The 57671-nt window shown below is 56.0% G+C and carries 52 protein-coding genes, 1 pseudogene and 1 other annotated feature (1 of these 54 running past the window's edge); of the genes and pseudogenes, 17 read left to right on the top strand and 36 right to left on the bottom strand.

Going from position 1 to position 57671, the window contains the following annotated elements:
• Both rapA and rluA read left to right on the top strand, forming a co-directional pair.
• Nucleotides 1-1175, top strand: partial view of an RNA polymerase-associated protein RapA gene (gene rapA, locus INF73_RS19370; protein WP_193541090.1) — the end only. It extends 1732 nt beyond the left edge of the window; 1175 of the gene's 2907 nt are visible here — the last part of the coding sequence; its start codon lies beyond the left edge, outside the window; it ends in the stop codon at nt 1173-1175.
• Between the two features lie 12 nt (nt 1176-1187).
• Nucleotides 1188-1847 (top strand): bifunctional tRNA pseudouridine(32) synthase/23S rRNA pseudouridine(746) synthase RluA, encoded by a 660-nt coding sequence (gene rluA / locus INF73_RS19365; RefSeq protein ID WP_100171053.1) that lies wholly within the window; start codon nt 1188-1190, stop codon nt 1845-1847.
• 30 nt (nt 1848-1877) lie between these two features.
• Here rluA and djlA read toward each other — a convergent pair whose 3' ends face one another.
• On the bottom strand, nt 1878-2693 hold the full coding sequence (djlA, locus tag INF73_RS19360) for a co-chaperone DjlA (protein ID WP_028015483.1): 816 nt from the start codon (nt 2691-2693) through the stop codon (nt 1878-1880).
• 239 nt (nt 2694-2932) lie between these two features.
• Here djlA and lptD point away from each other — a divergent pair, with 239 nt between their 5' ends.
• Genes lptD through apaH form a run of 6 tightly spaced genes read left to right on the top strand, consistent with a single transcriptional unit; the run spans nt 2933 to nt 9662 of the window.
• Nucleotides 2933-5284 carry an LPS assembly protein LptD gene (lptD, locus tag INF73_RS19355; RefSeq protein WP_136486650.1) on the top strand — a complete coding sequence of 784 codons (2352 nt, stop codon included), beginning with the start codon at nt 2933-2935 and terminating at the stop codon, nt 5282-5284.
• A gap of 53 nt (nt 5285-5337) precedes the next feature.
• The gene (gene surA / locus INF73_RS19350; RefSeq protein ID WP_028015481.1) at nt 5338-6624 is read left to right on the top strand and encodes a peptidylprolyl isomerase SurA; all 1287 of its coding nucleotides are present in this window, start codon (nt 5338-5340) and stop codon (nt 6622-6624) included.
• Nucleotides 6624-7610: a 4-hydroxythreonine-4-phosphate dehydrogenase PdxA gene (pdxA, locus tag INF73_RS19345; RefSeq protein WP_059357859.1), complete on the top strand. Its 987-nt coding sequence runs from the start codon at nt 6624-6626 to the stop codon at nt 7608-7610. Before surA ends, pdxA begins: the two co-directional genes overlap by 1 nt.
• Nucleotides 7607-8428 (top strand): 16S rRNA (adenine(1518)-N(6)/adenine(1519)-N(6))-dimethyltransferase RsmA, encoded by an 822-nt coding sequence (gene rsmA, locus INF73_RS19340; protein ID WP_028015479.1) that lies wholly within the window; start codon nt 7607-7609, stop codon nt 8426-8428. The genes pdxA and rsmA overlap by 4 nt, the downstream gene beginning before the upstream one ends.
• A gap of 3 nt (nt 8429-8431) precedes the next feature.
• Complete coding sequence (gene apaG / locus INF73_RS19335) at nt 8432-8809, top strand: Co2+/Mg2+ efflux protein ApaG (RefSeq protein ID WP_014882505.1); 378 nt, start codon at nt 8432-8434, stop codon at nt 8807-8809.
• A gap of 4 nt (nt 8810-8813) precedes the next feature.
• The gene (apaH, locus tag INF73_RS19330) at nt 8814-9662 is read left to right on the top strand and encodes a bis(5'-nucleosyl)-tetraphosphatase (symmetrical) ApaH (protein ID WP_045631140.1); all 849 of its coding nucleotides are present in this window, start codon (nt 8814-8816) and stop codon (nt 9660-9662) included.
• A 35-nt stretch (nt 9663-9697) separates the two neighbouring features.
• Here the strand turns inward: apaH and folA are convergent, their stop codons facing one another.
• The 13 genes and pseudogenes from folA to INF73_RS22135 all read right to left on the bottom strand — a co-directional run bounded on the left by folA (nt 9698) and on the right by INF73_RS22135 (nt 25006).
• The gene (gene folA, locus INF73_RS19325; RefSeq protein WP_006173915.1) at nt 9698-10177 is read right to left on the bottom strand and encodes a type 3 dihydrofolate reductase; all 480 of its coding nucleotides are present in this window, start codon (nt 10175-10177) and stop codon (nt 9698-9700) included.
• A gap of 114 nt (nt 10178-10291) precedes the next feature.
• Nucleotides 10292-12157, bottom strand: a complete 1866-nt coding sequence (gene kefC / locus INF73_RS19320) for a glutathione-regulated potassium-efflux system protein KefC (protein WP_048999031.1) — start codon at nt 12155-12157, stop codon at nt 10292-10294.
• Nucleotides 12150-12680, bottom strand: a complete 531-nt coding sequence (gene kefF / locus INF73_RS19315) for a glutathione-regulated potassium-efflux system oxidoreductase KefF (protein WP_193541088.1) — start codon at nt 12678-12680, stop codon at nt 12150-12152. The genes kefC and kefF overlap by 8 nt, the downstream gene beginning before the upstream one ends.
• A 105-nt stretch (nt 12681-12785) precedes the next feature.
• Entirely contained in the window at nt 12786-13019 is a 234-nt protein-coding gene (locus tag INF73_RS19310; protein WP_003856439.1) for a YgdI/YgdR family lipoprotein, read from the bottom strand.
• Between the two features lie 140 nt (nt 13020-13159).
• On the bottom strand, nt 13160-16384 hold the full coding sequence (gene carB, locus INF73_RS19305) for a carbamoyl-phosphate synthase large subunit (RefSeq protein WP_193541085.1): 3225 nt from the start codon (nt 16382-16384) through the stop codon (nt 13160-13162).
• 18 nt (nt 16385-16402) lie between these two features.
• On the bottom strand, nt 16403-17551 hold the full coding sequence (gene carA, locus INF73_RS19300) for a glutamine-hydrolyzing carbamoyl-phosphate synthase small subunit (protein ID WP_048957861.1): 1149 nt from the start codon (nt 17549-17551) through the stop codon (nt 16403-16405).
• Between the two features lie 454 nt (nt 17552-18005).
• Nucleotides 18006-18827 (bottom strand): 4-hydroxy-tetrahydrodipicolinate reductase, encoded by an 822-nt coding sequence (gene dapB / locus INF73_RS19295; RefSeq protein ID WP_028015472.1) that lies wholly within the window; start codon nt 18825-18827, stop codon nt 18006-18008.
• A gap of 205 nt (nt 18828-19032) precedes the next feature.
• Nucleotides 19033-19983, bottom strand: a complete 951-nt coding sequence (gene ispH / locus INF73_RS19290) for a 4-hydroxy-3-methylbut-2-enyl diphosphate reductase (RefSeq protein ID WP_028015471.1) — start codon at nt 19981-19983, stop codon at nt 19033-19035.
• A 1-nt stretch (nt 19984) separates the two neighbouring features.
• Entirely contained in the window at nt 19985-20434 is a 450-nt protein-coding gene (gene fkpB, locus INF73_RS19285; RefSeq protein WP_003856450.1) for an FKBP-type peptidyl-prolyl cis-trans isomerase, read from the bottom strand.
• Between the two features lie 57 nt (nt 20435-20491).
• Nucleotides 20492-20992 (bottom strand): signal peptidase II, encoded by a 501-nt coding sequence (gene lspA / locus INF73_RS19280; RefSeq protein ID WP_028015470.1) that lies wholly within the window; start codon nt 20990-20992, stop codon nt 20492-20494.
• Nucleotides 20992-23808, bottom strand: coding sequence for an isoleucine--tRNA ligase (gene ileS, locus INF73_RS19275; RefSeq protein WP_193541083.1), 2817 nt, complete (start codon nt 23806-23808; stop codon nt 20992-20994). Before ileS ends, lspA begins: the two co-directional genes overlap by 1 nt.
• A gap of 45 nt (nt 23809-23853) precedes the next feature.
• Nucleotides 23854-24780: a bifunctional riboflavin kinase/FAD synthetase gene (gene ribF, locus INF73_RS19270; RefSeq protein ID WP_028015468.1), complete on the bottom strand. Its 927-nt coding sequence runs from the start codon at nt 24778-24780 to the stop codon at nt 23854-23856.
• A 7-nt stretch (nt 24781-24787) separates the two neighbouring features.
• Nucleotides 24788-25006: pseudogene (locus INF73_RS22135) on the bottom strand (DUF2575 domain-containing protein).
• A gap of 101 nt (nt 25007-25107) precedes the next feature.
• Between INF73_RS22135 and rpsT the strand changes: the two are divergent.
• Entirely contained in the window at nt 25108-25371 is a 264-nt protein-coding gene (rpsT, locus tag INF73_RS19265; protein ID WP_003856458.1) for a 30S ribosomal protein S20, read from the top strand.
• Between the two features lie 57 nt (nt 25372-25428).
• On the opposite strand, the gene nhaR is transcribed toward rpsT, so the two are convergent.
• From nhaR to dnaK, 4 genes are all read right to left on the bottom strand, one after another.
• Nucleotides 25429-26328, bottom strand: a complete 900-nt coding sequence (nhaR, locus tag INF73_RS19260; protein ID WP_028015467.1) for a transcriptional activator NhaR — start codon at nt 26326-26328, stop codon at nt 25429-25431.
• 58 nt (nt 26329-26386) lie between these two features.
• Nucleotides 26387-27562 (bottom strand): Na+/H+ antiporter NhaA, encoded by a 1176-nt coding sequence (gene nhaA, locus INF73_RS19255; RefSeq protein ID WP_193541081.1) that lies wholly within the window; start codon nt 27560-27562, stop codon nt 26387-26389.
• A gap of 169 nt (nt 27563-27731) precedes the next feature.
• Entirely contained in the window at nt 27732-28877 is a 1146-nt protein-coding gene (dnaJ, locus tag INF73_RS19250) for a molecular chaperone DnaJ (RefSeq protein WP_008502040.1), read from the bottom strand.
• Between the two features lie 87 nt (nt 28878-28964).
• Complete coding sequence (gene dnaK / locus INF73_RS19245) at nt 28965-30878, bottom strand: molecular chaperone DnaK (protein WP_028015465.1); 1914 nt, start codon at nt 30876-30878, stop codon at nt 28965-28967.
• Between the two features lie 296 nt (nt 30879-31174).
• Here dnaK and satP point away from each other — a divergent pair, with 296 nt between their 5' ends.
• Nucleotides 31175-31741, top strand: coding sequence for an acetate uptake transporter (satP, locus tag INF73_RS19240; RefSeq protein ID WP_041911269.1), 567 nt, complete (start codon nt 31175-31177; stop codon nt 31739-31741).
• On the opposite strand, the gene INF73_RS19235 is transcribed toward satP, so the two are convergent.
• The 3 genes from INF73_RS19235 to tal all read right to left on the bottom strand — a co-directional run bounded on the left by INF73_RS19235 (nt 31718) and on the right by tal (nt 34814).
• Nucleotides 31718-33040 carry an MFS transporter gene (locus INF73_RS19235; RefSeq protein ID WP_028015463.1) on the bottom strand — a complete coding sequence of 441 codons (1323 nt, stop codon included), beginning with the start codon at nt 33038-33040 and terminating at the stop codon, nt 31718-31720. The genes satP and INF73_RS19235 overlap by 24 nt on opposite strands.
• Nucleotides 33041-33162: 122 nt before the next feature.
• Nucleotides 33163-33750: a molybdopterin adenylyltransferase gene (mog, locus tag INF73_RS19230; protein ID WP_041911271.1), complete on the bottom strand. Its 588-nt coding sequence runs from the start codon at nt 33748-33750 to the stop codon at nt 33163-33165.
• A 110-nt stretch (nt 33751-33860) separates the two neighbouring features.
• The gene (gene tal, locus INF73_RS19225; protein ID WP_003856481.1) at nt 33861-34814 is read right to left on the bottom strand and encodes a transaldolase; all 954 of its coding nucleotides are present in this window, start codon (nt 34812-34814) and stop codon (nt 33861-33863) included.
• Nucleotides 34815-35076: 262 nt separating this feature from the next.
• Between tal and INF73_RS19220 the strand changes: the two genes are divergently transcribed.
• Together INF73_RS19220 and yaaA are read left to right on the top strand one after the other, a co-directional pair.
• Nucleotides 35077-36507: a sodium:alanine symporter family protein gene (locus tag INF73_RS19220; RefSeq protein WP_045259427.1), complete on the top strand. Its 1431-nt coding sequence runs from the start codon at nt 35077-35079 to the stop codon at nt 36505-36507.
• Between the two features lie 66 nt (nt 36508-36573).
• The gene (gene yaaA / locus INF73_RS19215; protein WP_045259426.1) at nt 36574-37347 is read left to right on the top strand and encodes a peroxide stress protein YaaA; all 774 of its coding nucleotides are present in this window, start codon (nt 36574-36576) and stop codon (nt 37345-37347) included.
• 32 nt (nt 37348-37379) lie between these two features.
• Here yaaA and INF73_RS19210 read toward each other — a convergent pair whose 3' ends face one another.
• The 7 genes from INF73_RS19210 to yjjY form a co-directional block, all read right to left on the bottom strand.
• Nucleotides 37380-37673 (bottom strand): DUF2502 domain-containing protein, encoded by a 294-nt coding sequence (locus INF73_RS19210; protein ID WP_045259425.1) that lies wholly within the window; start codon nt 37671-37673, stop codon nt 37380-37382.
• Between the two features lie 247 nt (nt 37674-37920).
• Nucleotides 37921-39207, bottom strand: a complete 1287-nt coding sequence (thrC, locus tag INF73_RS19205) for a threonine synthase (RefSeq protein ID WP_045259424.1) — start codon at nt 39205-39207, stop codon at nt 37921-37923.
• A 3-nt stretch (nt 39208-39210) separates the two neighbouring features.
• Entirely contained in the window at nt 39211-40140 is a 930-nt protein-coding gene (gene thrB, locus INF73_RS19200; protein WP_041911275.1) for a homoserine kinase, read from the bottom strand.
• Between the two features lies 1 nt (nt 40141).
• Nucleotides 40142-42604 carry a bifunctional aspartate kinase/homoserine dehydrogenase I gene (gene thrA, locus INF73_RS19195; RefSeq protein WP_059357852.1) on the bottom strand — a complete coding sequence of 821 codons (2463 nt, stop codon included), beginning with the start codon at nt 42602-42604 and terminating at the stop codon, nt 40142-40144.
• 24 nt (nt 42605-42628) lie between these two features.
• Nucleotides 42629-42746: a sequence feature (Thr leader region), on the bottom strand.
• The gene (thrL, locus tag INF73_RS19190) at nt 42685-42753 is read right to left on the bottom strand and encodes a thr operon leader peptide (protein WP_015572623.1); all 69 of its coding nucleotides are present in this window, start codon (nt 42751-42753) and stop codon (nt 42685-42687) included. (Overlaps the previous feature by 62 nt.)
• Before the next feature lie 211 nt (nt 42754-42964).
• A complete protein-coding gene (locus tag INF73_RS19185; protein ID WP_193541079.1) occupies nt 42965-43651 on the bottom strand; it encodes a tRNA/rRNA methyltransferase in 687 nt (228 codons plus the stop codon).
• 399 nt (nt 43652-44050) lie between these two features.
• A complete protein-coding gene (gene yjjY, locus INF73_RS19180; protein WP_085928893.1) occupies nt 44051-44191 on the bottom strand; it encodes a protein YjjY in 141 nt (46 codons plus the stop codon).
• A 95-nt stretch (nt 44192-44286) separates the two neighbouring features.
• On the opposite strand from yjjY, the gene arcA reads away from it, so the two are divergent.
• Entirely contained in the window at nt 44287-45003 is a 717-nt protein-coding gene (arcA, locus tag INF73_RS19175; RefSeq protein WP_003856501.1) for a two-component system response regulator ArcA, read from the top strand.
• A 46-nt stretch (nt 45004-45049) separates the two neighbouring features.
• Here arcA and creD read toward each other — a convergent pair whose 3' ends face one another.
• From creD to creA, 4 genes are read right to left on the bottom strand one after another with little or no spacing between them, the layout of a single operon-like run.
• Nucleotides 45050-46402, bottom strand: a complete 1353-nt coding sequence (creD, locus tag INF73_RS19170; protein WP_193541077.1) for a cell envelope integrity protein CreD — start codon at nt 46400-46402, stop codon at nt 45050-45052.
• 56 nt (nt 46403-46458) lie between these two features.
• Nucleotides 46459-47883 (bottom strand): two-component system sensor histidine kinase CreC, encoded by a 1425-nt coding sequence (creC, locus tag INF73_RS19165; protein ID WP_193541075.1) that lies wholly within the window; start codon nt 47881-47883, stop codon nt 46459-46461.
• A complete protein-coding gene (gene creB, locus INF73_RS19160; RefSeq protein ID WP_193541073.1) occupies nt 47883-48572 on the bottom strand; it encodes a two-component system response regulator CreB in 690 nt (229 codons plus the stop codon). The genes creC and creB overlap by 1 nt, the downstream gene beginning before the upstream one ends.
• Nucleotides 48573-48586: 14 nt before the next feature.
• On the bottom strand, nt 48587-49057 hold the full coding sequence (gene creA / locus INF73_RS19155; protein WP_014882476.1) for a protein CreA: 471 nt from the start codon (nt 49055-49057) through the stop codon (nt 48587-48589).
• A 211-nt stretch (nt 49058-49268) separates the two neighbouring features.
• Here creA and robA point away from each other — a divergent pair, with 211 nt between their 5' ends.
• Complete coding sequence (gene robA / locus INF73_RS19150) at nt 49269-50138, top strand: MDR efflux pump AcrAB transcriptional activator RobA (protein WP_028015450.1); 870 nt, start codon at nt 49269-49271, stop codon at nt 50136-50138.
• Here robA and gpmB read toward each other — a convergent pair.
• Nucleotides 50135-50782, bottom strand: coding sequence for a 2,3-diphosphoglycerate-dependent phosphoglycerate mutase GpmB (gpmB, locus tag INF73_RS19145; protein ID WP_008502057.1), 648 nt, complete (start codon nt 50780-50782; stop codon nt 50135-50137). The two genes, robA and gpmB, sit on opposite strands and share 4 nt — an antisense overlap.
• A 50-nt stretch (nt 50783-50832) precedes the next feature.
• On the opposite strand from gpmB, the gene yjjX reads away from it, so the two are divergent.
• Nucleotides 50833-51348, top strand: a complete 516-nt coding sequence (yjjX, locus tag INF73_RS19140; protein WP_193541071.1) for an inosine/xanthosine triphosphatase — start codon at nt 50833-50835, stop codon at nt 51346-51348.
• On the opposite strand, the gene trpR is transcribed toward yjjX, so the two are convergent.
• Together trpR and sltY are read right to left on the bottom strand one after the other, a co-directional pair.
• Nucleotides 51339-51668: a trp operon repressor gene (gene trpR / locus INF73_RS19135; RefSeq protein WP_024907404.1), complete on the bottom strand. Its 330-nt coding sequence runs from the start codon at nt 51666-51668 to the stop codon at nt 51339-51341. The genes yjjX and trpR overlap by 10 nt on opposite strands.
• A gap of 55 nt (nt 51669-51723) precedes the next feature.
• On the bottom strand, nt 51724-53661 hold the full coding sequence (sltY, locus tag INF73_RS19130) for a murein transglycosylase (RefSeq protein WP_193541070.1): 1938 nt from the start codon (nt 53659-53661) through the stop codon (nt 51724-51726).
• Nucleotides 53662-53888: 227 nt separating this feature from the next.
• On the opposite strand from sltY, the gene ettA reads away from it, so the two are divergent.
• Entirely contained in the window at nt 53889-55556 is a 1668-nt protein-coding gene (ettA, locus tag INF73_RS19125) for an energy-dependent translational throttle protein EttA (RefSeq protein WP_003856515.1), read from the top strand.
• Between the two features lie 63 nt (nt 55557-55619).
• On the opposite strand, the gene INF73_RS19120 is transcribed toward ettA, so the two are convergent.
• On the bottom strand, nt 55620-56519 hold the full coding sequence (locus INF73_RS19120; RefSeq protein WP_047367295.1) for a LysR family transcriptional regulator: 900 nt from the start codon (nt 56517-56519) through the stop codon (nt 55620-55622).
• A gap of 108 nt (nt 56520-56627) precedes the next feature.
• On the opposite strand from INF73_RS19120, the gene INF73_RS19115 reads away from it, so the two are divergent.
• The gene (locus INF73_RS19115; RefSeq protein ID WP_193541068.1) at nt 56628-57629 is read left to right on the top strand and encodes a zinc-binding alcohol dehydrogenase family protein; all 1002 of its coding nucleotides are present in this window, start codon (nt 56628-56630) and stop codon (nt 57627-57629) included.
• Nucleotides 57630-57671 lie beyond the last annotated feature (42 nt).

Genomic DNA, 57671 nt, shown 5'->3' with positions numbered 1-57671 from the left:
TGGTGATGTTCGATCTGCCGTTCAACCCGGATCTGCTGGAGCAGCGTATCGGACGTCTGGATCGCATCGGCCAGGCGCATGATATTCAGATCCACGTGCCGTACCTGGAAAAAACCGCTCAGTCCGTGCTGGTGCGCTGGTTCCACGAAGGTCTGGATGCGTTTGAACATACCTGCCCAACGGGCCGCACCATTTATGACCAGGTGCATGGCGATCTGATCGGTTACCTGGCCGCGCCGGAAAATACCGACGGTTTTGATGATCTGATTAAATCCTGCCGCGAGAAACATGAAGCGCTGAAGGCGCAGCTTGAACAGGGGCGCGACCGCCTGCTGGAGATCCACTCCAACGGTGGCGAAAAAGCGCAGGCGCTTGCCGAGAGCATTGAAGAACAAGATGACGACACCAGCCTGATCGGCTTCTCGATGAACCTGTTCGACATTGTCGGGATTAACCAGGACGATCGTGGCGAGAACCTGATCGTGTTAACCCCGTCAGACCACATGCTGGTGCCCGATTTCCCGGGCCTGCCGGAAGATGGCTGTACCATCACCTTCGAGCGTGACGTGGCTCTGTCCCGCGAAGATGCTCAGTTCATCACCTGGGAACACCCGCTGATCCGCAACGGGCTGGATCTGATCCTCTCCGGTGATACCGGCAGCAGCACCATCTCCCTGTTGAAAAACAAGGCGCTGCCCGTAGGCACGCTGCTGCTGGAGCTGATCTATGTTGTGGAAGCGCAGGCGCCGAAACAGCTGCAGCTCAACCGCTTCCTGCCGCCAACGCCGGTGCGTTTGCTGCTGGATAAAAACGGTACGAACCTGGCAGGACAGGTGGAGTTCGAAAGCTTCAACCGCCAGCTAAGCGCGGTGAACCGCCATACCGGCAGCAAGCTGGTGAACGCGGTGCAGCAGGACGTGCACGCTATTCTCCAGCAGGGCGAAATCCAGATCGAAAAAGCGGCCCGAGACCTGATTGACGCCGCGCGCAATGAAGCCGACGAGAAACTGTCTGCCGAGCTGTCCCGTCTGGAAGCGTTGAAAGCGGTCAATCCGAACATCCGCGACGACGAACTGGCGGCAATTGAAAGCAACCGTCAGCAGGTGCTGGAAAGCCTGAATCAGGCGGGATGGCGTCTCGACGCCCTGCGTCTTATCGTTGTGACGCATCAGTAAACGGAGCGCAAGATGGTGATGGAGCCGTATAATCCGCCGCAGGATCCCTGGCTGGTCATTCTGTATCAGGATGAACACATTATGGTGGTCAACAAGCCGAGCGGCCTGTTGTCCGTGCCGGGCCGTCTGGATGAGCATAAGGACAGCGTGATGACGCGCATTCAGCGCGATTATCCGCAGGCCGAGTCCGTCCATCGCCTGGACATGGCCACCAGCGGCGTGATTGTGGTGGCGCTGAATAAAGCGGCGGAGCGCGAGCTGAAGCGTCAGTTCCGCGAGCGCGAGCCGAAGAAGCAGTATGTTGCCCGCGTCTGGGGCCACCCGGCGCAGGCGGAAGGGCTGGTGGATTTACCGCTGATTTGCGACTGGCCGAACAGGCCAAAGCAGAAGGTGTGTTATGAAACCGGCAAGGCCGCGCAAACCGAATATGAAGTGCTGGATTACGCGCCGGATAACACCGCGCGCGTCCTGCTTAAGCCGATTACCGGACGTTCACACCAGCTGCGCGTGCATATGCTTGCGCTGGGTCACCCGATTCTGGGTGACCGCTTCTACGCCCCGCCAGAGGCCCTGGCGTTAGCGCCACGCCTGCAGCTCCATGCGCAGACGCTCACCATCACCCACCCTACTTTCGGTAACGCGATGACGTTTAAAGCCCCGGTGGACTTCTGAAAAAAAAGCCCGACATTGTCGGGCTTTTTCTTATTTGAAACCTTTCTTCTCTTTAATGAGCTCGTACGCCTTCTGGATTTCCTGCGCTTTTTGCTTCGCCATCTCCATCATTTCCGGCGGTAAACCTTTCGCCACCAGCTTGTCAGGATGATGCTCGCTCATCAGCTTACGGTAGGCACGTTTAATCGTGGTTTGATCGTCCGTGGGCTTCACGCCAAGCACGTTGCAGGCATCTTCCAGCGTCGGGCCACGCTGCGCCTGCTGCCATGCACCGCCGGAAGACTGCTGGTGATAGCCGCCGCCAAACTGGGCACCGCCCTGCATCATGCGCAGGAACTGGTCAAACTGCATACGGGAGATACCCAGCTCTTCCGCAATAACGTACAGGACATCGCGTTCATTGGGATGAAGCGAGCCGTCGGCAAACGCCGCCTGGATTTGGATTTCCAGAAACATCCGAATTAAATCAAAACGTCCGAAGCAGATGCTGCGGAACTGGCGCATCTTTTCACGCAGCGGATAGTTATCCGATTTACCGATGCGAAACGCATTCTGCGCCGCCAGGCGGGACTCACCATGCAGGTTCATGCGATCCATAAAAACGCTGGCAATCTGAATATCCGCTTCGGTCACGCGGCCTTTGGATTTGGTTAAGTGCCCCATGACCTCAAAGGTGGTGGAGAAAAAGAGCGACTGGCGCTCGCGCTGATTGGCAAACCAGGCCATTTTGCGGCTGCGTGCCTTATCAAACATATGGCCAATGATAAGCCCAAGCACAATTCCCCAGAACCCGGCACCCATGATGATGGCGAACGCAACGCCGATTATTTTACCCCAATACTGCATATACTCCCCGGATAGTCATATTCCCTGCCGACGCAACGTCATCATCACAGTGTTCAAGCCACGGTCAATTGAAGGACATCGCCTATAATTTGCTTTATCATACTCGTCATTCGATAGCGAGCCTAACACTCTGGCGCGCAAACGGGCAGGATTAACGCTGGTACTGCGCTGATGAGTAAGATAGTCTCTGAGCGTTTGTAAGCCGTAGCCACTGATGACGGAACAATAAAATATAACGTATGAAAAAACGTATCCCCACCCTCCTGGCCACAATGATTGGCTCCGCCCTGTACAGTCAACAGGGGCTGGCGGCCGATCTCGCCTCGCAGTGTATGCTTGGCGTCCCAAGTTATAATCGCCCACTGGTGGAGGGCGATACAAATAGCTTGCCGGTAACCATTACTGCCGATAGCTCCAAAGGTACTTATCCTGACAATGCCACGTTTACGGGCAATGTGGATATTAACCAGGGCAATAGCCGCCTGCAGGCTGATGAAGTGCAGTTGCACCAGAAGCAGCCGGAAGGCGCGGTCGAGCCGGTACGAACGGTGGATGCGCTGGGTAATGTGCACTATGACGACAATCAGGTCATCCTGAAAGGTCCGAAAGCCTGGTCAAACCTGAATACCAAAGATACTAACGTCTGGGAAGGTGATTACCAGATGGTGGGTCGCCAGGGACGCGGTAAAGCGGACCTGATGAAACAGCGCGGTGAAAACCGCTATACGATTCTGGAGAATGGCTCCTTTACATCATGTCTGCCGGGTTCAAATACCTGGAGCGTGGTCGGGAGCGAAGTTATCCATGACCGTGAAGAGCAGGTCGCAGAGATCTGGAACGCACGCTTTAAGCTGGGTCCGGTGCCGGTATTCTACAGCCCTTATCTCCAGCTTCCCGTGGGTGACAAGCGTCGCTCGGGCTTCCTGATCCCGAATGCCAAATACAGCACCTCGAACTACTTTGAGTTCTACCTGCCGTATTACTGGAACATCGCGCCCAACATGGACGCCACGATCACGCCGCATTATATCCACAAGCGCGGCAACATCATGTGGGAAAACGAGTTCCGCTATCTGACTCAGGCCGGTGCTGGCCTGATGGAGCTGGATTATCTGCCGTCGGATAAGGTCTTCCAGGATGAGCACCCTACAGAAGGCGATAAACACCGCTGGCTATTCTACTGGCAGCATGCCGGAGTGATGGATCAGGTGTGGCGCTTTAACGTTGACTATACCAAAGTTAGCGACTCATCTTATTTTAACGACTTCTCGTCTAAATACGGTTCGAGCACGGATGGCTATGCCACGCAGAAGTTCAGCGTAGGCTATGCGGTGCAGAACTTTGATGCAACCGTCTCAACCAAACAGTTCCAGGTATTCTCTGACCTGTCCACGCCTACCTATGGTGCAGAGCCGCAGCTGGACGTTAACTGGTATCAGAATAATGTAGGTCCATTCGACACCCGGGTTTACGCTCAGGCGGTACATTTCGTGAACACGGATTCGGACATGCCGGAAGCTACGCGTGTTCACCTGGAGCCGACGATCAATCTGCCGTGGTCTAACGACTGGGCAAGCTTGAATACCGAAGCCAAGCTGATGGCGACGCACTATCAGCAAAAAAATATTGATAATTACAACACCACGAAGAATGCGCATCTGGAAGAGTCGGTTAACCGAACGCTCCCGCAGTTCAAAATGGACGGGAAGCTGATCTTCGAGCGTGATATGGGCCTGCTGGCGGATGGTTATACCCAGACGCTTGAGCCGCGTATGCAGTATTTGTACGTGCCGTATCGCGATCAGAGCAATATTCAAAACTACGACTCGTCTTTACTGCAGTCTGACTACAGCGGCCTGTTCCGTGACCGTACTTACGGCGGTCTGGACCGTATCGCCTCCGCTAACCAGTTAACGACCGGCGTCACAACACGCGTTTATGATGATGCCGCCGTTGAACGTTTTAACGTTTCTGTTGGTCAAATCTACTATTTCACCGAGTCACGTACCGGTGATGACAACATTAACTGGGAGAAGGACAACAAAACGGGCTCGCTGGTTTGGGCGGGAGACACGTACTGGCGCATGACTGACCGTTGGGGCCTGCGCGGTGGTGTGCAATATGACACTCGCCTCGATAATATCGCCACAAGCAGTGCCGCTATTGAGTACCGTCGCGATGAAGACCGCATGGTACAGTTGACGTATCGTTATGCCAGCCCGGAATATATTCAGGCAACATTGCCTTCTTATGCAGGCGCAGAACAGTATAAAGACGGCATCTCGCAGGTTGGTGGTGCAGCAAGCTGGCCTATCGCCGACCGCTGGTCAATCGTAGGCGCTTACTACTTTGACACTAATGCGAATAAGCCAGCGGACCAGATGGTAGGTCTGCAATATAACTCCTGCTGTTACGCGCTGCGCGTCGGTTACGAGCGTAAGCTTAACGGCTGGAACACTGTAAACAATCAGAGCAAATACGATAACGTGATTGGCTTTAATGTCGAACTGCGCGGCCTGAGCTCCAACTACGGCCTGGGCACGCATCAGATGCTGCGTTCGAACATTCTGCCGTACAGTAGTTCTTTGTAATGTGCTTGATTTACAACGTAATCCGCTTTGCGGTTAATTGAAATGGAAAAAGTATGAAGAACTGGAAAACGCTGCTGCTTGGTGTCGCTATGGTTGCGAATACCAGCTTCGCAGCCCCCCAGGTTGTTGATAAGGTCGCCGCTGTCGTTAACAACGGCGTCGTGCTCGAAAGTGACGTTGATGGTCTGATGAAATCCGTGAAGCTCAATTCGGGCGAAGCGGGTCAGCAACTTCCGGATGACGCCACGCTGCGCCACCAGATCCTGGAGCGTCTGATCATGGATCAGATTATCCTGCAGATGGGTCAGAAAATGGGCGTGAAGGTGACTGACGAGCAGCTCGATCAGGCTATCGCTAACATTGCAAAGCAGAACAACATGTCGCCGGACCAGATGCGCAGCCGTCTGGCCTATGACGGCATCAGCTACGCTACCTACCGTAACCAGATCCGTAAAGAGATGCTGATCTCGGAAGTGCGTAATAATGAAGTCCGTCGCCGCGTCACCATCCTGCCGCAGGAAGTGGATGCGCTGGCAAAACAGGTGGGCAACCAGAACGATGCGAGCACAGAGCTGAACCTGAGCCACATTCTGATCCCACTGCCAGAGAACCCAACGTCAGATCAGGCTGCTGAAGCAGAAAGTCAGGCACGTTCAATTGTCGACCAGGCGCGTAACGGCGGCGACTTTGGCAAGCTGGCTATCACCTACTCTGCTGACCAACAGGCCCTGAAAGGCGGCCAGATGGGCTGGGGACGTATCCAGGAGCTGCCATCTATCTTTGCTCAGGCGCTAAGCACGGCGAAGAAAGGCGATATCGTCGGTCCAATCCGTTCAGGGGTGGGCTTCCACATTCTGAAAGTGAACGATCTGCGCGGTCAGAGCCAGAATATCTCCGTGACTGAAGTTCACGCCCGCCACATTCTGCTGAAGCCGTCACCGATCATGACTGACGATCAGGCGCGTGCGAAGCTAGAGCAAATTGCCGCAGATATTAAGAGCGGTAAAACGTCGTTTGCCAATGCAGCGAAAGAGTTCTCTCAGGATCCTGGCTCTGCGAACCAGGGCGGCGATCTTGGCTGGGCGGCTGCGGACATTTACGATCCTGCCTTCCGCGATGCGCTGATGAAGCTGAATAAAGGCCAGATCAGTGCCCCGGTTCACTCTTCATTTGGCTGGCATCTGATCGAGCTGATGGACACCCGCAACGTGGACAAAACGGATGCGGCGCAGAAAGACAGAGCCTACCGTATGCTGTTTAACCGTAAGTTCTCCGAAGAAGCGGCAACCTGGATGCAGGAACAGCGCGCCAGTGCTTACGTGAAAGTCCTGAGCAACTAATGAAACAGCATCGTGTTGTTATCACTCCCGGCGAACCTGCCGGGATTGGGCCTGACCTCGTTGTCCAGCTCGCCCAGCGCAGCTGGCCAGTAGAACTGGTTGTCTGCGCGGATGCAACACTGTTACAAGACCGGGCGAATCTGCTCGGTCTGCCCTTAACGCTCATCCCTTACGTTGAAGGCCAACAGCCCGCGCCACAGCAGGCCGGTACGCTCACTCTTCTTTCTGTTCCCCTTCGTACACCCGTTATTCCAGGCCAGCTCAGCACGGAAAATGGCCACTACGTCGTGGAAACCCTTGCCCGCGCCTGCGACGGTTGCCTGAAGGGCGAATTTGCCGCTCTGATCACCGGCCCCGTGCATAAGGGCGTCATCAACGAAGCGGGCATACCGTTTACCGGGCATACGGAGTTCTTCGAAGAGCGCTCGCACAGCCCGAAAGTGGTGATGATGCTGGCGACGGAAGCGATGCGCGTTGCTCTCGTGACCACCCATCTACCGATCAAGGCCATTCCTGATGCCATCACCCCGGAACTGCTGCGGGAGATCATCGGGATCCTGCATCACGACCTGCAAACGAAGTTCGGCATCAAGCGGCCGCATGTGCTGGTCTGCGGCCTGAATCCGCACGCGGGTGAAGGGGGTCACATGGGCACCGAAGAGATCGACACCATTATTCCGGTGCTTGAAGAAATGCGCGCCAAAGGGATGAATCTCAGCGGGCCGCTGCCTGCGGACACCCTTTTCCAGCCAAAATACCTGGATAATGCCGACGCCGTCCTCGCGATGTACCACGATCAGGGTCTGCCCGTGCTAAAATACCAGGGCTTTGGCCGCGGGGTGAATATCACCCTCGGTTTACCCTTTATTCGAACGTCCGTTGACCACGGCACTGCGCTGGATCTGGCAGGCCAGGGGAAAGCGGATGTCGGCAGTTTTATTACGGCGCTTAATCTCGCCATCAAAATGATTGTTAATACTCAATGACTAATCGAGTCCATCAGGGCCACTTAGCCCGTAAACGCTTCGGGCAAAACTTTCTCAACGATCAATTCGTGATCGACAGCATCGTCTCTGCTATTAATCCGCAGAAGGGTCAGGCTATGGTCGAAATCGGCCCGGGCCTTGCCGCACTGACCGAGCCGGTAGGCGAACGCCTCGACGAGCTGACCGTTATCGAACTGGACCGCGACCTGGCCGCACGCCTGCAAACGCACCCGTTCCTCGGACCAAAGCTGACCATCTATCAGCAGGATGCCATGACCATGAACTTTGGCGAACTGTCGGAAAAAATGGGCCAGCCGCTGCGCGTGTTCGGCAACCTGCCGTATAACATCTCCACGCCGCTAATGTTCCACCTCTTTAGCTATACTGATGCCATTGCCGACATGCACTTCATGTTGCAAAAAGAGGTTGTTAACCGTCTGGTTGCAGGGCCGAACAGTAAAGCGTATGGTCGTTTAAGCGTGATGGCACAATATTACTGCAACGTGATCCCGGTACTCGAAGTACCGCCATCAGCGTTCACGCCGCCACCGAAAGTAGATTCTGCGGTTGTGCGCCTTGTGCCGCACAAAACGAAACCGTATCCGGTTAAAGATCTGCGTGTACTGAGCCGCATCACCACGGAAGCCTTTAACCAGCGCCGTAAAACGATCCGTAACAGTCTGAGCAATTCGTTTACCGTTGAGGTGCTAGCAGAGCTGGGGATCGACCCGGCAATGCGTGCGGAAAACATTTCCGTAGAGCAGTACTGCAAGCTGGCTAATTACATCAGCGAAAATGCGCCGCCGAAGGAGAGTTAAGCCATGATTGATTCGCCCCGCGTATGTGTCCATGTACAAAGCGTCTATGTTGAATCGCAATCCTCGCCGGATGAAGAGCGTTTTGTCTTTGCTTACACCGTGACCATTCGCAATCTGGGGCGGATGCCCGTGCAGCTGCGCGGGCGCTACTGGCTTATCACCAACGGCAATGGCCGCGAAATTGAAGTTCAGGGTGAAGGAGTGGTCGGTGAACAGCCCCACATCGCCCCTGGCGAAGAGTATCAGTACACCAGCGGCGCGGTAATTGAAACGCCGCTAGGTACCATGCAAGGCCATTATGAAATGGTCGACGTCGATGGCAATGTGTTCCGCGTTGCTATTCCTGTGTTCCGTCTCGCCGTAACCACACTCATTCATTAATCTAATGTCTACATATCTGATTGGCGACGTTCACGGTTGCTACGATGAACTGATCGCATTGTTAAAACAGGTCGACTTTACGCCAGGACAGGACACGCTCTGGCTGACGGGCGATTTAGTCGCGCGTGGTCCGGGCTCGCTTGAGGTTTTACGTTTCGTCAAATCTCTGGGCGACAGCGTGCGCATGGTGCTGGGCAATCACGATCTTCACCTGTTGGCCGTATTTGCCGGGATCAGCCGCAACAAACCTAAAGATCGCCTCTCTCCCCTGCTGGATGCGCCAGACGCGGACGACCTGATTAACTGGCTGCGCCGCCAGCCTTTACTGCAGGTCGATGAGGAGAAAAAGCTGGTCATGGCTCATGCCGGGATCACCCCGCAATGGGATCTTGAGACGGCTAAAACCTGCGCGCGTGACGTTGAGGCGGTGCTGGCGAGCGACTCGTACCCCTTCTTCCTTGATGCCATGTACGGCGATATGCCGAATCACTGGAGCGAGGATCTCAGCGGTCTGGCCCGCCTGCGCTTTATTACCAACGCTTTTACGCGCATGCGTTTCTGCTTCCCGAACGGGCAGCTGGACATGTATTCCAAAGAGACGCCGGAAAGCGCGCCTGCCCCGCTCAAACCGTGGTTTGCTATTCCTGGACCCGTGACAAGCGAGTACAACGTCGTCTTTGGCCACTGGGCTGCGCTGGAAGGAAAAGGCACGCCGGACGGGATCTACGGTCTGGATACCGGATGCTGCTGGGGCGGAGAGTTGACCTGCTTACGCTGGGAAGATAAAACTTACTTTGTTCAGCCGTCCAACCGACAGCTGGACTTAGGGGAAAGTGAGGCCGTTGCCTCCTGAATCATTCCCTCTCCCGGGCGGGAGAGGGACATCACTTAACGACGTTCCAGAATCTCGAAGCAGTAGCTGTGGGAGTTCTGTGCATCCGCGTCGTGGAACTCGCTGAATACCGATTCCCACTCGTCCGGATCGTAATCCGGGAAATGGGTGTCCCCTTCCACTTCCGCATCAATGTGGGTCAGATACAGCTTCTGCGCTTTTGGCAGGAACTGCTCATACACGCGGCCGCCGCCGATCACCATGATCTCTTCGGCGTCACCGCAGGCGGCAATCGCTTCATCAACGGACTTAACCCATTCGACGCGATCGTCAGTGCCCGGCTGGCTACTGATAACGATATTCTTACGGCCCGGCAATGGACGACCAATCGACTCCCAGGTCAGGCGGCCCATCACTACCGGCTTGTTTAACGTAGTACGTTTAAACCATGCGAGATCGGCAGGCAGGTTCCACGGCATGGCATTTTCCATACCGATAACGCGGTCCACCGCCAGCGCTGCAATCAGACTGATCATTGAAAATTTCCCGGATGCAAAAAATTGCCGCCACTATACGGAAAGCTTAATCTTTCGTCGACTGGCGGCAGAGTAAAGATAGAGAAATTTTTTATTATTGCTGGCAACTCCACTTCACGCGGAAGGTTTACTCTCGGGCTCGTCAGCCGGATCGCCGGTATGCTTGCCCTCTTCCGTGCCCTGCCAGCCATGGCGCTGGATCAGCGACAGGTGATTGCGGTCCTCGTTAATGATTTCTGTCAGCATGGCGCTGGTGCGTTTAAACACCGCCGCACGCTCCGTGGCCGTACTGCCGGCCATCGCCGCCATCTCTTCCACCATCCCGGTGTTAAAGCGGCGGAACAGGTCCGCACGTTCGCGCGCTTCATACGCGCCGAGCCCCAGATTCTCCAGCGCCAGGCGGCCAGACTTCAGCGCGCCTTCGAACGTTTCACGCTCCGGCGCTTCTACGCCCGCCTGACGCAGCCGGATGTAATGATCCACATCGCGCGCGCGGGAGATAATGGTCAGCCCTGGAAAATGCTCTTTTACCAGCTCCACCATCTGCATGCTGGTCTCAGGATCGTCAATGGCGTTAATCAATACCTCGGCTTTTGCCGCCCCGGCGGATTCCAGCAGATCGACGCGAGTCGCATCGCCGTAAAACACCTTCATATCAAATTTACGCAGGGTATCGACATGGTCAGGATCGTGATCGAGAATCACCATTTTCACCCCGCTTGACAGCAGTAAACGCCCGACGATCTGCCCGTAGCGACCAAATCCGGCGATGATGACGCGCGGCTGCTCCTCATCGATCTCGTCGGCTTCGCGCTCCTGCTCGCTGCCTGATTTTTCCAGACGCGTCAGCACCACCAGTAGAACAGGCGTTGCCGCCATCGACAGCGCGACCGCCAGCGTCAGCGCTTTCGCCCACTCGGGATCGAGCACGTTTGCCATCTGCGCGGCACCAAAGACCACGAATGCAAATTCGCTCCCCTGACCCAGCAGTACGGCAAACCAGCGGCGCTGCTTGTTCGGCACCTTCAATGGACGCGCAATCAGCCACAGCATCACCATTTTAATCACCAGGAAACCGACGAGCAGGATGACGATCCGCAGCGGGTGCGTGACCAGCGTGCCGAAGTCGACGGACATCCCCACGCCGATGAAAAACAGCCCCAGCAGCAGCCCTTTGAACGGCTCGATATCGCTTTCCAGCGCGTGGCGATATTCAGAGCTCGCCAGCAGAACGCCTGCAAGGAACGCCCCCATCGCCATCGACAGCCCGGCTTCCTCCAGCAGCAAACCAAAGCCAAACACCAGGAACAGCGCCACGGCGCTGAACACTTCGCGCAGGCCTGAACGGGCAACAAACCGCAGTAACGGGCGGGTCACGTAGCGGCCAAGCAGGACCACCAGCGCCAGCGCCCCCACGACTTTTAATGCCGACAGCGCAAACGCCCCCAGCGTCGTGGACGAGCCGCTTGCCGCCAGCAGCGGGATCATCGCCACCAGCGGAATAGCGGCAATATCCTGGAACAGCAGCACCGAAAACGCGCTGCGTCCCATCTGCGAGACCGTCAGATTTCGCTCGTTCATCGCCTGCATGGCGATGGCCGTCGAGGAGAGCGCCAGCGTCATGCCGATAAGCTCCGCCACTTTCCAGTCCATGCCCAACAGGATGCAGAACCCACCGAGCAGCAGGCCGCAGGCCACCATCTGCAGCGCGCCTCCGCCAAATACCGAGGCGCGAAGTTTCCATAACCTCTGCGGATCCAGCTCCAGACCAATCACAAACAGCATCAGCACGACGCCAATTTCAGCGAAATGGAGGATCGCCTCCGCATCCGTTACCAGTCGAAAGCCCCAGGGCCCAATGACGCAGCCCGCAATCAGGTAGCCAAGAACCGACCCCAGCCCCAGACGTACCGCCACCGGCACAATCAGCGCCGCCGCGCCGAGATAAATCAGCGCCTGTATCAGCGTATGGCTATCCATGATGCGTCTCCTGCCACTCAAGCAAGCGTTGTTTATAATGGCGAGCCTGCGCCTGCAGCGTTTCATCGTCGCAAACAAAGGTGCAATGCATCGCAAAAGGCGGGAGCCAGTTCAGCCCGCAGTAAAGCGCCGTAGCCTGCAGCGGCTGCGCCAGGACGTCAAACCCCGGGAAGGTACCAATATCAAAGTGGCTTTCCCCACCGCCGGTGGTAACCGCCCACATCAGGCTTTTGCCTTTTAGCGCATTGCCGTTGTGGCCGTAAGCCCAGCCGTGGGAGAAGACTTTATCGATCCACAGCTTCAGGAGCGGCGGCGTACTGTACCACTGCATAGGATGTTGCCAGATAATCAGATCGGCACGGGTGAGCGCCTCCTGTTCGGCGGCGATATCGATATTAAAATCGGGATAGAGTTGATAGAGGGAACGTATCTCTACGTTTTCGAGCGTCCTTGCCTGCTCAAGCATCCGCTTATTCGCATGCGAGTGCTGCGGATAAGGGTGCGCATAAATTATCAGAATCATTGAGTAGCCTGTTGTTTTACTGCCTTCTTTTACCAGAAGAGTGTAGACAGTAATTCAACAGGCTAATAGTGAATATTATTGACGGGCTAGCGTCAGAAAACTGAATTAGTTATCCAGCTCGCCCATGGATTTCACCTGGTCGCGATTAATCTGTTCAGTTTGACCGGTTTCGGCGTTTTTGTACGACACCAGGCCGGTATCGTCATCCACCTGCGGTTTCCCGTCAGTCACGATGGTTTTACCATCGGTGGTTTTTACGGCCTGATTGGACGAACAGCCCGCGACGGTAAACATTGCGGTGGCAGCCAGAACGGAAGCGATCAGTAATTTATTTTGCATGGTGTTTTCCCCTGCTCTCAGTTGAATTTTCGTTATCGACCTAACTATTTTAGGCTAACTGACTGAAAGCGGATGAAAAACCAGAAGGTTCTTAAGATGGGAAAATTGCCCGGTAACCGAACGGTACCGGGCTATGGGGGTTACTTGCTAATCTGTGCGTGCATTTCCTGCACCGAAATCACCTTCTCGGTAGCATCCGCATTCAGCGCCATCGCTGTTGCGAAACCGCCGTTCAGTGTGGTGTCGTAGTGCACTTTGTATTGCAGCGCGCTGCGGCGAATCAGCTTGGAGTCTTCAATCGCCTGGCGTCCTGCGGTGGTGTTGATAATGTAGGTATATTCGCCATTCTTGATACGATCCTGAATGTGCGGACGGCCTTCATGCACCTTGTTCACCAGACGCGGGTTGATCCCGGCTTCACCCAACACAATCGCCGTACCGTGGGTCGCGTCCAGCTCGAAGCCCTGTTTCAGCAGCTTGGCGGCCAGGTCAACCACGCGCTCTTTATCGCCTTCGCGAACGGAGAGCAGCGCACGGCCCGATTTTCTCATGGTGGAGCTACTGCCCAGCTGCGCCTTGGCAAACGCTTCTGCGAAGGTGCGGCCCACGCCCATCACTTCCCCGGTTGAGCGCATTTCAGGCCCTAACAGCGGGTCAACGCCCGGGAATTTGTTGAATGGCAGCACCACTTCTTTCACCGAGTAATACGGCGGGATGATCTCTTTTGTCACGCCCTGCTGAGCCAGCGTCTGGCCGGCCATCACGCGCGCCGCCACTTTCGCCAGCGGAATACCGGTGGCTTTAGAGACGAACGGTACGGTACGCGCCGCACGCGGGTTGACTTCAATCAGATAAACTTCGTTGTCTTTCACCGCAAACTGGACGTTCATCAGGCCGCGAACCTGCAGCTCGAAGGCCAGCTTCTGCACCTGCTGGCGCATCACGTCCTGAATTTCCTGGCTCAGGGTGTACGCTGGCAGAGAACAGGCGGAGTCGCCGGAGTGCACGCCCGCCTGCTCGATGTGCTCCATGATGCCGCCAATCAGCACCATTTCGCCGTCGCAGATGGCATCCACGTCCACTTCAACCGCGTCGTCGAGGAAGCGGTCGAGCAGCACTGGCGCATCGTTGGAGACGCTCACCGCCGTCTGGAAGTAGCGACGCAGGTCGGCTTCGTCGTAGACGATTTCCATCGCGCGGCCGCCCAGGACGTAGGACGGACGCACCACCAGCGGGTAGCCAATCTCTTTCGCCTTCTCAACGGCCTGTTCGATGGCCGTCACTGTGGCGTTCGCCGGCTGCTTCAGCTTCAGACGGTCAACCGCCTGCTGGAAACGCTCGCGGTCTTCGGCACGGTCAATCGCGTCCGGGCTGGTACCGATAACCGGTACGCCCGCCGCTTCCAGCGCGCGCGCCAGCTTCAGCGGGGTCTGACCGCCGTACTGCACGATAACGCCTTTTGGCTTCTCGATGCGCACGATTTCCAGCACGTCTTCCAGGGTAACCGGCTCGAAGTAGAGGCGATCGGAGGTGTCGTAGTCGGTAGAAACGGTTTCCGGGTTACAGTTGACCATGATGGTCTCGTACCCGTCTTCGCGCAGCGCCAGCGAGGCGTGCACGCAGCAGTAGTCGAACTCAATGCCCTGGCCGATACGGTTTGGACCGCCGCCCAGCACCATAATCTTGTCGCGGTCGACGGACGGATTCGCTTCGCACTCGTCTTCATAGGTGGAGTACATGTACGCGGTATCGGTCGAGAACTCTGCCGCACAGGTATCCACGCGCTTGTAAACCGGGTGCAGGTCATACTGGTCGCGCAGCTTGCGGATTTCCGCTTCGCGCACGCCCGCCAGCTTAGCCAGACGCGCATCGGCGAAGCCTTTACGCTTCAGCATGCGCAGGAAGTCTGCGTCCAGACCGTTGATGCCCAGCTCCGCCACTTTCTCTTCCAGACGCACCAGCTCTTCAATCTGCACCAGGAACCAGCGGTCGATGTTGGTCAGGTTAAATACGCCGTCGACGGACAGGCCCGCGCGGAAGGCATCGGCGATGTACCAGATACGCTCTGCGCCCGCGTCTTTCAGCTCGCGGCGGATTTTGGTCAGCGCTTCCGGGTCGTCCAGGTTCACTTTCGGGTCAAAGCCGGTGGCGCCCACTTCCAGACCGCGCAGCGCTTTTTGCAGGGATTCCTGCTGCGTGCGGCCAATCGCCATCACTTCACCCACAGATTTCATCTGGGTCGTCAGACGGTCGTTCGCGCCCGCGAATTTCTCGAAGTTAAAGCGAGGAATTTTAGTCACAACGTAGTCGATGGACGGCTCGAAGGACGCAGGCGTGCGGCCACCGGTGATGTCGTTCATCAGCTCGTCGAGGGTGTAACCCACTGCCAGCTTCGCCGCCACTTTCGCAATCGGGAAGCCGGTGGCTTTGGAGGCCAGCGCGGAGGAGCGGGACACGCGCGGGTTCATTTCGATAACAATCAGACGGCCGGTTTTCGGGTTCACCGAGAACTGCACGTTAGAGCCGCCGGTTTCCACGCCGATTTCACGCAGTACCGCCATCGAGGCGTTACGCATGATTTGATACTCTTTGTCGGTCAGCGTCTGGGCTGGCGCAACGGTGATGGAGTCGCCGGTGTGGATACCCATCGCATCGAAGTTTTCGATGGAGCAGACGATGATGCAGTTGTCGTTTTTATCACGCACCACTTCCATCTCGTACTCTTTCCAGCCAATCAGCGATTCATCAATCAGCAGCTCTTTGGTTGGGGAGAGATCCAGACCGCGCTCACAAATCTCTTCGAACTCTTCGCGGTTGTAGGCGATACCGCCACCGGTGCCGCCCATGGTGAACGATGGACGGATGATGCACGGATAGCCCACTTCAGCCGCAACGGCCAGCGCCTCTTCCATGTTATGCGCAATACCGGAACGCGCGGTGTCGAGGCCGATTTTCTTCATCGCCACGTCAAAGCGGCGACGGTCTTCGGCTTTATCAATCGCGTCGGCGGTCGCACCAATCATGGTGACGCCAAATTCAGCCAGCACGCCCTGACGCTCCAGCTCCAGCGCACAGTTCAGCGCCGTCTGGCCGCCCATGGTTGGCAGCACCGCGTCCGGGCGCTCTTTTTCGATGATTTTACGCACCACTTCCCAGTGAATCGGCTCGATGTAGGTGGCATCCGCCATTTCCGGGTCGGTCATGATGGTCGCCGGGTTAGAGTTCACCAGGATAACGCGGTAACCCTCTTCGCGCAGCGCTTTACACGCCTGCGCGCCGGAGTAGTCGAATTCGCAGGCCTGGCCGATGACGATCGGGCCAGCGCCAAGGATCAGGATGCTTTTTATGTCTGTACGTTTTGGCATGGTCTTCTCGGCTCCTGATTATTTAGCGGTCTTACGGTATTGCTCGATAAGTTCGATGAAGTGATCGAACAGCGGCGCGGCGTCGTGCGGGCCCGGGCTGGCTTCCGGATGGCCCTGGAAGCTGAACGCTGGCTTATCGGTACGGTGGATACCCTGCAGGGTACCATCGAACAGTGATTTGTGCGTCACGCGCAGGTTAGCCGGCATAGAGGCTTCATCGACGGCGAAACCGTGGTTCTGCGCGGTAATCATCACCGTATTGTTATCAATGTCTTTTACCGGGTGGTTACCACCGTGGTGGCCGAACTTCATCTTGACGGTGTTCGCACCGCTCGCCAGCGCCAGCAGCTGATGGCCGAGGCAGATGCCGAATACCGGGATGTCGGTTTCCAGGAAGGACTTGATGGCGTCGATAGCGTAATCGCACGGTGCCGGGTCGCCTGGGCCGTTAGAGAGGAAGATGCCGTCCGGGTTCATCTTCAGTACGTCTTCAGCGGAGGTTTTCGCTGGTACCACCGTCAGGCGGCAGCCGCGGTCAACCAGCATGCGCAGGATGTTGCGCTTGGCACCAAAATCATAGGCCACCACGTGGAACGGCAGTTCGCTCTCTTTTTTCGCTTCCGGCAGGTCGCCTTCCAGCGTCCAGCTCCCCTGCGTCCAGCTGTAGGCTTCGGCGGTAGTCACTTCTTTCGCCAGGTCCATACCGTTCAGGCCCGGGAAGGCTTTCGCTTTTTCCAGCGCCAGCGTCGCATCGAGGTTATCCCCTGCGATGATGCAGCCGTTTTGTGCCCCCTTCTCGCGCAGCAGACGCGTTAACTTACGGGTATCGATATCGGCAATCGCCACGATGTTATGGCGCTTCAGGTAAGAAGAGAGGTCTTCAGTGTTGCGGAAGTTGCTGGCAATCAGCGGCAGGTCGCGAATGACCAGGCCTTGCGCATGTACCTGAGAGGATTCTTCGTCAGCCGCATTGGTGCCGACATTGCCGATATGAGGATAAGTAAGAGTAACGATTTGGCGAGAATAGGAAGGATCAGTGAGGATTTCTTGATAACCGGTCATTGAAGTATTGAAAACGACTTCCCCAACCGCCGAACCCGTTGCCCCTATGGCCCGACCGATAAACTGGGTTCCGTCTTCCAGAACCAATAGCGCTGACTTAATCAAAACACCCTCCAGAGAATATTCACTCACTTTATTTGCATATTAATTCATGACTATGTCATAGATCAATGCAAATGTGTTGCCAGCGGATTTTTGGCAAACGGCGGCATTCTGGAGATTTGGTGGGTAAAAGTCAACTTAAAACGGATATTTTGTTTATTCTTTTGCAGGACTGGCGGCTTGAATGGGATTTAATGGGCAAAAAGATCAGGTAAATCATCCTGGAAAACGCTTGCGCGGTAGGTTTTATGGAATTTAAGAGATGCGAGCGACAAAAAGTGGACCAAATGGTCAAAATTTACATTCAATTCACATAATAATGGCATAAAATTCAGATTTATGACCATTAACAATGAAAATCCATCTAAAACAAATAAAATAAGAGGGCAATAAATTATTGCCCTATGCAATCAATATATTACGACTGCAATAACCACATCACGATGGGTAATAAAGCTTACAAATTGTTGAGATCCAGCACATCTCGCATATCAAAAAGACCCTTTTCTTTCGATTTAAGCCACAACGCGGAGCGTACTGCGCCATTGGCGAACGTCATGCGGCTTGACGCTTTGTGCGTAATCTCAACACGTTCGCCAATATCGGCGAACATCGCCGTGTGTTCACCGACGATATCGCCCGCCCGGACGGTTGCGAAACCAATGGTGCCCGGCACGCGTTCTCCGGTATGCCCTTCACGGGAATAGACTGCGATGTCTTTTAAATCTTTATCCATTGCATAAGCAATCGCTTCGCCCATCGCCAGCGCCGTGCCTGATGGAGCATCAACTTTATGACGGTGGTGCGCTTCAATAATCTCAATGTCGGTGTAGTCGCCCATCACCTTCGCCGCTTTTTCCAGCAGCTTCAGCATGACGTTAACGCCTACGCTAAAGTTCGCGGCAAAGACAATCGCAATGTCGGTGGCTGCATCCTGAATGGCCTGTTTACCCGCATCATCGAAGCCGGTGGTGCCAATCACCATCCCTTTACCGTGCTGGCGGCAAAACGCCAGGTGAGTCAGGGTGCCTTCGGGACGGGTAAAGTCGATGAACACGTCAAAGTCATCTTTCACCGCATCAAGGCTGCTCTGAACGGTAACACCTGTCTTGCCCGCGCCGGCCAGTTCACCCGCATCGGATCCCAGCAGGGATGAACCTTCACGCTCCAGCGCCGCGCCGAGTGCCACGCCATCCATTTGTATTGCCGCCTGAATCAGCTGGCGACCCATACGTCCACCCGCGCCCGCAATGGCGACGCGGATCTGTGCATCATGCATAGTTATTCTCTTACGTTAAAATGATGTAAACCGTTTTCAGATTAACCAGCCTTCGTAAAGGCTGCCAACTGAAAACACCAATAATTAGAATTTAACGTGAAACCGACTCAGATATCAGTAAAAGACATGATTTTGTCGTCACGATAAAGTCCGGAGCAAAAAAAAGGCCAGCACAGGAGGTGCTGGCCTTTCATCAGAAAAGAAATTATTCCACTTCGCGGGCGTCGATACGCAGCTCTTTCGGCACTTCGAAGACGATATTCTCTTCGCGTCCTTCCAGCGGAACCGCTTCGCCCCCGCCCAGCTCCTGCAGACGAGCAATCACGTTCTGCACCAGGATATCCGGCGCGGAAGCGCCTGCGGTAACGCCAACGCAGGCCGCATTTTTCACCCACGCTTCCTGGATGTCCGTCGCGTCGTCGATTAAAAACGCCGCTTTCCCCATACGCTGCGCCAGTTCGGCCAGACGGTTGGAGTTAGAGGAGTTTTTAGAGCCGACAACCAGCACCACGTCCGCCTGTTCAGCCAGCGCGCGCACCGCTTCCTGACGGTTAGTGGTGGCGTAGCAGATATCATCCTTACGCGGCCCGACGATTTTCGGGAAGCGCTGGCGCAGGGCGTCAATCACGTCTGAGGTGTCGTCTACGGAGAGCGTGGTCTGGGTCATAAACGACAGACGCGCTTCGTTTTTCACGTTCAGCGTCAGGACATCTTCCGGCGACTCCACCAGGTACATTCCCCCTTCCGGGTTGCTGTACTGGCCCATGGTGCCTTCAACTTCCGGGTGACCTGCGTGGCCAATCAGAATCGACTCTTCACCGCGACGGCTGGCGCGCGCCACTTCCATATGCACTTTTGTCACTAATGGACAAGTGGCATCGAATACGGTCAGATCGCGGCTTTTCGCTTCGTTACGGACCGCCTGAGAGACGCCGTGCGCAGAGAAGATCAGGATCGCTCCGTCCGGCACTTCGCTGATCTGCTCGATGAAAATAGCACCGCGCTCGCGCAGGCTGTCGACCACGTAGCGGTTATGCACCACTTCGTGACGCACGTAAATCGGCGCGCCGTAAATCTCCAGCGCGTTTTCAACAATGCTGATAGCGCGGTCTACACCGGCGCAGAAGCCGCGCGGGTTAGCCAACAGGATCTGCATTTCAGGCCTCCAGTGCCGGATCGATCTCCAGCACTTCAACATCAAAATGAACGGTACGCCCGGCAAGCGGATGGTTGAAGTCAACGGTGATAGAGTCGCCGTTAATCTCGCGGATCACGCCAGGCATTTCGCTGCCGTCCATAGCGGTAAAGAGCATAATCGCCCCGATTTCCGGTTCGCCCGCGTCCATAAACTCGCGGCGCGAGAAATACTGAATCAGGTCCGGGCTTGGCACGCCAAACGCGGCATCCGGCTCCAGCGAGAACGCTTTTTTCTCACCCTCTTTCAGGCCCAGGAGCTGCTGCTCAAGACCTTCAGACAGGGAGGTATCGCCGAGACGAAACAGGGCAGGTTTGCCGTTATTGCGGGTGGATTCAGCCGTGGAGCCGTCATCCAGCTTCAGCGTGAAGTGAACGAGAACCGCGCTGTTGCTCTGTACGGATTTAGACATACACATTGCTCTTTAATGTTGTGCCGGGTGGCGCAGCGCATCACCCGGCATTGACAATTACGCCTGCTCTTTCGCTGCGGGTTTAGGCAAGAAGCCTTCCAGCACGATTAACGCCGCACCGATGCAGATGGCGGTGTCGGCCAGGTTAAAGGTCGCGAAGTGCCAGTCGCCGACGTAGAAGTCGATCATATCGACCACAAAGCCGTGCCACAGGCGGTCAAACAGGTTGCCCAGCGCGCCGCCAATGATCAGCGCGTAGGCGATGTTATTCAGCTTTTGCGTGGCCTTCGAGCGGTACATCAGCACAGCCAGTACCACGCAGATACCGAGAGCGATACCCGCGAAGAACCAGCGCTGCCAGCCACCGCTGTCGGCAAGGAAGCTAAACGCCGCGCCGTAGTTGCGCGCATAGTGCAGGTTAAGCGACGGGAACAGCGAAACCGTCTCCCCCAGAGCGAAATTCTGGAGGATCAGGAACTTGCTGCCCAGATCGATAATCAGCACCACCACCACCAGCCACAGCCAGCGCAGTCCTGTTGAACAGAGAGTTTTACTCATCAGGCAAACTTACGTTTTTCGCCGTCACCGGCGACGTTGCTTACACAGCGTCCGCAGATGTCTGCGTGTTCCGCCACCTGGCCGATATCGGTAGTGTAATGCCAGCAGCGCGGGCACTTCTCACCTTCGGCTTTGCTCAGTGCGACTTTCAGGCCTTTGAGCAACTCGCTCTGCTGAGCATCAGCAGAAGCCTCGGCATAATCCGCAACTCTTGCACCGGAGGTCAACAGGACAAATCGTAATTCATCGCCCAGCGCGGTCAGCTTCGCCGCCAGCTCCGGTTCGGCGTACAGGGTCACTGCCGCTTCCAGAGAGCCACCGACTTTCTTATCCGCACGCGCCTGCTCGATAACCTTGTTCACTTCGCCACGCACTTTCAGCAGCTCGTCCCAGAAGGCATCGTTCATTGCTTCGGAGCTGGAGAGATCGAACAGACCTTCATACCACTCGCCGGTGAAGACATACTTCTCACGGTCGCCCGGCAGATAGCCCCAGATTTCATCCGCGGTGAAGGACATGATCGGCGCCATCCAGCGTACCAGCGCTTCTGCGATGTGGAACAGCGCGGACTGGCAGCTACGGCGCGCCACGCTGTCCGCCTTCGCGGTGTACTGGCGATCTTTGATGATGTCGAGGTAGAACGAGCCCATCTCGATGGAGCAGAAGCGCATCAGGCGCTGCACCACTTCGTGGAAGTCGTAAGACTCATAGGCTTTCAGGATATCTTCCTGCGCCGCTTTCGCGCAGCCTACCGCCCAGCGGTCCAGCACGACCATCTCTTCCGGTTTCACCATGTCTTTCACTGGATCGAACCCGTTCAGGTTCGCCAGCAGGAAGCGCGCGGTGTTACGGATACGACGATAGCTGTCGGCAGCACGCTTCAGGATCTCGTCAGACACCGCCATTTCGCCAGTGTAGTCGGTTGAGGCTACCCACAGACGCAGGATGTCCGCGCCCAGCTTGTTCATCACGTCCTGCGGCGAAACGGTGTTGCCGATAGATTTAGACATCTTACGGCCCTGACCATCCACGGTGAAGCCGTGGGTCAGTACCTGACGGTAAGGCGCTTTACCTTTCATCGCGGTGGAGATCATCAGGGATGACATGAACCAGCCGCGGTGTTGGTCGGAACCTTCCAGATACATGTCGGCAGCGTGACCGGCAAACTCCGGACGCACGTCAACTACGGAGGCGTGAGTCGACCCGGAGTCGAACCACACGTCCAGGGTGTCTGGCACTTTCTCGTAGCTATCTGCGTCAGCGCCCAAGATGTCGCGGGCGTCGAGATCCCACCACGCCTGAATGCCGTCAACTTCGACGCGCTTCGCCACTTCTTCCATCAATTCCAGGGTGTTCGGGTGCAGCTCATGCGTCTCTTTATGCACGAACAGCGACATCGGCACGCCCCAGGTACGCTGACGGGAGATACACCAGTCAGGACGGTTAGCCACCATGGATTCGATACGCGCCTGGCCCCAGTCCGGGATCCACTGCACGCCTTTGATCTCTTTCAGAGACTGCTCGCGCAGGCCTTTTTGATCCATGCTGACGAACCACTGCGGGGTCGCACGGAAGATGATCGGCGTCTTGTGGCGCCAGCAGCACGGATAGCTGTGCTGCATTTTCTCAACGTGCAGCAGCGCGCCGCTGGTGCGCAGCATGTCAACGATGATGTCGTTGGCTTTGAAGACGTTGATACCATCCAGCGCCGGGTAGGTGCCAGGCAGGTAAGAACCGTCCGGGCCTACCGGGTTGGCAATTTCCAGGCCGTATTTCAGGCTGATGTTGTAGTCGTCAGGACCGTGGCCACCGGCGGTATGTACCGCACCGGTACCCGCGTCCAGCGTGACGTGGTCGCCCAGGATCGCCGGAACGTCGAAGTCCAGGAACGGGTGTTTGAAGCGCATCAGCTCCAGCGCGTCGCCTTTTACGGTGCCCAGCACGGTGTAGTCGGTGATATTCGCGCGTTTCAGCACGCTTTCAACCAGATCTTTCGCCAGGATAACCGCGCGGCCATCAATCTGCACCAGCGCATATTCGAACTCGCCGGAGAGAGAGATTGCACGGTTGGCTGGCAGCGTCCACGGGGTAGTAGTCCAGATCACCAGAGAGATCGGGCCGCTAACGCCAGGCAGACCGAATTTACCTTTAATGGCATCCTGATCGACCGCTTCGAAGGCCACGTCGATTGAAGGTGAAGTTTTGTCGTAATATTCCACTTCCGCTTCTGCCAGCGCAGAACGGCAGTCCACGCACCAGTGCACAGGCTTGGCGCCTTTATGCAGGTGGCCGTTACCGATGATTTTGCCCAGCGCACGGATGATGTTGGCTTCGGTTTTGAAGTCCATGGTCAGGTACGGGTGCGACCAGTCGCCCAGCACGCCCAGACGGATAAAGTCAGCGCGCTGGCCTTCAACCTGGGTGGCCGCGTATTCGCGGCACTTCGCGCGGAACTCTGCAGCGGTGAACTTCTCACCAGGCTTGCCAAACTCTTGCTCCACTTTCAGCTCGATCGGCAGACCGTGGCAGTCCCAGCCCGGCACGTAAGGCGAGTCAAATCCTGCGAGTCCTTTGGACTTCACGATAATATCTTTCAGAATCTTGTTTACTGAGTGACCAATATGAATGCTGCCATTCGCATATGGAGGGCCATCATGCAGAATGAAGGTTTTTTTGCCTTTTTTGGCTGCACGAATGATGCCGTACAGGTCATCATCGGTCCAACGCGCCAGCATTCCCGGTTCACGCTTGGCGAGATCGCCGCGCATCGGGAACCCTGTTTCCGGCAAATTCAGGGTTGATTTATAGTCACTCATCAGATTCTCGGTTCCGTATTTATCACGTAGGCAGTTAAGCCGGTTCTAAAGCCCAAAAAACTCGCGGGCCGTTAATTCATCTCGCGCGATTTGCGCCTTAAGTTCATCCAGCGAAGCAAATCGCTGCTCGTTGCGTATTTTTTTACGCAGTATTACATCTATATGGCGACCATAAAGGTCCATTACAACGTCCAGCAGGTGCACTTCTAGCTGTTGACGCACACCGGCAACGGTAGGACGCGTGCCAATGTTGGCAACGCCGTAAAACGACTTATCGCCCAGTCCTGCCACTTCCACCGCATAGACCCCTTTAACCGGGGAAACCTGACGACGCAGCGGTATATTCGCCGTCGGGAAACCAATCGTGCGGCCCAGCGCATCGCCATGAACCACGCGGCCAGAGATGGTGAACGGATGGCCCAGCAAATTTTCTGCCGTCTCCAGTTCATCATTAGCCAGCGCCTGCCGCACCGCCGTGCTGCTGACGCGCACGCCGCCTTCACAGAAGGTCATCGCGCTGGTGACGTCAAAACCATACTCCAGACCAGCCTTCTGTAATAGCAAGAAATCGCCCTGACGACCAGCGCCAAAGCGGAAATCATCCCCCACGGCGAGAAACTGAACGCCAAGACGCTTAACCAGCAGGTCGCTGACAAAATTTTGTGCTGTCAGTGCGGCAAAGCGGCGATCGAAACGCACACACAATACGTAGTCCACGCCGGACTCCGCCAGGTAGCGCAACTTTTCGCGCAGGCGAGTGAGCCGAGCGGGAGATTTATCGCCCGCGAACAGCTCCAGCGGCTGTGGCTCGAAAATCATCACCACAACGGGCAGGCCACGGGCCTCCCCTTCTTTACGCAATCCCTGCAACAGCGCCTGATGACCACGATGCACGCCGTCGAAATTACCAATGGTCAGCACGCACCCGTGTGGCGCTCTGCTGAGATTATGTATGCCGCGTATCAGCTTCATGTCTGGCTCAAAACAGTGAAAATCGCCAAAGTATACCTTGTACAGCGGTTAAGGTTAACCGGCGATTGTTCGCGCAAAACAGAAAGCCGTAATGATTTCATCAGGCTGACCTTTCACAGCGAAAAAATCTGCCCGTGAACTGCGATTTTTACGCCGAAAGGCTGTATTCACGAAAGACAAGCTGGTAGAATCCTGCGCCATCACTACGTAACGTAGCGTCGCTAATTAACGGCGCTTATTTGCACAAATCCATTGACAAAAGAAGGCAAAGAGGGCATATTCCTCGGCCTTTGAATTGTCCACATAGAACATATTTGGGAGTTGGACTTGGCTAATATCAAATCAGCTAAGAAACGTGCCGTTCAGTCTGAAAAGGCTCGTAAGCACAACGCAAGCCGTCGCTCTATGATGCGTACTTTCATCAAGAAAGTATACGCAGCAATCGAAGCTGGCGACAAAGCTGCAGCGCAGAACGCATTTAACGAAATGCAACCAATCGTGGATCGTCAGGCTGCTAAAGGTCTGATCCACAAAAACAAAGCAGCGCGTCATAAAGCAAACCTGACCGCGCAGATCAACAAACTGGCTTAATCGCTACTTGTTGTTGCTTGTTTAAAGAACCCGCTTAACGCGGGTTTTTTTATGTCTTCAGAATGCCGGTGGCGTAAACAGCGCCGAGTAGTCACGGTTGCAGATTCGCTGCACCGCCGGGTGTTGAATCATCCTTTCGGCGAATATGGCGTGGTACTCCTCCATCACGTTATCTACTCTGCCAATCTCCGTAATCTTATCGTCTGAATAGAGATCGTGCGCGTAGAGCGTTGGCGCCACGAAGATCGCATTATGCGCTTCGCCAAAGGCTTTCATCAGCGCCGCATCGTCGAACTCACCGAGGATCTCCACGTTCAGCCCCTGCGAATTAAACCAGTTCAGCAGCTTGCGTCCGAGCATGGAACGCCTGCCCGGCACCAGCAGGCGACGCTCTTCCAGACAGGCCGGGAAAGGTTTCTCCGGCGGTGGATTGATGCACCAGAAGCTCACGCCACATTCGCCAATTTTCACCGAGAACAGCCCCTCCTGCTGCGTGGAGTCGATGGGGCAATCCGAGATAATCATGTCCAGCTTGTGCTGGCTCAGCTGCTCCAGCAGCATCTCGTGGGTGGATTCAAAGCAGCGCAGATGGATTTGTTCATCCTCTACCACAGCGGCATCCAGCACGCCGCTTACCAGCCGTTTGGATAGTGCATCCGCCACCCCCACATCAAAGAGCAGGTTCGACTCTTTGCGGTAGTTGACGATATCCAGCATCTCCTGGCTCAGGGTAAACATTTTGTCCGCATAGCGGAAAACCAGTTCACCCAGTTCGCTGGGCTCAATTCCACGGCCCTTGCGCTTGAAGAGCTTACCCTGCAGCCGTTCTTCAAGGGCTTTGATTTGCCCGGTGATGGTTTGCGGCGTCAGGTAAAGCGCCTCTGCAGCCCCCACGACCGAGCCCTGTTTGTAAACGTGCCAGAAGTAGTAAAGATGGTTGTAATTCAAATGAGGCATCGCGTCTTCGCTCCCTGAGTGTGTATCGGGAGAAGAGTGACCTTCTCCCGGTGTTCCGTTATGCCTGGACGGCCTGTCCGGACAACTTCACCTTCAACAAAGTATACCCAATCACTGCCGCCAGTAATGACCCGATGAGAATGCCGAGCTTCGCCCAGACGATGAGCTCTGGCGCGTTTGCACCAAACGCCAGCGTCGAGATAAAGATCGACATGGTGAATCCAATACCGCACAGTATGCCGACGGCCATGATCTGACTAAAGGTTGTACCGTTCGGCAACGATGCCAGCTTCATCTTCAACGCCAGCCAGCAGAAGAGGCTGATCCCCAGCGGCTTACCGATAAACAGCCCGGCAATAATGCCCAGTGGCAGGACAGACGTCAGCCCGTCCAGCGTGACCCCCTGCAGGGAAACGCCCGCGTTGGCAAACGCAAACAGCGGCAGGATCATAAAGGCGACCCACGGGTGCAGCACGTGTTCCAGCTGTTTAGCGGGTGATTTACCGTCCTGCGGCTTAAGCGGCACGAAGAAGCCCACAATCACGCCGGCCAGCGTGGCGTGCACGCCGGATTTCAGCACTGCCGTCCACAGCACCATCCCCACCAGGATATAGATACCGATGCGGCGAACGTTGAAGATCTTCAGCACCGCCAACACTGCAATCGCCCCGGCGGCCACGCTCAGGGACAGGATCGACAGATCGCTGGTGTAGAACAGCGCGATAATCACAATGGCGCCCAGGTCATCAATGATCGCCAGCGCCATCAGGAAGATTTTCAGCGCAACCGGCACGCGGCTGCCGAGCAGAGCTAAGACACCGAGCGCAAAGGCGATATCCGTTGCGGCCGGGATAGCCCAGCCGTCACGCGCGACAGGATCCTGCCAGGTAAATGCGAGGAAGAGCAGCGCTGGAACGACCATCCCACCGAGCGCGGCAATAACCGGGAACGCCGCGCGCTGGCGGCTGGCTAGCGAACCTAGCACCAGCTCGCGCTTAACCTCAAGACCAACGAGCAGGAAGAACACCGCCATTAGCGCATCGTTGATCCACAGCAGCATGTTCTTGTTAATTTCCAGCGCTCCGACCTTCAGCTCGACGGGCGTTTCCAGAAATGCGTGATAGAGATCGCGGGTCATGCCCAGGTTAGCCAGCACCATCGCGGCGGCCGCGGCAATAATCAGGATCACACCACCGGACGCCTCACTGCTAAAGAAACGGTGTAGTAATTTCATTTATGTTCTCTCTTTTACAACGATACCTCGATAAAACCATAATACCAAGCCAAATACCTCGGCAAAAACAGATTAATATTGGGTATAGACTCAGTTTTACCGATCTATAACTGTAAAAAAAAGCCCGGAATCGCTTCCGGGCTTTTTGAAGTTAGACACAGCTAACGAATTAGCGGGTCAAATCATCGAAGAATTTTTTGACGCCATCAAAGAAGCTTTTGGAGCGCGGGCTGTTTTTCTCACCCGTTGGGCCGCCAAAGCTCTCCTGAAGCTCTTTCAACAGCTGTTTCTGCTTGTCGTTCAGGCCAACCGGCGTTTCCACGACGACGCGGCACAGCAGGTCGCCCTGCGCACCACCGCGAACGGATTTCACGCCTTTGCCGCGCATGCGGAACAGCTTGCCGGTCTGGGTTTCACCAGGGATTTTCAGATTGACGCGACCGTCCAGCGTCGGCACTTCGATTTCACCGCCGAGAGCCGCCATCGCGAAGTTGATCGGCACTTCACAGTACAGGTTATTGCCTTCACGCTCGAAGATGGCGTGCTGCTTCACCTGAACCTGAACGTACAGATCGCCTGCCGGCGCGCCGTGCTCGCCTGCTTCGCCCTCACCCGCCAGACGGATGCGGTCGCCCGTATCCACGCCAGCCGGGATCTTAACGGACAGGGTTTTGGTTTTCTCAACGCGACCGTGGCCGTGACACTTGGTGCACGGATCTTTAATCAGCGTACCGCGACCGTGACAGTGCGGACAGGCCTGCTGTACCGCGAAGAAGCCCTGGCGCATCTGTACCTGGCCGGAGCCATGACAGGTTGGACAGGTCTGTGGCTGGGTACCCGCTTTCGCGCCGCTGCCGTGGCAAACGTCACACTCTTCCAGCGTCGGGATACGGATCTCTTTCGTGACGCCACGAACGGCCTCTTCAAGAGTGAGATCCATGTTGTAGCGCAGGTCTGCGCCGCGCGCTGCGCGCTGACGACCACGACCGCCGCCGAAGATATCGCCGAACACGTCGCCAAAGATGTCGCTGAAATCCGCACCGCCGCCAAAGCCGCCGCCACCGAATCCACCGCCGCCCATGCCGCCCTGTTCAAAGGCCGCGTGGCCGTACTGGTCATAGGCCGCACGTTTTTGTGCATCGGTCAGGACTTCGTAGGCTTCTTTGATCTCTTTAAATTTTGCTTCAGCCTCTTTGTCACCCTGGTTACGGTCCGGGTGGAATTTCATGGCCAGGCGCTTATACGCCTTTTTGATTTCACGCTCTTCCGCAGTTTTCGGAACGCCTAAAATCTCGTAATAGTCTTGCTTTGCCATTGGTTTTTTTAAGCCCCTTAACATGCGAGCACGGGCGTGGAGAGTTCTCCTACGCCCGTGCCGATTAATTACCCTGCATCAGGGCGATTATTTTTTGTCTTTAACTTCTTCGAACTCAGCGTCGACAACGTCGTCGTCTTTCGCGTTGTTCGCAGAAGCATCAGCGCCTGCCTGCTGCTGTGCGTGCTGCTGCTGAGCGATTTCCATCAGCTTCTGGGAAGCCTGTGCCAGCTCCTGCATCTTCGCTTCGATATCCGCTTTGTCTTCGCCTTTCAGAGACGTTTCCAGCGCGGTCAGTGCAGCTTCGATAGCAGTTTTGTCTTCCGCTGGCAGTTTATCGCCCGCTTCTTCAACCTGCTTACGGGTGCTGTGCAGCAGATGGTCACCCTGGTTACGGGTCTGAACCAGCTCTTCGAACTTACGGTCGGATTCCGCGTTAGCTTCGGCATCGCGAACCATTTTTTCGATTTCCGCTTCATTCAGGCCAGAAGATGCCTTGATGGTGATCTTCTGCTCTTTACCGCTGTTTTTGTCTTTCGCAGACACGTGCAGGATACCGTCAGCATCGATGTCGAAGGTAACTTCGATTTGCGGCATGCCGCGCGGTGCCGGGTTGATGCCGTCCAGGTTAAACTGACCCAGAGACTTGTTATCAGACGCACGCTTACGCTCACCCTGCAGCACATGGATGGTTACCGCAGACTGGTTGTCTTCAGCGGTAGAGAACACCTGGCTGTGCTTGGTTGGGATGGTGGTGTTTTTGTTGATGAGCGCAGTCATCACACCGCCCATGGTTTCGATACCCAGAGACAGCGGGGTAACGTCCAGCAGCAGTACGTCTTTCACTTCACCGGTCAATACACCACCCTGAACCGCCGCACCGATAGCTACCGCTTCGTCCGGGTTCACGTCTTTACGTGGCTCTTTACCAAAGAATTCAGCCACTTTCTTCTGAACCATTGGCATACGGGTCTGACCACCCACCAGGATAACGTCCTGGATGTCAGATACGGACAGGCCAGCATCCTGCAGTGCAACTTTCAGCGGCTCGATAGAACGGTTCACCAGGTCTTCTACCAGGCTTTCCAGTTTCGCACGGGTCACTTTGATGTTCATGTGTTTAGGACCGGTCGCGTCTGCGGTGATGTACGGCAGGTTCACGTCGGTCTGCTGAGCAGAAGACAGTTCGATCTTCGCTTTCTCAGCGGCTTCTTTCAGGCGCTGCATCGCCAGCGGGTCGTTACGCAGGTCAATGCCCTGATCTTTCTTGAACTCATCAACGAGGTAGTTGATCAGACGGGTATCGAAGTCTTCACCACCCAGGTGGGTATCACCGTTGGTTGCCAGAACTTCGAAGGTTTTTTCGCCGTCAACTTCGTCGATTTCGATAATAGAGATATCGAAGGTACCACCACCCAGGTCGTAAACCGCGATAGTACGGTTGCCGACTTCTTTATCCAGACCGTAAGCCAGTGCAGCCGCGGTTGGTTCGTTGATGATACGTTTTACTTCCAGACCTGCGATACGGCCAGCATCTTTGGTTGCCTGACGCTGAGCATCGTTGAAGTAGGCAGGTACGGTGATAACAGCTTCAGTTACCGGCTCACCCAGGTAATCTTCAGCGGTTTTCTTCATTTTTTTCAGCACTTCAGCAGAGATCTGCGGTGGTGCCGTTTTGGTGCCTTTCACATCAAGCCACGCATCGCCGTTATCTGCTGCGATGATTTTGTAAGGCATGATAGAAACGTCACGCTGAACTTCTTCGTCCTGGAAGCGGCGGCCAATCAGGCGTTTGATCGCAAACAGGGTGTTTTGCGGGTTTGTCACTGCCTGACGTTTAGCCGGCTGACCAACCAGAGTTTCACCATCCTGGGTATAAGCAATGATAGAAGGCGTGGTGCGATCGCCCTCGGCGTTCTCCAGCACGCGTGCAGTAGTGCCGTCCATAATCGCTACACAAGAGTTGGTAGTACCCAGGTCGATACCAATAATTTTACCCATCTAAACGTCTCCACTAAAAATTCAGTCAACATGTGGTTGTGTACCTGTAATAAGGGCAGAACGTGCTTTTTCAACTGCCCAGATTTGATTTTTTTCAGGTCCACACACTGCGGTTGACTACAAGATGGGGTCGCGACGGCATCCATCAAGGGGCAAGCATAAAAAAAATTTTAATTTCACCCTGATGAGATCATAGACGGCGTCGATGCCGCCCATTATGATGCCGCGCCCCGTCAGGGAGTATTGACGCGGGTTTAACCATTTCACCATTTTAATGATGATTTTTTTGAGGACTTATGGGCAACACTAAGTTGGCTAATCCGGCTCCGCTGGGCCTGATGGGTTTTGGCATGACCACCATTCTGCTGAACCTGCACAACATCGGGATGTTCCCGATGGACGGCGTAATCCTGGCGATGGGCATTTTTTACGGCGGTATCGCGCAAATCTTCGCGGGCCTGCTGGAATATAAGAAAGGCAACACCTTCGGCTTAACCGCCTTCACCTCTTACGGCTCGTTCTGGCTGACCCTGGTCGCCATCCTGCTGATGCCTAAAATGGGCCTGGCAGACGCGGCAAACGCCCACTTCCTGGGCGTCTATCTGGGCCTGTGGGGCGTCTTTACCCTGTTCATGTTCTTCGGCACCCTGAAAGGCAACCGCGCGCTGCAGTTCGTCTTCCTGAGCCTGACCGTACTGTTCGCCCTGCTGGCGATTGGCCACCTGGCGGATAACGAAGGCATCGTTCACGTAGCAGGCTGGATTGGCCTGGTGTGCGGCGCAAGCGCTATCTACCTGGCAATGGGTGAAGTGCTGAACGAACAGTTTGACCGCACCATTTTACCTATTGGTGAAAAACACTGATCCCTCTGTCGTGCCCGCCTCGCGGGCACGATATTCCCCCGCCTGCCGAAGCCAAACGCCTAATCCCAGCCCCATCAGCGAGAGCGCGAGTACATACCAGGCAGGCGCCATCGGCGACACCCCCATCATGACCGTGACCACTATCGGCGTCAGCCCGCCGAAAATGGCATACGCGACGTTATAAGAGAACGATATCCCGGTGAAGCGAACCTCCGGCGGGAAGGCGCGCACCATGACGTAAGGCACAGCGCCCACGACGCCCACGCACAGTCCGACCACGCCGTAAAGCAGGAACAGCTGTTCAGGATGACTGCCCGCAAGATGGTAAAACGCCCAGCTCGACGCGGCCAGCAGCAGGCTGCCGACAATAAAGGTCAGGCTGGCACCGAAACGATCCGCCGCCAGCCCGGCGGCCAGACAGCCAAAGCAGAGCATGATTGTCGCAATACTGTTTGCCTGTAAGGTCACGGCAGGGGCGAAACCGTACTGTTTCTGCAGCCACACCGGCGACATCAAAATCACCACCACGATGCCCGCCGACAGCAGCCAGGTGAGCAGCATCGACACCACCACCGCTTTTTTATGACGCACCACAACGGCTTTGACCGGCAACTCCTGCGCCAGCGCTTTACGCTGCTGCATTTCGAGGAAAATCGGCGTCTCCTGCAGCCAGCGGCGCAGGTACATTGCCACCAGGCCAAACGCCCCGCCCAGCAGGAACGGAATACGCCAGCCCCAGTCGTGCACGGCCTGCTGCGTCATGCTGGTGTTGACTATCGTCGCCACCACCGACCCCAACAGGATCCCGACGGTCAGCCCCGCCGTTAACGTTCCGCAGGCGATCCCGATGCGGCGGGCAGGAACGTGCTCCGCCACAAACACCCAGGCCCCCGGCACTTCCCCGCCGATGGCCGCGCCCTGAAGAATGCGCATCAGCAGCAGCAATAGCGGGGCGAGAATGCCCATGGAGGCATAGGTGGGCAGCAGGCCGATCGCCAGCGTCGGCACCGCCATCAGCAGGATGCTCAGGGTAAACATCTTCTTACGCCCGACAAGATCGCCAAAGTGGGCCATGACGATGCCGCCCAGCGGACGTGCCAGATACCCGGCAGCAAAGATGCCGAAGGTTTGCACCTGACGCAGCCATTCTGGAATATCCGCCGGGAAGAAGAGCGCCCCCACCACGGCGGCGAAGAAGACAAAGATGATGAAGTCGTAAAACTCCAGCGCGCCACCTAAGGCGGCGAGCGTAAGCGTTTTGTAGTCCTGTCGATTCAGAGGTCGGGTGTTATGTGACATAGCGAACCATTGTGCATGTGTTGTGGATTATTTTTTACAGCAATCGTAAAGAAAAAATTACTATATCGTAAATCCATTTACACGCTACTGCGGCTGGCGCTAATGTCACATTTTAGTAAATTTCAGGAGATTGTCTCGCGGCGTGCGCTTTTAGGACGAAATGCTGCTACCACTTTGTCGTCAGTTTCCACATACGGCCCGTCAAGCAGCTGTATACAATACGGTACACTTGCAAATATACCGTGCACGATGACGCTACCGTCCTCGGCTTTTAATCCTTCCAGCGTCTCTTTGATCGACTTTGGCTGCCCCGGCAGGTTCAGTATCAGCGCCTGTTTGCGGATCACCCCCACCTGGCGGGAAAGGATTGCCGTCGGGACAAAGTGTAGGCTGATCTGGCGCATCTGTTCGCCGAAGCCCGGCATTTCACGGTCGGCGATAGCCAGCGTCGCGTCCGGCGTCACGTCACGACGCGCGGGGCCGGTTCCGCCCGTGGTGAGCACAAGATGACAGCTCATCTCATCCACCAGCTCACACAGGGTCTGCTCAATAATCGGCTGTTCGTCGGGGATAAGGCGAGTCTGGATCTCAAACGGGGTGGTCAGCGCGCTTGCCAGCCACTCTTCCAGAGCAGGGATGCCTTTATCCTGGTAAACGCCGCTGGAGGCGCGGTCAGAAATCGACACTAAGCCGATGCGTAAGGTATTCATATTCATTCCATTCAAAAAGTACTGATTAAAGGGAATGATACACGCAGAGGGAAAATTCAGACAGAGGACAGAAGAAGACGCGTGACCGGGAGCCCGGTCACGCAGAATGATTACAGCAGGTCGCCGATCATTTTTTCCAGTTTTTCCTGGTCGATAGCAAACTTACGGATACCGTCCGCCAGTTTGTCTACAGCCATTGGATCCTGGTTGTGCTGCCACAGGAACTCGGATTCGGTGATGCGCTCCGGGCGCGCCTTCACTTCGCCGGTGTAAGACAGCTTACGCTCGATAGCACCTTCGCTTTCTGCCAGCTCTTTCAGCAGCGCAGGGGCGATGGTCAGACGGTCACAGCCAGCCAGCTCAATGATTTCGCCCACGTTACGGAAGCTTGCACCCATAACCACGGTCTCATAGCCATGCTGTTTGTAGTATTCGTAGATTTCAGTCACGGAAATCACGCCTGGATCTTCAGACGCCGCGTACTCTTTCTTGTCGGTGTTGGCTTTGTACCAGTCCAGAATACGGCCCACGAACGGAGAAATCAGGTACACGCCTGCTTCCGCACATGCACGCGCCTGCGCGAAGGAGAACAGCAGGGTCAGGTTACAGTTGATGCCTTCTTTTTCCAGCTGCTCGGCAGCGCGAATGCCCTGCCAGGTCGACGCCAGTTTGATCAGGATACGGTCGTTGCTGATGCCCGCGTCGTTGTACAGTTTGATCAGGCGTTTTGCTTTCGCGATTGACGCTTCGGTGTCGTAGGAGAGACGTGCATCCACTTCGGTAGAGATACGGCCCGGAACCAGCTTCAGGATTTCCAGACCGATGTTCACTGCCAGTTTATCGGTAGCATCCACAACCTGCTGCGCACGGTCATTGCTCTGTGCTTTCGCCCAGGTCACAGCCTCGTCAATCAGTTTGCGATACTCAGGGATCTGTGCGGCGTTAAGGATCAGAGAAGGGTTAGTTGTGGCATCCTGCGGCTGGTACAGCTTCATTGCCGCGATATCTCCGGTGTCAGCTACGACAGTGGTGAACTGACGAAGGGAGGTCAATTTATCCGTCATGATAGTGTTTCTCTTTTAACGTGCCCTGGATAATTCACGCTACCGACAGCATGCCTGCAGCGGAAAAATGACAGGTTTACTTGTTAGGGGGATGTAACCGGTCTGCCCTGATGATAACACGACGGAGTGGTAGCGCAACCGCAGACAGTGCGCTTAGGCAGAGTATGATAAACTCAAAATATTAACAGGCTGCTAAGCAACAGCATGCCCAATCAGTGGTAGCGCTTACATATTCACGTTGGCATCAACAAGAGGGACGTTAATGCCTGATTTCCTTTTCTTTATTAACGAAGTCCTCTGGGGTTCGATAATGATCTACCTGCTTCTGGGAGCAGGTATCTGGTTTACGCTACGCAGTGGGTTTATCCAGTTTCGCTATATTCGCAAGTTTGGCAGAAGTCTGAAAAACAGCGTCACGCCCCAGCCGGGCGGATTAACGTCGTTTCAGGCGCTGTGTACCAGCCTGGCTGCCCGCCTCGGTAGCGGGAACCTGGCGGGCGTTGCGCTGGCCATCAGCGCCGGTGGGCCAGGCGCGGTGTTCTGGATGTGGGTCACGGCGCTTCTCGGAATGGCTACCTCTTTTGCCGAAAGTTCGCTGGCGCAACTCTACAAAGAGAAAGACAGAAACGGGCAGTTTCGCGGCGGTCCGGCCTGGTATATGGCGCGTGGCTTAGGAATGCGCTGGATGGGCGTTCTGTTCTCGCTTTTTTTACTGCTCGCGTACGGTCTAATTTTTAATACCGTGCAGTCAAACTCCGTCGCCCATGCCCTGCGCTATACCTTCTCCTGCCCGGAGTGGATCACCGGCATCGGTTTAGCCCTCTTTGTTTTGCTCACCATTTCTGCCGGCCTGAAAGGCGTTGCCCGCATGATGCAGTGGCTGGTTCCCATCATGGCGCTGCTCTGGGTTGCCGCGAGCCTGGTCGTCGCTGCGCTGCATGCCGACCAGGTTCCGGACGTGATTGCGACCATCTTTAAAAGCGCCTTTGGCTGGCGTGAGGTGGCGTCAGGCGCGCTGGGCTACACCCTGAGCCAGGCGCTGATGGCAGGTTTTCAGCGAGGCATGTTCTCCAATGAAGCCGGGATGGGCTCTACTCCCAACGCCGCCGCGGCCGCCTCTTCCTGGCCGCCGCACCCGGCAGCGCAGGGTATCGTGCAGATGATAGGCGTGTTTATGGATACCGTTATTATCTGTTCCGCCAGCGCCATGATCCTCCTGCTGGCCGGTCCTGTGGCGCATGACTCGGATATCGACGGAATACAGCTTCTTCAGCAGGCGCTGGTGAACCTGACCGGCGGCTGGGGTTCGGGATTTGTCTCGCTCATTCTGATGCTGTTCGCCTTCAGTTCGATTGTGGTGAATTACCTGTACGCCGAAAATAACCTTATCTTCCTGAAATACGACTCTCGTCCGGCCATTCTCCTGCTTCGCCTGGGCGTAGTACTGATGGTGATCGCGGGCTCCCTTCTGAATATGCCGCTGGTCTGGCAGCTGGCGGATGTCATTATGGCGCTAATGGCAATCACTAACCTGACGGCGATCCTGCTGCTCTCGCCCGTTGTGAACCTTATTGCCAGGGATTATCTTCGCCAGCGCAAGCTGGGTGTTCCCCCGGTATTTGATGCCGCACGCTATCCCGAAATTCAGTCACAGCTTGCCCCCGGCACCTGGGATGATTTGCCCCGGCGATAACAGCTATCGATCAATTCAGGGCGATTTTTTGTTAAAGTCGCTCTAAATTTCCTGCAAGGACTGGATATGCTGATTCTGATTTCACCTGCAAAAACGCTCGACTACCAGAGCCCGCTCGCCACCGAGCGTTATACCCAGCCAGAACTGCTGGACTATTCGCAACAGCTGATCCGCGAAGCGCGCAAGCTCTCTGCGCCGCAAATCGCCTCGCTGATGAGCATCAGCGACAAGCTGGCAGACCTGAACGCGACCCGGTTCCACGAGTGGCACCCAGATTTCACCCCCGCCAACGCGCGCCAGGCGATCCTGGCGTTTAAGGGCGATGTTTACACCGGCCTGCAGGCGGAAGATTTTAGCGAAGCCGACTTTGATTTTGCCCAGCAGCATCTGCGCATGCTGTCGGGCCTGTATGGCGTACTGCGCCCGCTGGATCTGATGCAGCCATATCGTCTGGAGATGGGGATTCGCCTGGAAAACGCCAAAGGCAAAGACCTTTACCATTTCTGGGGCGACATCATCACCGACAAGCTGAACGCGGCGCTGCATGCTCAGGGTGATAACGTGGTGGTTAACCTGGCATCTGATGAGTACTACAAGTCGGTGAAGCCGAAAAAGCTGAACGCGGAGATCGTTAAGCCGGTCTTCCTTGATGAGAAGAACGGCAAGTTCAAGGTCATCAGCTTCTATGCGAAAAAAGCGCGTGGCCTGATGAGCCGCTACATCATTCAGAACCGCCTGACGAAGCCGGAGCAGTTAATGGGATTCAACACCGACGGCTATTTCTTTGACGAGGCGTCGTCAGGGAAAGGTGAGCTGGTATTTAAGCGCCACGAGCAGTAAAACTAAACCCCGCCATCTGGCGGGGTTTTGCGTTAATGGTGCTTCCAGTCCGGGCCCGGACGGTGCTCGTCGTGATGATGGTCGTGTCGGTCATCACGATCGCGATGCTCGTCATGCGGACGCCAATGGTTATCGCGCCAGTCATAATGCGCCTTCCACCAGTCGTGGTCGCGCCAGCGGCCGCCATCCCAGTAATGCCCGCTATTGTCCCGATCGCCAATCTGCAGTTTTACCGCAGGTACGAGAGTAATTTCAGATGCCTGTACCGCCATGGGGGCGACCAGCACCAGAGAAAGCGCAATGAGTGCAGGTTTTAGTGTAGACACAGGTGACTCCTTATTCTTCTTGCCCAACGTGGGCCGATGTAAGGAGAGTACGCGAGGGGAACGGTGGATGTTATTCTCTGCAATCCTAAACGCTAAGTGACCGCATTTATTGGGAATTTCTGCTTTTTTCCTGCAATTTTTCTCCTTAATTTCTTCATAAAAAAGCCGGGTGGCGCTGCGCTTACCCGGCCTACGGTCATCTTGTCGTTGTAGGCCCGGTAAGGCGTAGCGCCACCGGGCAACAAAATCACGCGCGCGTCATCATAAGATTCCGCAGTGCCGCAAAATCCGCCGGCAGCTCATGAGACAGCAGCGGCAGGTCGGCGCGCTCGGCCAGCTCTTTTGGCAACGGCAGCGTTTCGCCCAGAATATCTTCCACGCTCTCTTTGAACTTCGCCGGATGCGCGGTGCCCAGGAAGAGGCCATATTCACCCGGGTTAAGCTGGTCGCGCAGCGCGCGGTAAGCAATTGCCGCGTGCGGCTCAGAGGTGTAGCCCACCGCTTTCAGCTCGCGCATGGTGGCTTTAGTGGTTTCGTCCGTCACCGCAGCGTAGCCCAGGTCACCCAGACGCCACACCTTGCGGCGGAACAGCTCTTCCACGCGCGGCCAGTTGTTCGGCTGCGACACGTCCATGGCATTGGAGAGCGTCGCCTGCGTAGCGTTAGGCGCCCATTTGCCGTCTTTCAGGAAGCGTGGCACGGTATCGTTGGCGTTGGTGGCAGCGATAAAGCGTTTCACCGGCAGACCGAGAGATTTCGCCAGCAGCCCCGCCGTCAGGTCGCCGAAGTTGCCGCTTGGTACGGAAACTACCAGCTGATTGCGCGCTTCCTGCGGCAGCTGAGCCACCGCTTCGAAGTAGTAGCAGATCTGCGCCAGCAGGCGGCTGATGTTGATGGAGTTCGCCGAGTTCAGCCCCAGCGCGGCCTTCAGCTCTTCATCATCGAACGCTTGCTTGACCAGCGCCTGGCAGGCATCGAAATCGCCGTCGATCGCCACGGTTTCAATGTTGCCGCCGAGGGTGCAGAACAGTTTTTCCTGCAACGGGCTGATCTTGCCTTTCGGATAGAGGATCACCACGCGGACGTTTTTCAGGCCGTAGAACGCGTGTGCCACCGCCGCACCGGTATCACCGGAGGTGGCGGTCAGGATGGTCACCGGCTTGTCGCCGCTGATGTGGGTCAGCATCTGCGCCATAAAGCGGCCGCCGAAGTCTTTAAACGCCAGGGTCGGGCCGTGGAACAGCTCCAGACAACCGACGTCAGGCTCCACCTGCTTAACCGGAGCCGGGAAAGCAAACGCCGCACGCACGCGCTCTTCCAGCAGCTCCTGCGGGATTTCATCGCCAATAAACGCAGACAGAATTTTGGTGCTGCGGGTGACAAAGTCCAGCTTCAGCAGCTCATCGATTTCGGTCAGCTGAAATTCCGGCAGGTCGTGCGGGAAAAACAGCCCCTGATTTTTGCCCAGCCCCTGAGTCACCGCCTGCGCGAAGCTGACCTGCTCGTTATGATCTTTAAGGTTGTAGAGTTTCATTCGTTATCCCAGTACTCGTGCGCCAGCCGTGTCCAGACGGCAAATATGAACAAAGCCTTCCTGATTTTGCAGGTAGTGTTTAGAGAGCCAGTCCGCCACGCGCTGCGCGGTGTCTGGCTTATCGCACAGGGCGAACAGCGTCGGGCCGGAGCCGGAGATGCCGCACGCCTGCGCGCCGATATCCATTGAAGCCTGTCGCGCCTCGTTAAAGCCGGGCAGCAGCTTCGTACGGTACGGCTCGGCAATGACGTCTTTCATCAGCTTCGCCGCCAGCTGCGGCTGGCGGGTGTAGCAGGCGTGAATAAAGCCCGCCAGGTGACGCCCGTGGGCGATACAGTCCTGGCGACGATACTGCGCAGGCAGGATCGCACGCGCTTCCGCGGTAGAGACCTTGATGCCCGGATACGCCAGCACCCACAGCCACTCATCAAACCCTGGCACCTGCTGGCTGATGATGCCATTTTCTTCAATCATCAGCTGCATGCCGCCGAGGAAGCACGGCGCCACGTTATCGTAATGAATACTGCCGGAGATGCGCCCTTCCAGCTCGCCCATCAGCGCCAGCAGACGGCTATTGTTCAGCGGCTTGCCGCAGTGCTCGTTCATCGCCACCAGCGCGGCGACAACCGAGCAGGCGCTGGAGCCCAGGCCCGAGCCAATCGGCATGCTTTTTTCCAGCGTCATGGCAACCGGCACGTTTTTGCCGATCTCCTGACAGAAGCGCTCCCAGCACTGATAAACGATATTCTCGCGTGGTTCAGGCGGCAGCTTGCTGGCGAAACGGCCGACGTTATTCAGGCTGAAGCTTTCTGCCGCCTCAACCGTTACCGTATCGCCCAGCAGCGAACCATCCACCGGCGTCACCGCCGCACCCAGCACGTCAAATCCGACGCTCATATTGGCGCTGGAAGCCGGGGCATATACTTTAACCATCTTAAACTCCTAACTTCCATGACAGGGTACGCAGCAGGTCGGCAAACACGCCCGCCGCCGTCACATCATTCCCTGCGCCATAGCCGCGAAGCACCAGCGGCAATGGCTGATAATAGTGGCTGTAAAACGCGAGGGCGTTTTCGCCGTTTTTGACTTTATAAAGCGGGTCGTTACCATCCACTTCGGCAATCTTCACCCGGCATACGCCGTCCTCTTCAATGTTGCCAACATAGCGCAATACCTTACCTTCATCACGGGCTTTCGCAACGCGTGCGGCAAAGGCATCGTCAAGCTGAGGTAAATTCGCCATAAAGGTGCTGACATCGCCGCTGGTGTCAAACTCAGCTGGCAGCACCGGTTCAATCACGATATCCGAAAGCTCCAGCTCGCGGCCCGTTTCGCGCACCAGGATCAGCAGCTTGCGCGCCACGTCCATCCCGGAGAGATCGTCGCGCGGATCTGGCTCGGTGTATCCCAGCTCGCGCGCGGCACGGGTGGCTTCCGACAGGCTCATCCCTTCATCCAGCTTGCCGAAGATAAACGACAGGGAGCCGGAGAGGATGCCGGAGAAACGCTGCAATTCGTCGCCCGCGTTCAGCAGGTTTTGCAGGTTCTCGATGACCGGCAGGCCGGCGCCGACGTTGGTGTCGTACAGGAACTTGCGGCGCGACTTGCTCGCCGCCAGGCGCAGCTGGTGATAGTAATCCATCGACGAGGTGTTGGCCTTTTTGTTCGGCGTCACCACGTGGAAGCCTTCGCGCAGGAAGTCGGCGTACTGGTCGGCCACCGCCTGGTTCGAGGTACAGTCAACGATAACCGGGTTAAGCAGGTGATACTCTTTCACCAGACGGATCAGGCGCCCCAGGTTGAACGGCTCTTTCGCCTCTTCCAGCTCCGCCTGCCAGTTCTCCAGGTTCAGACCGTGAACGTCAGTAAGCAGCGCTTTCGAGTTCGCAATTCCGCAGACGCGCAGATCGATGTGCTTTTTCTTGAGCCACTCCTGTTGGCGCTTCACCTGCTCCAGCAGCGCACCGCCGACGCCACCCACGCCAATCAGGAATAGCTCGATAACCTGATCGGTGTTGAACAGCATCTGGTGAACCACGCGCACGCCGGTAGTGGCGTCATCGTTATCCACCACCACGGAGATTGAACGCTCGGACGAACCCTGGGCAATCGCCACGATGTTGATATTGGCCCGCGCCAGCGCGGCAAAGAATTTGGCGGAGATACCGCGCAGCGTGCGCATACCGTCGCCAACCACGGAAATCACCGCCAGGCGCTCCTGAATGGAGAGCGGCTCCAGCAGTTCCTCTTTCAGCTCCAGATAGAACTCTTCTTCCAGCGCGCGGCGGGCGCGCAGACAGTCGACCTGAGGCACGCAGAAGCTGATGCTGTATTCGGAAGAGGACTGGGTGATCAGCACCACCGAGATACCGTTGCGTGACATGGCCGCAAAAACGCGCGCCGCCATGCCGACCATCCCCTTCATCCCCGGACCGGAGACGCTGAACATTGCCATATTATTCAGGTTGGAAATGCCTTTCACCGGCAGACCATCTTCATCGCTGCTGGCACCAATCAGCGTGCCTGGCGCCTGCGGGTTACCGGTGTTTTTAATCAGGCATGGGATCTGGAACTGGGCAATGGGGGAGATGGTACGCGGGTGAAGCACTTTGGCGCCGAAGTAGGAAAGCTCCATCGCTTCCTGGTAGGACATCGACTTCAGCAGCCTGGCGTCCGGCACCTGGCGCGGATCGCAGGTATAGACGCCGTCGACGTCAGTCCAGATCTCACAGCAGTCAGCGCGTAAACAGGCGGCCAGCACGGCGGCAGAGTAGTCGGAGCCGTTACGGCCCAGCACCACCAGTTCACCCTTCTCGTTCCCGGCGGTAAAGCCCGCCATCAGGATCATGTGGTCAGAGGGGATTTTGCTCGCGGCAATACGGCGGGTTGATTCGGCAATATCAACGGTAGATTCGAGGTAGTGGCCCGCTGCCAGCAATTTCTCAACCGGATTGATCACGGTAACGTTGTGGCCGCGCGCTTCCAGCACGCCCGCCATGATGGCGATGGAAAGTTTTTCGCCCCGGCAGATCAGCGCCGCGTTGACGCTGTCCGGGCACTGGCCCAGCAGGCTGATGCCGTGCAGCACATGTTTGATCTGAGCAAACTCCTGCTCAACGAAGGACTTCAGCTGCGCAAGCGGGAAACCAGGCTGTGCCTCTGCCAGCCCCTGCAGCAGCTCGGCGAAGATACGCTCGGCATCGCTGATGTTCGGGAGTGCATCCTGGCCACCGATGGTCTTTTCAATCATCGCCACCAGATGGTTTGTGATTTTTGCCGGGGCAGAGAGCACGGTCGCAACCTGCCCCTGCCTGGCGTTGCTCTCCAGGATATCGGCAACACGCAGAAAACGTTCTGCATTTGCCACTGATGTACCGCCGAACTTCAACACTCGCATGGTTCTACCTCGTTTCCTTTAGCCGAAAAAAAAGCCCGCACTGTTCAGGTGCGGGCTTTTTTCTGTTTTTCCTGTACGCGTCAGCCCGCATCGTTACCTGTGGTAATGATGATGGTTGTGGTAATGGTGGTGATGCTGATGCGTTTCATGGATGTTGTGTACTCTGTCATTATTATCTGTCTGTGCTGTATTCTTTTAGGGTTAAAGGATCGGGCACCTTAAGTCAATGAATTTTTAATTTGATCACAATTCCGCGGACGTTCACGTCACGCTGCGTGACGTTTTATTTTCATCCGAATCCCCCAGCCGCAACCCTCCACGACAGACCATTTCGCCATAGTAAAAACTTATGACAGCATTTTACTCGGCCAATTTTTTTTCAATATCGTGTAGCAAACGGTGCAACATGGCGGTGTCCCGCTGCTCAAGACGTCCAAGGCGCTGCTGTAGCCAGTCGGCCATTTTTTGATCGTCCGCAACGCCAAGGCTCGATAAAAGACGCTCTACGCGAGCACGAAGCGCGGCCAGCTGATTTTCATTGGCGGCTTCTGTCAGGGATTGAGGGATTTGCATTAGGGAAGCTAATTGATAGCAATAGACCATTACCGCCTGGCCTAAATTCAGGGAAGGATAATCGGCTACCATCGGCGCACCGGTGAGAACGTCCGCCAGCTCAAGCTCTTCGTTGGTGAGCCCGGAATCTTCACGACCAAATACCAGCGCGGCTTTCTCAAGCCACTGGCTTTTCTCTTCCAGCATGGGCACCAGTTCAGCAGGCGTGGCGTAGTAGTGGAACTTCGCCCGGCTGCGTGCTGTGGTGGCAACGGTAAATGAAATGTCATGCAGCGCGTCGGCAAGCGTAGCGTAAGTCGTTATATTATCGAGAATATCCCCCGAACCGTGCGCAACCCAGCGGGCGGCAGGCTCCAGGTGCGCAGTGCTGTCCACAATACGTAAATCGGTAAAACCCATGGTCTTCATGGCACGCGCCGCAGCGCCTATATTTTCGGCTCTGGCTGGAGCGACCAGTACAATCGACAGATGCATTTATGCTCTCTTTTTAATCAGTTAGCGGAGAAAAGTGTGATGCACTTCAACATATTACGCAGCACGAATTTACAAATTTGCAACACAAATCACCGAAATAGCGTTTCATAACAAATTAAAGACGCTAAACTATTTTGTGTCTGAACAATCAGTTAGAATGTTAACAGAAGCCTATTATCCCTATGTTTTATAATGATAATGGCAACGTGAATACCCTGTTCTGATTGGATTCGCTTTGTTTATAAATCAATCTCCGCAACTAGTTGGTTTATTGAAAAATTGTGACAAAGGCTAGCATTCGGCTACGATGATTTCATCAAACTGTTAACGTGCTACAATTGAACTTGATATATGTCAACGAAGCGTAGTTTTATTGGGTGTCTGGTGTCACTTAGCCTGTTATGTTGCTGTTAAAATGGTTAGGATGACAGCCGTTTTTGACACTGTCGGGTCCAAAGGGAAAGTACCCAAGACCAAGCTAATGATGTTGTTGACGTTGATGGAAAGTGCATCAAGAACGCAATTACGTACTTTAGTCACGTTAAGCCGATCATGTTAATTTGCGACATGTATCAGGCAGGTCAGGGACTTTTGTACTTCCTGTTTCGATTTAGTTGGCAATTTAGGTAGCAAACATGCAGACCCCGCACATTCTTATCGTTGAAGACGAGTTGGTAACACGCAACACGTTAAAGAGCATTTTCGAAGCAGAAGGCTACGATGTCTTTGAAGCGACCGATGGCGCAGAGATGCATCAGATCCTTTCTGAAAATGATATCAACCTGGTGATCATGGATATCAACCTGCCGGGCAAAAACGGTCTTCTGCTGGCGCGCGAACTGCGTGAACAGGCGAACGTCGCGTTAATGTTCCTGACGGGCCGTGATAACGAAGTTGATAAAATTCTTGGCCTGGAGATCGGTGCGGATGACTACATCACCAAACCGTTCAACCCTCGCGAGTTAACCATTCGTGCACGCAACCTGCTGTCCCGCACCATGAACCTGGGCACGGTCAGCGAAGAGCGTCGTAGCGTCGACAGCTACAAATTCAACGGCTGGGAACTTGATATCAATAGCCGTTCGCTGATCAGCCCGAACGGTGAGCAGTATAAGCTGCCGCGCAGCGAATTCCGCGCGATGCTGCACTTCTGCGAAAATCCGGGCAAAATTCAGTCCCGTGCAGAACTGCTGAAGAAAATGACCGGTCGTGAGCTGAAGCCTCATGACCGTACCGTAGACGTGACCATCCGTCGTATTCGTAAGCATTTCGAATCGACGCCTGATACGCCGGAAATCATCGCCACCATCCACGGCGAAGGGTACCGTTTCTGCGGTGATCTGCAGGAGTAATCCCGCAGTTAACGCATGAAAAAACGGCGCATTTGCGCCGTTTTTTTTATTTCCAGATCCGCATTGTGTCGTTATCAGGTTCTGCGGGCGGCGCAGGTCGCTTCGGCTGTGAAAGCGAATACCAGTCGAAATGACGAGTCAGGTACATGACGGCGAACAACGCCAGCGCGAGAACCGCAGACCCCAACAGCAGTGCGCTATCCTCCGAGCGCAGCAGGAACCACATCACCACGTCCAGCCCCAGCAAAGCCAGCACAAACAACCCGCTGCGCTTCCAGCTTTTCAGCACGGCCTGCAGGTACATTCCGTTCATCGCCGCACCAACCAAACTTGCAACTACCCAGGCTGGCGTAAACCCGACATGTTCTGATAGCGCCAACAGCACCAGATAGAACAGCACCAGCGACAGCCCCACCAGCAGATATTGCATCGGGTGCAGGCGCAGCCCGGTTAAGGTCTCGAAAACAAAGAAGGCCATAAACGTCAGCGCAATCAGCAAAATGGCGTACTTGATCGCCCGGTCAGTCAGCTGATACTGATCGGCGGGCGTGGCTACCGTAACGCTGAAGGCGGGGATCGACTCCCATGACGGCGACTCACTTCCGTTGAACCAGCTCTCAAGATTGTTCGCAAACCAGCTGCTCTGCCAGTTCGCCTGAAAACCGGCGTCACCAATTTTATGCTTCACCGGCAGATAATTACCCATAAAGCCAGGATGCGGCCAGTTGCTGTTCAGCGCCATTTCACTGTTACGTCCTACAGGTACCACGGCAAAACTTCCTGTCCCCGTCAGATTCAGCGAAATATCCATAGCAAACGTTTTTAATTCCAGCGCTTTGTCAGTCAGCGGGATATGGATACCGGGAAGCGCGCCATACACGCCTGTACCCGGCTCCACACTTAGCGTCTCGCCGTTGATACTGGAGACTTTCACCGTGCCAATGCCTCGAGCATCGCCCACGCCAACAACGATAAACGGCTGCCCCAGGGTCATCGACTCCCCTTTCAGCTGCGTCATTTTTTCCGTGTTGAACCGGGCTTTTATGTTGAGGTCGGTATTCCAGATCTGTCCGTCATAGATGCCGATATTTCGCGACTCAACGCGCTGGTTACCCTCAACGCGCAGAGACTCCGGCAGGATAAAATGCATATAGCTTTTCTTGTACTCGACTTTTTTCTCATCCTCTAACTTGTAAAAAACCTCGGTTACCGGGATCGCAATCAGCGGGCCGACCAATTTTTGCGGCCCGCTGGTGCTCTGGCGAAGCGTATTTTCGACATCGTTGCGGTAGCTTTCACGCTCTGAAATGAGGTTACTCACCATAAATAGTGGGACTAACAACAGCAGGATGCACCCCAGCAGGGTGCTTACTTTCCAGAACAGGGGGGATTTCATCATTACGTCTCCTTTGTGATGTGGAGAGCGTAACCAGGCTGTGTGGGGCCAGTTTGAAGTTATGTGAAGGGACGGTGAAGTGTCAGCGTGGCTATCACGCCACCTTCATCACGATTACGCAATGTAATCTCTCCGTGGTGCAGACGCGCCACCTCCTGAACAAACGCCAGCCCGAGTCCGCTACTTTTCAACCCGTTCTCGCGCGGCAGGGAATAAAAGCGCTCAAAAATACGCTCCAGCGCATAATCCGGGATCCCGCTTCCGCTGTCGGTGACGATCAGCCGTATCTGCCCCTGCTCTTCCTGGGCCGCCAGTTCAATGGCACCGCCCTGTGGGGTAAAATCGATAGCATTATCCAGTAAATTACCGAGCGCCTGTTCGAGCAGGTCGGGATCGCCTTCAACAAGAAGCGAAGCGGGCTGGAGGGTCAGCGCAATCTTTTTTGCCGCCAATAGCGCCGAACGCGCGTCGGCAAGCCGTGTAAACAGCAGGTCGACGCGGACGGCCAGGGGCGTAATCTCGACCCGATTTTCAAGCCGCGCCTGAGTCAGCAGTTTTTCAACCAGCGACTGCATACGCGCGTTTTGCACCAGAATATTATCGATAAACCGCGCGGCCACCTGCGGCGGCGGCTGCTCGGTGAGAATTTCTGCCGCGCCGCGTATGGCGGCTATTGGGCTTTTCAGCTCGTGGGTCAGCGCATGGACATAATGTTCAATGTAGTTTTTCCCTTCAAGGCGAATACGCATATTTTCCAGCGCCTGAGCCAGCTTGTGCAGTTCGCTACTGCCTGGATTAGGCAGCGGGAGAGGCGTATCAGTGGTCACCGAGTCGGCATAGCGCGATAACGTACTGATGGAACGATTAATCCACCAGGCGACGAGAAAACCGATCAGTAAAGCAATGCCAAGCAGCGCCCCGCCAGCCCACAATATCCGTCGCTCGCTGCGGTGAATCACCGGCGCCATCGCGCTGTTCGGTTTCCCCACCGACAGCACGCCGATAATCTTGCCCTGCTCAACAACCGGTGCGGCAACATACATCACCGTGCTCTCCGGATCGTCGGGATGGCTCTGGGTACTGCGCGCGCCGTATTGGCCGCGAAGCGTCAGCCAGACATCGTTCCAGCGAGAGTAATCTTGCCCCACGGCCAGGCCGGCAGAATCAAACACGACGCGGCCCTGCGCATCGGTCATGTAGACGTGATACTCGTTGCGCACCTTATGAATGCCGCCGATATTGGCGCGGAAAGGCCGCTGATGGAGCTGTAAAAAGGCCTGCGCCAGTCTGCCCTGCTGCGCATTGCCCGAAAGAAGATCCTCACGCCCAACTTCGGCGAGCAAGGTCGCGGTATCTATCAACGTGCCCTCGGTTGCCCTGCGCACGCCGGGCTTCACTTCCTGAACAAAGATCGACAGCACAAACCATGCGGCGATGGCGACGATCAGGAAGTACCCCAGCAGCAAACGCATTCCGATGCGCATTAATAAAGCCCCAGGCTATAGCCCATACCGCGATGGGTGCTGATGGGTGACAGTTCCTCATTCACTGCCCGCAGCTTGGCGCGCAGGGTCTTGATGTGAGTGTCCACGGTACGATCGTAACTGTCGCCGTCTTCGCCCCACACCTTGTCCATTAACTGTTGACGAGAGAAAACCCGTCCCGGAGCCTGTAGTAACGTTTTAAGCAGCAAAAACTCATAGCGCGTGAGCGGTAATGCTTCACCGCACCAGCTAATTCGGGCGGCAGCTTCGTTCAGCTCAAACTGTCCGATACGCACCGTCTCCACTGGCGCGGCGGATTTTTGCATCCGCCGTAAAATGGTCCTTACCCGGGCGCACACCTCACGCGGGGAGAAAGGCTTGGCGACGTAGTCGTCTGCGCCCATTTCCAGGCCGAGGAGTTTATCCACTTCGTCACTGCGTGCCGTCAGAAACAGCACGGGCAGTGACGGATGCTGCGCCAGAAGCTGGCGGCAGAGCTCAAAGCCGCTGATGTCCGACAGCCCGACGTCAAGAATGGCGAGCGCCGGAGCCTGCTGGCGCGCCGCCTCCAGCACCGGTAAACCGCGCTCAAACGCTTTTACTGCAAATCCTTCCTGCTGAAGCATGTAGATAAGCGTATCGGCGATACTGGTTTCGTCTTCAACCAGCCAGACTACAGGTTGTTGCATGGTTCATCCCTGAATTAATGCCACGGCATAATCGGCACCGCACTAATGGCGTTTTTCGGTGACCCTTCCACCACTTTATCGGAATACGCCAGGTAGGCCAGGGTATTGCGTTTTGCATCATAGAAACGCACCACCTGCAGCTTTTTAAACACCAGCGAGGTCCGTTTCTGGAACACCACATCGCCCTGCGCTTTGCCGTTTTTGATTTTATCGCTCAGCTCAACCGGTCCCACCTGCTGACAGGAGATCGCCGCATCGGAAGTGTCTTCCGCCAGCCCCAGGCCGCCTTTAATACCGCCCGTCTTCGCGCGGCTGACGTAGCAGGTGACGTTTTTCACGTCCGGATCGTCAAACGCCTCCACCACAATTTTGTGGTCCGGACCGAACATTTTGAACACGGTATCGACAGAACCAATCTGTTCCGCCTGCGCCGCACGGCCCGCTACCAGCAACAGGGCAGTAAGAAGCAAAGTCTTGTATTTCATATTGTTACCATTCTTTAAAATTGCATTGAGCGATTATTCAACACGTTAGTCAAAAATGTAGCAAGATCACAGGATTAGAATATATTCACCCAAAATGAGAGAGAAAAGGCATTAATGCGCAAAAAAAACACTGAATGCTAAAACATCAAAAAATGCTATTATCCGCTAACCTGTTATCAGGCACCTGCTGTTTTAAGGATGAGGATAGTATATGGATCAGGCTGGAATTATTCGCGACCTGCTCACCTGGCTGGAAGGTCATCTCGACCAGCCTTTGTCACTGGATAATGTGGCGGCTAAAGCGGGCTATTCCAAGTGGCATCTGCAAAGGATGTTCAAGGATGTCACCGGTCATGCTATCGGTGCCTATATTCGCGCACGTCGTTTATCGAAATCTGCGGTGGCATTGCGCCTGACCGCGCGGCCAATTCTTGATATTGCCCTGCAGTACCGTTTTGATTCGCAGCAGACCTTCACCCGCGCCTTTAAAAAACAGTTCTCGTTGACGCCAGCGCTCTATCGCCGCTCGCCTGACTGGAGCTCGTTTGGCATGCGTCCGCCGCTGCGTCTGGGCGAGTTCGCGATGCCGAAATACGAAATGGTCACTCTGCCGGAAACCCATCTGATCGGTACAACCCAGAGCTACTCGTGCTCTCTGGAGCAGATTTCTGAGTTCCGCCATCAGATGCGCGTCCAGTTCTGGCGCGATTTCCTGAGCCATGCGCCGGCCATTCCGCCGATCCTGTATGGCCTCAACGAAACGCACCCAAGCCAGGAAAAAGACGACGAGCAGGAGGTGTTTTACACCACCGCGCTGACGCCGGAGCTGGCGAATGGCTACATTCAGGGTTCGAAGCCGGTCGTGCTGGAAGGCGGCGAGTACGTGATGTTCTCGTATGAAGGACTGGGTACGGGCGTCCAGGAGTTTATCCTGACCGTTTACGGGACGTGCATGCCAATGCTGAATCTGAATCGCCGTAAAGGTCAGGATATCGAGCGCTACTACCCGGCGCAGGATGCCAAACCGGAAGAAGGCCCAATCAATCTGCGTATGGAATTCTTGATTCCTGTCCGTCGTTAACGCTGCAGTTCATCAAGCGCAGGGGCATCGAGATGCGAAATGTCCCCTGCCATCTCCACGACCCAGCCCGACGCCAGCCACGCGCTTTCCTGATAATCAATCCGGGAAATGGAGCAGTTACGCAGGCGTAACCGACGCTCAGCGTAAGCCGGTAACCCCAGAATGGTGCTCACCAGGCAGCCGAGCGCGATACCGTGACTCACCAGCAGCGGACGGCTGCCTGCCGGTAGCTTGAGGCATTCCGCCAGCGCGGCATGCATACGCACGCTCAGCTCCTGCATGGATTCCCCTTCAGGAATACGACCATCTTCGGTACCGTTCACCAGCGTGCGGCGCCAGCCCTCTTCCGTTTCCGTCAGCGTATCAATATGGCGCTTTTCCAGCACACCCATATCCAGCTCACGCAGGCGCGGCTCAAGCATCACATCGCAGCCGCAGGCGTCGGCAATGATGCGTGCCGTCTGCTGTGTGCGACCTAAATCGCTGGTAATAACGTGGGTAATGCCCAGCGTTCTGGCGCGTTCCGCCACCTGCCACGCTTGCTGCACACCCTTCTCGGTGAGAGGACTGTCTGACTGGCCTTGAATACGTCGCTCGGCGTTCCACTGCGTTTCACCGTGGCGAACAAGGTATACCTGTAACATGCTTTTTTTCCGTTATACTGCGATGAGTTTTTTTTGAATCGAGCTTAATTATGCACCATGTTGTCTCTGCTACCACCAATCCTGCCAAAATTCAGGCAATTCTAAAGGCTTTTGAAGAGATTTTCGGCGAAGGATCCTGCCATATTGAGGCCATAGGCGTCGAGAGTGGCGTACCTGAACAGCCGTTTGGCAGCGAGGAAACGCGCGCTGGCGCACGAAATCGCGTGGCAAATGCAAAAGCCGCGGCCCCGAAGGCTGACTTCTGGGTCGCCATTGAAGCAGGTATCGACGAAGGCGCAACCTTTAGCTGGGTGGTGATTGAAAGCCGTAAGCAGCGCGGCGAAGCGCGCTCAGCCACCCTGCCGCTGCCGGAGATCATTCTGGAAAAAGTCCGTGCAGGTGAAGCGCTCGGGCCGGTGATGTCACAGTACACCGGCATTGATGAGATTGGGCGTAAAGAAGGGGCGATTGGCGTCTTTACGGCGGGTAAGCTCACGCGTTCAGGGGTTTACCATCAAGCGGTGATCCTGGCGCTGAGCCCGTTTCATAACGCCATTTATCGTTGATCGCTCAATAAGACTGACTCGAGCCACTGGCGCAGCTCAACCGGCGCAGACTTCAGGCTGTTCGATCCACGGGTGATCGTCGCGATGCCCGCGCCCAGCTCGTTTTTCAGCTCGCGCTGGCTCATCTCACCGCGCAATAGCTCTTCAATAATCCGCACGCGCGTGCCCAGCGCCTCACGCTCGTCCGGCGTAAGCATCAGCTGCATGAGGGGGAGATGCAAATCCTGCTCGTAAGACTGGCGAAGCAGCTCCACAAAACGAAGCCACTCCTGGTGACGCTGTTCGGCCATTGCCGAGGAATACGGGGAATGCTGGGTCATGTTATGCTGCCTCTTGTACTCTTTAGCGAGTACAGCATAACACAACCCATGCCGATCAGTAACGTCTCTGCCACTCGGCATCGCTCATCAGGGTATCTTTCTGCCCAATGAAGTAGCGATAGTAGGCGTCATAGGCCAGCACGTTCTTCACGTAGCCGCGCGTTTCCGAGAACGGAATGCTCTCCACGAACGCCACTGCGTCAATGCGTCCTGCACTGTTGCCAAGCCAGGTGCGCACGCGGCCCGGCCCGGCGTTATACGCCGCCGACGCGAAGATGCGGTTATTGCCAAACTGCTGATAGACATACTGCAAATAGCTGGTGCCGATGTTGATGTTGGTATCCGGATCGAGAAGCTGTGACGGGCTGCTGTAACCTGGAATGTTGAACATCTTCACCGTATGCGTCGCCGTCCCCGGCATAATTTGCATCAGCCCGCTGGCACCCACCGGTGAACGAACTTTCGGGTTCCAGGCGCTCTCCTGACGGGCGATCGCCATGGCGTAGCTTTGCGGGATATCTTTGCCGCTGGTGTAGCGGTCAAACAGATCTTTATACGCCAGCGGGAAACGCTCTTCGAGATGGTCCCACAGCTTGCCTGAAATCGTCGCCTGCACGCTCAGATCCCACCAGCGATTATCAAACGCATAGCGGGCAAGCTGCGCTTTTTCATCCGTGGTGCGGCTGGTCACCAGGTTGGCCCACTCGCTGCGCGCGGTGTTATCCATGTTCCAGTACATCAGCTCGCGCACGCGCGCCATCTCTGGCCCCTGCGTCAGAGCGGGGTTCGCGTTAGCGGGCGCTTTGTCGATCTTAAGCGTGTACTCCTCGCCCAGCCGTTGCGCCGCCGCCATCGGGTAGAACCCGCGCTGCTGCATCAGCGAGTGAAGAATCTCTTTGGCTTCGTCTTCACGACCGCGCTCCAGCAGCAGATCCGCCTGCCAGTAGCGCCATTCGTCCTTCTCTTTGGCTTCCATTGGCAAACGCGCGAGCCAGGTGTTGAGGCCACGGCGGTCGCCGGTGCCCAGCGCCATGCGCACGCGGCGCTCGACAAGCGAGGTCGAGTTTGAGCGCATGATCGCATCGTCACGCCAGCGCGCCTGTTCGTCAGTCACGTCCGTGCCCATCAGTCGCCAGGCCACGATGTCGCGCAGTTCCTGGGTTTGATCTTCATTCAGCTGCTGCGCCTGCACCAGCTGCGGGATCATCAGCCGCGCGTTTTCGACATCGTCACGCGCCACGCTGGCAAAAGCCACCGCCGCCATCTGGCGGGTAAAATCGGTCGAGCCCGTGCTGCGGGCAAAGGTCAGGACGCTGTTAGGATCGTTTGCCAGCGCGATAACCGCCGAGGAGATCGTCTGGTAGTCGGACGGCATCTGCCCTGCCAGCGCGGTTACCAGACGCGTGTTGCCGGCTTTCATCGCCAGGCGGATGCGCTCAAGGTAGGCCAGCGCATCCTGCTTGCCGGAAGCGCGCCATGCGCCGAACAGGGAATCACAGGCGTTCGGCTGGCTTTTGCCGGTCAGCCACAGATCTTTCGCCCCGGCCCAGGCCTCTTCCTGCTGCCCGGTCGCCCATTTCGCATAGTAGTAATTACACTGCGCTTCGGTGGTATTCGGCTTGTCAGGGCTAAACGCCAGCAGGCCTCGCCAGTCTTCACGCCGCGCCAGCTCATTCACAAAACGAGACTGGAGATTTCGGGCAGGCGGCAGGGTCGGGTTCGCCTGAATGAAATTATTCACGGTGACGGTCGGCTGGTTCATCAGATCGTCGGTAATCTGGCGATACTCCAGATACGGATACAGCGGATAATCCTTCAGCGTCGGCATCAGCGCCTGCACGGTATCCATCTGCTTGTTGTCCCACGCCTGTTTAATCTGGGCGTAGCGGTTACGTTGTTCATCCAGTGAATCGGCATGCACCGCCTGGCTTACCGCCATTACGCATACGCTGGCAGCCAGCAGACGCCAGACCACCCGTTTGGCTTTTTCCACAAGCTCTTCCTCATTGTTTTTTCGTCAATTGCAGCGTCTTGCCACGTCAAAGTCACAACAACTTATGCTAACCAGGCATCCAGCAACGCGCCACGTCATGGACACTTTTTTACCTTTCTTGCGCGTTTTAACACTCCCGACGTTCCTGGCTGGGATTAGGGCGTGAAAAAGGCTACACTTCGAGGCTGAAATTCCTTCTCATTTACGATAAAAGAGGCGAAGTCCACGTGGCTCAATTCGTTTATACCATGCATCGTGTCGGCAAAGTTGTCCCGCCGAAACGTCATATTCTTAAAAATATCTCGCTGAGCTTCTTCCCGGGCGCAAAAATTGGTGTGCTGGGTCTCAACGGTGCCGGTAAGTCCACCCTGCTGCGCATCATGGCCGGCATCGATACAGACATCGAAGGTGAAGCCCGTCCGCAGCCAGGCATCAAGATCGGCTACCTGCCGCAGGAACCTCAGCTGAACCCGGAACACACCGTACGTGAATCCGTTGAAGAAGCGGTATCCGAAGTGGTTAACGCGCTGAAAGGTCTGGATGAAGTGTATGCCAAATACGCCGAGCCGGATGCGGACTTCGACAAACTGGCCGCTCAGCAGGGCAAATATGAAGAGATCATCCAGGCGCACGACGGTCACAACCTGAACGTGCAGCTGGAGCGCGCGGCGGATGCCCTGCGTCTGCCGGACTGGGATGCGAAAATCGCGAATCTCTCCGGTGGTGAACGCCGCCGCGTGGCGCTGTGCCGCCTGCTGCTGGAAAAACCAGACATGCTGCTGCTCGACGAACCGACCAACCACCTGGATGCGGAATCCGTGGCGTGGCTGGAGCGCTTCCTGCACGACTTCGAAGGCACCGTTGTAGCAATTACCCACGACCGTTACTTCCTCGACAACGTCGCCGGCTGGATCCTGGAGCTGGACCGTGGTGAGGGTATTCCGTGGGAAGGCAACTACTCCTCCTGGCTGGAGCAGAAAGATCAGCGTCTGGCGCAGGAAGCTTCTCAGGAAGCGGCCCGTCGCAAGTCTATCGAGAAAGAGCTGGAGTGGGTGCGTCAGGGCGCGAAAGGCCGTCAGTCTAAAGGCAAAGCCCGTCTGGCACGCTTCGAAGAGCTGAACAACACCGAATACCAGAAACGTAACGAAACCAACGAACTGTTTATTCCACCTGGAGCACGTCTGGGGGATAAAGTGGTTGAAGTAACCAACCTGCGTAAGTCCTACGGCGACCGCGTGCTGATCGACGATCTGACCTTCTCCGTACCGAAAGGCGCTATCGTTGGCATCATCGGTCCGAACGGCGCGGGTAAATCGACCCTGTTCCGCATGATGTCCGGTCAGGAACAGCCAGACAGCGGCTCAATCACCCTCGGTGAAACCGTGAAGCTGGCCTCCGTTGACCAGTTCCGTGACGCGATGGATAACAGCAAAACCGTGTGGGAAGAAGTCTCCGGCGGTCTGGATATCATGCGTATCGGCAACACCGAGATGCCAAGCCGCGCCTACGTTGGCCGCTTTAACTTCAAGGGCACCGATCAGGGCAAACGCGTGGGCGAGCTGTCCGGCGGCGAGCGTGGTCGTCTGCACCTGGCGAAGCTGCTGCAGGTGGGCGGTAACGTTCTGTTGCTCGATGAACCGACCAACGACCTGGATATCGAAACCCTGCGCGCACTGGAAAACGCCCTGCTGGAATTCCCGGGCTGCGCCATGGTTATCTCGCACGACCGCTGGTTCCTGGACCGTATCGCGACCCACATCCTGGACTACCAGGACGAAGGTAAAGTGGAGTTCTTCGAAGGTAACTTTACCGAATACGAAGAGTACAAGAAACGCACGCTGGGCGCTGACGCGCTGGAGCCGAAGCGTATTAAGTACAAGCGTATTGCGAAATAAAAGCAAAACGGCAACCTCGGTTGCCGTTTTTTATTCAGGGTGAGGGCATCAGGCCGCACAACATCACCCACCCACGTAATACCGCTTCACCTCATCAAACTGCATCGCAAACTCGATATAGCTCATCAGCGCAGGCGAATTCAGCTTCCGGCTCGGGTAGGCCAGCCAGAGATCGTTACCTTCAACGCGCCATTCCGGCAGCACCTGAACCAACGCCCCCTTTTCGATCTTATCTTCCAGCAGAAATGCGGGTAGCAGCGTGATCCCCGCCCCGGCAATCGCGCATTCGCGGGCGTACACCAGATTATCGGTCATGTGGCCGTTGTCCGGCAGGTAGCGGTAATCCTCACCCTCGCTTCGCAGCAGCCACTCCGACCACGCTCGGTGCGTAATACAGCGGTGCTCCACCAGCTGTCGGGGATGGATTAACGGCTCCCGGCGTGCCAGGTAGTCCGGCGAGGCCAGCATGTAGCGCGGGCAGTGCCCGATCATTCTGCCTATCAGGGAGGAGTCCTGCGGCTTGCCGGTGCGCAGCGCCACGTCAAAACCGGACTCGACCAGGTCCACCACGTCGTCAGAGATCGATACATCGAGCGACACGTCAGGATAGCGAAGCTGAAACTCGGCATTCATATGCGCCAGCAGGGTCGCGCCAATCCCCGCCGGACAGGTAATACGCAGCCTGCCGCTGGGGTTTTCACGCAGGCGCTGAATGGCGTACTCCGCCCGCTCGCTGGCCGCCAGCATCTCCCGACAGTGCACCAGATAGTGCTCGCCCGCGAACGTCAGGCTGATCCTGCGCGTCGTGCGATTCAGCAGACGGATCCCCACCTGCTGCTCCAGCTGGCTGATCCGCTGGCTAACGCTGGATTTCGGCAGTTCGGCTTTCTGCGCCGCCGCGGTGAAACTGCCCATCTCCGCCACCAGCGCAAACAGCGCCATATCCTGCAGCTGTTTAAACATGATTGTTCACCCTGTACGAACGCTGAGTTCATGATTGTCCATCTTATCATGCGGCTGGCCACTTAATAGACTAGCCTCAACAAAACGCATTCCATTGAGGAGCACACCATGTCAGTGAAAGCCATTGCCGTTAACCCAGAAAATCCGTCCACCTTCATTGAAATCACCCCGCCAATGCCGACGCCTGGCGAACACGATCTGCTGGTAGAGGTGAAAGCCGTATCGATTAACCCGGTTGATACCAAAGTGCATGCAGGCATCGCCAAAAATGGGCTGAACGAGCCGCGAATTCTGGGGTGGGATGCCAGCGGGGTCGTCAAAGCCGCTGGAGCTGGCGTCACAGGCTTCAAACCAGGTGATGAGGTGTGGTACGCGGGCGACATCACCCGCCCGGGCAGCAATACCACTCATCAGCTGATAGATGCGCGCATTGTCGGCCACAAACCTGCCAGCCTCGGCTGGGCGGCAGCCGCTGCGCTACCCTTAACTGCGCTCACCGCGTGGGAAGGTCTGTTTGAACGGCTGAATATTCAGGACGCCGAAGCGGACAAAACCCTGCTGATCGTCGGCGGCGCGGGCGGCGTGGGATCGCTGGCGATCCCGTTTGCGAAGCACAACAGCAAGGTGAAGATTATCGCAACCGCTTCACGAGAAGATTCCGCCCGGTGGTGCCGCGATCGCGGTGCTGACGTAGTGGTCAACTACCGCGATCTAAAAGGCGAGCTGGCGAAGCAGGGACTTACCTTCGTGGATTATATTTTCATCCTCAACGACACCGACGGGCATTGGGATGCGGTCAGTGAACTGATTGCGCCGCAGGGGCATATTTGTTCCATCGTTGAGAATGAACATCCGCTGAACCAGGACAAGCTGAAGTCCAAATCCGCCGCCCTGCACTGGGAGTTTATGTACACCCGCAGCATGTACCAGACCGCTGATATGGCGCGTCAGGGTGAGATCTTAAATGAGGTGGCAAAGCTGGTGGATAACGGCGTGGTGGAAAGCTCGCTCAGCGAAACGCTGCACGGGCTGAGCGTAGAAAGCATTACCGAAGCGCACCGTAAGGTGCTGGAGGGGCATATGCGCGGGAAGGTGGTGGTTGAGTTCTGAGGTATTCCCCCCTCACCCCAAAAGGGTGTACAGTCCGGGGAC

The sequence above is a fragment of the Enterobacter cloacae complex sp. P6RS genome (assembly GCF_014982245.1).
In the GTDB taxonomy this organism is placed as follows: domain Bacteria; phylum Pseudomonadota; class Gammaproteobacteria; order Enterobacterales; family Enterobacteriaceae; genus Enterobacter; species Enterobacter bugandensis.
The sequence above is the reverse complement of the archived record's forward strand: the minus strand, read 5'-3'. Positions and strand labels throughout refer to the sequence as shown.

Excerpts from the sequence above, each read along its gene's own strand:
- INF73_RS19235 (WP_028015463.1), bottom strand. The coding sequence starts at position 33,040 with ATGTCACATAACACCCGACCTCTGAATCGACAGGACTACAAAACGCTT.
- dapB (WP_028015472.1), bottom strand. The coding sequence starts at position 18,827 with ATGCATGATGCACAGATCCGCGTCGCCATTGCGGGCGCGGGTGGACGT.
- trpR (WP_024907404.1), bottom strand. The coding sequence starts at position 51,668 with ATGACCCAGCATTCCCCGTATTCCTCGGCAATGGCCGAACAGCGTCAC.
- thrB (WP_041911275.1), bottom strand. The coding sequence starts at position 40,140 with ATGGTTAAAGTATATGCCCCGGCTTCCAGCGCCAATATGAGCGTCGGA.
- arcA (WP_003856501.1), top strand. The coding sequence starts at position 44,287 with ATGCAGACCCCGCACATTCTTATCGTTGAAGACGAGTTGGTAACACGC.
- dnaJ (WP_008502040.1), bottom strand. The coding sequence starts at position 28,877 with ATGGCAAAGCAAGACTATTACGAGATTTTAGGCGTTCCGAAAACTGCG.
- gpmB (WP_008502057.1), bottom strand. The coding sequence starts at position 50,782 with ATGTTACAGGTATACCTTGTTCGCCACGGTGAAACGCAGTGGAACGCC.
- thrC (WP_045259424.1), bottom strand. The coding sequence starts at position 39,207 with ATGAAACTCTACAACCTTAAAGATCATAACGAGCAGGTCAGCTTCGCG.
- dnaK (WP_028015465.1), bottom strand. The coding sequence starts at position 30,878 with ATGGGTAAAATTATTGGTATCGACCTGGGTACTACCAACTCTTGTGTA.
- ribF (WP_028015468.1), bottom strand. The coding sequence starts at position 24,780 with ATGAAGCTGATACGCGGCATACATAATCTCAGCAGAGCGCCACACGGG.
- creC (WP_193541075.1), bottom strand. The coding sequence starts at position 47,883 with ATGCGCATCGGAATGCGTTTGCTGCTGGGGTACTTCCTGATCGTCGCC.
- surA (WP_028015481.1), top strand. The coding sequence starts at position 5,338 with ATGAAGAACTGGAAAACGCTGCTGCTTGGTGTCGCTATGGTTGCGAAT.
- INF73_RS19310 (WP_003856439.1), bottom strand. The coding sequence starts at position 13,019 with ATGCAAAATAAATTACTGATCGCTTCCGTTCTGGCTGCCACCGCAATG.
- fkpB (WP_003856450.1), bottom strand. The coding sequence starts at position 20,434 with ATGTCTAAATCCGTACAGAGCAACAGCGCGGTTCTCGTTCACTTCACG.
- folA (WP_006173915.1), bottom strand. The coding sequence starts at position 10,177 with ATGATCAGTCTGATTGCAGCGCTGGCGGTGGACCGCGTTATCGGTATG.
- nhaR (WP_028015467.1), bottom strand. The coding sequence starts at position 26,328 with ATGCCTCATTTGAATTACAACCATCTTTACTACTTCTGGCACGTTTAC.
- rluA (WP_100171053.1), top strand. The coding sequence starts at position 1,188 with ATGGTGATGGAGCCGTATAATCCGCCGCAGGATCCCTGGCTGGTCATT.
- yaaA (WP_045259426.1), top strand. The coding sequence starts at position 36,574 with ATGCTGATTCTGATTTCACCTGCAAAAACGCTCGACTACCAGAGCCCG.
- satP (WP_041911269.1), top strand. The coding sequence starts at position 31,175 with ATGGGCAACACTAAGTTGGCTAATCCGGCTCCGCTGGGCCTGATGGGT.
- rsmA (WP_028015479.1), top strand. The coding sequence starts at position 7,607 with ATGACTAATCGAGTCCATCAGGGCCACTTAGCCCGTAAACGCTTCGGG.
- creA (WP_014882476.1), bottom strand. The coding sequence starts at position 49,057 with ATGAAATACAAGACTTTGCTTCTTACTGCCCTGTTGCTGGTAGCGGGC.
- apaG (WP_014882505.1), top strand. The coding sequence starts at position 8,432 with ATGATTGATTCGCCCCGCGTATGTGTCCATGTACAAAGCGTCTATGTT.
- nhaA (WP_193541081.1), bottom strand. The coding sequence starts at position 27,562 with ATGAAATTACTACACCGTTTCTTTAGCAGTGAGGCGTCCGGTGGTGTG.
- djlA (WP_028015483.1), bottom strand. The coding sequence starts at position 2,693 with ATGCAGTATTGGGGTAAAATAATCGGCGTTGCGTTCGCCATCATCATG.
- yjjX (WP_193541071.1), top strand. The coding sequence starts at position 50,833 with ATGCACCATGTTGTCTCTGCTACCACCAATCCTGCCAAAATTCAGGCA.
- creD (WP_193541077.1), bottom strand. The coding sequence starts at position 46,402 with ATGATGAAATCCCCCCTGTTCTGGAAAGTAAGCACCCTGCTGGGGTGC.
- thrA (WP_059357852.1), bottom strand. The coding sequence starts at position 42,604 with ATGCGAGTGTTGAAGTTCGGCGGTACATCAGTGGCAAATGCAGAACGT.
- creB (WP_193541073.1), bottom strand. The coding sequence starts at position 48,572 with ATGCAACAACCTGTAGTCTGGCTGGTTGAAGACGAAACCAGTATCGCC.
- lspA (WP_028015470.1), bottom strand. The coding sequence starts at position 20,992 with ATGAGTAAAACTCTCTGTTCAACAGGACTGCGCTGGCTGTGGCTGGTG.
- INF73_RS19220 (WP_045259427.1), top strand. The coding sequence starts at position 35,077 with ATGCCTGATTTCCTTTTCTTTATTAACGAAGTCCTCTGGGGTTCGATA.
- apaH (WP_045631140.1), top strand. The coding sequence starts at position 8,814 with ATGTCTACATATCTGATTGGCGACGTTCACGGTTGCTACGATGAACTG.
- INF73_RS19120 (WP_047367295.1), bottom strand. The coding sequence starts at position 56,519 with ATGTTTAAACAGCTGCAGGATATGGCGCTGTTTGCGCTGGTGGCGGAG.
- ileS (WP_193541083.1), bottom strand. The coding sequence starts at position 23,808 with ATGAGTGACTATAAATCAACCCTGAATTTGCCGGAAACAGGGTTCCCG.
- INF73_RS19185 (WP_193541079.1), bottom strand. The coding sequence starts at position 43,651 with ATGCATCTGTCGATTGTACTGGTCGCTCCAGCCAGAGCCGAAAATATA.
- kefF (WP_193541088.1), bottom strand. The coding sequence starts at position 12,680 with ATGATTCTGATAATTTATGCGCACCCTTATCCGCAGCACTCGCATGCG.
- lptD (WP_136486650.1), top strand. The coding sequence starts at position 2,933 with ATGAAAAAACGTATCCCCACCCTCCTGGCCACAATGATTGGCTCCGCC.
- tal (WP_003856481.1), bottom strand. The coding sequence starts at position 34,814 with ATGACGGATAAATTGACCTCCCTTCGTCAGTTCACCACTGTCGTAGCT.
- robA (WP_028015450.1), top strand. The coding sequence starts at position 49,269 with ATGGATCAGGCTGGAATTATTCGCGACCTGCTCACCTGGCTGGAAGGT.
- carB (WP_193541085.1), bottom strand. The coding sequence starts at position 16,384 with ATGCCAAAACGTACAGACATAAAAAGCATCCTGATCCTTGGCGCTGGC.
- INF73_RS19115 (WP_193541068.1), top strand. The coding sequence starts at position 56,628 with ATGTCAGTGAAAGCCATTGCCGTTAACCCAGAAAATCCGTCCACCTTC.
- kefC (WP_048999031.1), bottom strand. The coding sequence starts at position 12,157 with ATGGATAGCCATACGCTGATACAGGCGCTGATTTATCTCGGCGCGGCG.
- ispH (WP_028015471.1), bottom strand. The coding sequence starts at position 19,983 with ATGCAGATCCTGTTGGCTAACCCGCGCGGCTTCTGCGCCGGTGTAGAC.
- mog (WP_041911271.1), bottom strand. The coding sequence starts at position 33,750 with ATGAATACCTTACGCATCGGCTTAGTGTCGATTTCTGACCGCGCCTCC.
- pdxA (WP_059357859.1), top strand. The coding sequence starts at position 6,624 with ATGAAACAGCATCGTGTTGTTATCACTCCCGGCGAACCTGCCGGGATT.